The organism is Sphaerochaeta pleomorpha str. Grapes, assembly GCF_000236685.1.
GTDB classification, from domain to species: Bacteria; Spirochaetota; Spirochaetia; order Sphaerochaetales; family Sphaerochaetaceae; genus Sphaerochaeta; species Sphaerochaeta pleomorpha.
Genome location: NC_016633.1, coordinates 3,135,001 through 3,192,671 on the forward strand (window position 1 = coordinate 3,135,001; position 57,671 = coordinate 3,192,671).

55 protein-coding genes (2 of these 55 only partly in view) are annotated in these 57,671 nt (G+C 44.7%); 34 read left to right on the forward strand and 21 right to left on the reverse strand.

Annotated features, from left to right (window positions below; translation table 11 throughout):
- The 5 genes from SPIGRAPES_RS14295 to SPIGRAPES_RS14315 form a co-directional block, all read right to left on the reverse strand.
- Positions 1-289 carry the beginning of a heavy metal translocating P-type ATPase gene (locus tag SPIGRAPES_RS14295; RefSeq protein ID WP_014271465.1) on the reverse strand. 2,309 nt of this gene lie to the left of the window's left edge, so 289 of the gene's 2,598 nt are visible here — the first part of the coding sequence; its start codon is at positions 287-289; the stop codon falls past the left edge of the window.
- Between the two features lie 13 nt (positions 290-302).
- Positions 303-677, reverse strand: coding sequence for an ArsR/SmtB family transcription factor (locus tag SPIGRAPES_RS14300; RefSeq protein WP_014271466.1), 375 nt, complete (start codon positions 675-677; stop codon positions 303-305).
- A gap of 417 nt (positions 678-1,094) precedes the next feature.
- Positions 1,095-2,669, reverse strand: coding sequence for a recombinase family protein (locus SPIGRAPES_RS14305; RefSeq protein WP_014271467.1), 1,575 nt, complete (start codon positions 2,667-2,669; stop codon positions 1,095-1,097).
- Positions 2,666-2,971, reverse strand: coding sequence for a recombinase (locus tag SPIGRAPES_RS14310; protein WP_245535441.1), 306 nt, complete (start codon positions 2,969-2,971; stop codon positions 2,666-2,668). The genes SPIGRAPES_RS14305 and SPIGRAPES_RS14310 overlap by 4 nt, the downstream gene beginning before the upstream one ends.
- 117 nt (positions 2,972-3,088) lie before the next feature.
- Positions 3,089-4,060 carry a recombinase family protein gene (locus SPIGRAPES_RS14315; RefSeq protein WP_255528460.1) on the reverse strand — a complete coding sequence of 324 codons (972 nt, stop codon included), beginning with the start codon at positions 4,058-4,060 and terminating at the stop codon, positions 3,089-3,091.
- Between the two features lie 602 nt (positions 4,061-4,662).
- Between SPIGRAPES_RS14315 and SPIGRAPES_RS14325 the strand changes: the two genes are divergently transcribed.
- The 3 genes from SPIGRAPES_RS14325 to SPIGRAPES_RS14335 all read left to right on the forward strand — a co-directional run bounded on the left by SPIGRAPES_RS14325 (position 4,663) and on the right by SPIGRAPES_RS14335 (position 6,912).
- Positions 4,663-5,094: a single-stranded DNA-binding protein gene (locus SPIGRAPES_RS14325; RefSeq protein WP_245535442.1), complete on the forward strand. Its 432-nt coding sequence runs from the start codon at positions 4,663-4,665 to the stop codon at positions 5,092-5,094.
- 581 nt (positions 5,095-5,675) lie between these two features.
- Positions 5,676-6,260, forward strand: coding sequence for a TetR/AcrR family transcriptional regulator (locus SPIGRAPES_RS14330; protein WP_014271470.1), 585 nt, complete (start codon positions 5,676-5,678; stop codon positions 6,258-6,260).
- Positions 6,247-6,912: a CatA-like O-acetyltransferase gene (locus SPIGRAPES_RS14335; protein ID WP_014271471.1), complete on the forward strand. Its 666-nt coding sequence runs from the start codon at positions 6,247-6,249 to the stop codon at positions 6,910-6,912. The genes SPIGRAPES_RS14330 and SPIGRAPES_RS14335 overlap by 14 nt, the downstream gene beginning before the upstream one ends.
- Positions 6,913-7,927: 1,015 nt before the next feature.
- On the opposite strand, the gene SPIGRAPES_RS14340 is transcribed toward SPIGRAPES_RS14335, so the two are convergent.
- From SPIGRAPES_RS14340 to SPIGRAPES_RS14380, 9 genes are all read right to left on the reverse strand, one after another.
- Positions 7,928-8,650 (reverse strand): lipase family protein, encoded by a 723-nt coding sequence (locus tag SPIGRAPES_RS14340; protein ID WP_041384715.1) that lies wholly within the window; start codon positions 8,648-8,650, stop codon positions 7,928-7,930.
- A 296-nt stretch (positions 8,651-8,946) separates the two neighbouring features.
- Positions 8,947-9,471, reverse strand: a complete 525-nt coding sequence (locus SPIGRAPES_RS14345; RefSeq protein WP_014271473.1) for a GNAT family N-acetyltransferase — start codon at positions 9,469-9,471, stop codon at positions 8,947-8,949.
- 14 nt (positions 9,472-9,485) lie between these two features.
- Entirely contained in the window at positions 9,486-10,793 is a 1,308-nt protein-coding gene (locus SPIGRAPES_RS14350; protein WP_014271474.1) for a HAMP domain-containing sensor histidine kinase, read from the reverse strand.
- Positions 10,768-11,490: a response regulator transcription factor gene (locus tag SPIGRAPES_RS14355; protein WP_014271475.1), complete on the reverse strand. Its 723-nt coding sequence runs from the start codon at positions 11,488-11,490 to the stop codon at positions 10,768-10,770. Before SPIGRAPES_RS14355 ends, SPIGRAPES_RS14350 begins: the two co-directional genes overlap by 26 nt.
- A gap of 43 nt (positions 11,491-11,533) precedes the next feature.
- Positions 11,534-11,983, reverse strand: a complete 450-nt coding sequence (locus SPIGRAPES_RS14360) for a hypothetical protein (protein ID WP_014271476.1) — start codon at positions 11,981-11,983, stop codon at positions 11,534-11,536.
- Complete coding sequence (locus SPIGRAPES_RS14365; RefSeq protein ID WP_014271477.1) at positions 11,973-12,794, reverse strand: phosphatidylserine decarboxylase; 822 nt, start codon at positions 12,792-12,794, stop codon at positions 11,973-11,975. Before SPIGRAPES_RS14365 ends, SPIGRAPES_RS14360 begins: the two co-directional genes overlap by 11 nt.
- Entirely contained in the window at positions 12,784-13,986 is a 1,203-nt protein-coding gene (locus SPIGRAPES_RS14370) for a glycosyltransferase (protein WP_014271478.1), read from the reverse strand. Before SPIGRAPES_RS14370 ends, SPIGRAPES_RS14365 begins: the two co-directional genes overlap by 11 nt.
- Positions 13,987-14,000: 14 nt before the next feature.
- Positions 14,001-14,642 (reverse strand): CDP-alcohol phosphatidyltransferase family protein, encoded by a 642-nt coding sequence (locus SPIGRAPES_RS14375; RefSeq protein WP_014271479.1) that lies wholly within the window; start codon positions 14,640-14,642, stop codon positions 14,001-14,003.
- Between the two features lie 15 nt (positions 14,643-14,657).
- A complete protein-coding gene (locus SPIGRAPES_RS14380; RefSeq protein WP_014271480.1) occupies positions 14,658-15,263 on the reverse strand; it encodes a TVP38/TMEM64 family protein in 606 nt (201 codons plus the stop codon).
- Positions 15,264-15,430: 167 nt separating this feature from the next.
- On the opposite strand from SPIGRAPES_RS14380, the gene SPIGRAPES_RS17095 reads away from it, so the two are divergent.
- The 8 genes from SPIGRAPES_RS17095 to SPIGRAPES_RS14415 all read left to right on the forward strand — a co-directional run bounded on the left by SPIGRAPES_RS17095 (position 15,431) and on the right by SPIGRAPES_RS14415 (position 25,392).
- Positions 15,431-15,610, forward strand: a complete 180-nt coding sequence (locus SPIGRAPES_RS17095; RefSeq protein ID WP_014271481.1) for a hypothetical protein — start codon at positions 15,431-15,433, stop codon at positions 15,608-15,610.
- Between the two features lie 343 nt (positions 15,611-15,953).
- Positions 15,954-17,312, forward strand: coding sequence for an ABC transporter substrate-binding protein (locus tag SPIGRAPES_RS14385; protein ID WP_014271482.1), 1,359 nt, complete (start codon positions 15,954-15,956; stop codon positions 17,310-17,312).
- Entirely contained in the window at positions 17,305-20,166 is a 2,862-nt protein-coding gene (locus tag SPIGRAPES_RS14390; protein ID WP_014271483.1) for a response regulator, read from the forward strand. The genes SPIGRAPES_RS14385 and SPIGRAPES_RS14390 overlap by 8 nt, the downstream gene beginning before the upstream one ends.
- A 27-nt stretch (positions 20,167-20,193) precedes the next feature.
- Positions 20,194-21,312, forward strand: a complete 1,119-nt coding sequence (locus tag SPIGRAPES_RS14395) for an HD-GYP domain-containing protein (protein ID WP_014271484.1) — start codon at positions 20,194-20,196, stop codon at positions 21,310-21,312.
- On the forward strand, positions 21,309-22,418 hold the full coding sequence (locus SPIGRAPES_RS14400; protein ID WP_014271485.1) for a response regulator: 1,110 nt from the start codon (positions 21,309-21,311) through the stop codon (positions 22,416-22,418). The genes SPIGRAPES_RS14395 and SPIGRAPES_RS14400 overlap by 4 nt, the downstream gene beginning before the upstream one ends.
- A 257-nt stretch (positions 22,419-22,675) precedes the next feature.
- Complete coding sequence (locus tag SPIGRAPES_RS14405) at positions 22,676-22,948, forward strand: CD3324 family protein (RefSeq protein ID WP_014271486.1); 273 nt, start codon at positions 22,676-22,678, stop codon at positions 22,946-22,948.
- 262 nt (positions 22,949-23,210) lie between these two features.
- A complete protein-coding gene (locus SPIGRAPES_RS14410) occupies positions 23,211-24,308 on the forward strand; it encodes a response regulator (protein ID WP_014271487.1) in 1,098 nt (365 codons plus the stop codon).
- Positions 24,298-25,392: a response regulator gene (locus SPIGRAPES_RS14415; protein ID WP_014271488.1), complete on the forward strand. Its 1,095-nt coding sequence runs from the start codon at positions 24,298-24,300 to the stop codon at positions 25,390-25,392. The genes SPIGRAPES_RS14410 and SPIGRAPES_RS14415 overlap by 11 nt, the downstream gene beginning before the upstream one ends.
- 107 nt (positions 25,393-25,499) lie before the next feature.
- Here the strand turns inward: SPIGRAPES_RS14415 and rsgA are convergent, their stop codons facing one another.
- Positions 25,500-26,591 (reverse strand): ribosome small subunit-dependent GTPase A, encoded by a 1,092-nt coding sequence (gene rsgA, locus SPIGRAPES_RS14420; RefSeq protein WP_014271489.1) that lies wholly within the window; start codon positions 26,589-26,591, stop codon positions 25,500-25,502.
- A gap of 359 nt (positions 26,592-26,950) precedes the next feature.
- Between rsgA and SPIGRAPES_RS14425 the strand changes: the two genes are divergently transcribed.
- The 6 genes from SPIGRAPES_RS14425 to SPIGRAPES_RS14450 all read left to right on the forward strand — a co-directional run bounded on the left by SPIGRAPES_RS14425 (position 26,951) and on the right by SPIGRAPES_RS14450 (position 32,467).
- Positions 26,951-27,565 carry a TetR/AcrR family transcriptional regulator gene (locus tag SPIGRAPES_RS14425; RefSeq protein WP_014271490.1) on the forward strand — a complete coding sequence of 205 codons (615 nt, stop codon included), beginning with the start codon at positions 26,951-26,953 and terminating at the stop codon, positions 27,563-27,565.
- Positions 27,566-27,689: 124 nt separating this feature from the next.
- Positions 27,690-28,586 carry an HlyD family secretion protein gene (locus tag SPIGRAPES_RS14430; protein ID WP_014271491.1) on the forward strand — a complete coding sequence of 299 codons (897 nt, stop codon included), beginning with the start codon at positions 27,690-27,692 and terminating at the stop codon, positions 28,584-28,586.
- 2 nt (positions 28,587-28,588) lie between these two features.
- Entirely contained in the window at positions 28,589-29,515 is a 927-nt protein-coding gene (locus SPIGRAPES_RS14435) for an ABC transporter ATP-binding protein (protein ID WP_014271492.1), read from the forward strand.
- Entirely contained in the window at positions 29,512-30,249 is a 738-nt protein-coding gene (locus SPIGRAPES_RS14440; protein ID WP_014271493.1) for an ABC transporter ATP-binding protein, read from the forward strand. Before SPIGRAPES_RS14435 ends, SPIGRAPES_RS14440 begins: the two co-directional genes overlap by 4 nt.
- A complete protein-coding gene (locus SPIGRAPES_RS14445) occupies positions 30,249-31,355 on the forward strand; it encodes an ABC transporter permease (protein WP_014271494.1) in 1,107 nt (368 codons plus the stop codon). Before SPIGRAPES_RS14440 ends, SPIGRAPES_RS14445 begins: the two co-directional genes overlap by 1 nt.
- A 2-nt stretch (positions 31,356-31,357) precedes the next feature.
- Positions 31,358-32,467, forward strand: a complete 1,110-nt coding sequence (locus SPIGRAPES_RS14450) for an ABC transporter permease (RefSeq protein WP_014271495.1) — start codon at positions 31,358-31,360, stop codon at positions 32,465-32,467.
- Between the two features lie 244 nt (positions 32,468-32,711).
- Here the strand turns inward: SPIGRAPES_RS14450 and SPIGRAPES_RS14455 are convergent, their stop codons facing one another.
- The gene (locus tag SPIGRAPES_RS14455) at positions 32,712-33,353 is read right to left on the reverse strand and encodes a LysE/ArgO family amino acid transporter (protein WP_014271496.1); all 642 of its coding nucleotides are present in this window, start codon (positions 33,351-33,353) and stop codon (positions 32,712-32,714) included.
- A 78-nt stretch (positions 33,354-33,431) separates the two neighbouring features.
- On the opposite strand from SPIGRAPES_RS14455, the gene SPIGRAPES_RS14460 reads away from it, so the two are divergent.
- On the forward strand, positions 33,432-34,349 hold the full coding sequence (locus SPIGRAPES_RS14460; protein ID WP_014271497.1) for an ArgP/LysG family DNA-binding transcriptional regulator: 918 nt from the start codon (positions 33,432-33,434) through the stop codon (positions 34,347-34,349).
- A 25-nt stretch (positions 34,350-34,374) separates the two neighbouring features.
- On the opposite strand, the gene SPIGRAPES_RS14465 is transcribed toward SPIGRAPES_RS14460, so the two are convergent.
- Together SPIGRAPES_RS14465 and SPIGRAPES_RS14470 are read right to left on the reverse strand one after the other, a co-directional pair.
- Positions 34,375-34,725: a DUF2200 domain-containing protein gene (locus SPIGRAPES_RS14465; protein ID WP_014271498.1), complete on the reverse strand. Its 351-nt coding sequence runs from the start codon at positions 34,723-34,725 to the stop codon at positions 34,375-34,377.
- 294 nt (positions 34,726-35,019) lie between these two features.
- Positions 35,020-35,424, reverse strand: coding sequence for a DUF302 domain-containing protein (locus tag SPIGRAPES_RS14470; protein ID WP_014271499.1), 405 nt, complete (start codon positions 35,422-35,424; stop codon positions 35,020-35,022).
- Between the two features lie 641 nt (positions 35,425-36,065).
- Between SPIGRAPES_RS14470 and trxA the strand changes: the two genes are divergently transcribed.
- The gene (gene trxA / locus SPIGRAPES_RS14475) at positions 36,066-36,386 is read left to right on the forward strand and encodes a thioredoxin (protein ID WP_014271500.1); all 321 of its coding nucleotides are present in this window, start codon (positions 36,066-36,068) and stop codon (positions 36,384-36,386) included.
- A 110-nt stretch (positions 36,387-36,496) separates the two neighbouring features.
- On the opposite strand, the gene SPIGRAPES_RS14480 is transcribed toward trxA, so the two are convergent.
- Entirely contained in the window at positions 36,497-37,459 is a 963-nt protein-coding gene (locus tag SPIGRAPES_RS14480) for a lipoprotein TP_1001-related protein (protein ID WP_155816774.1), read from the reverse strand.
- Positions 37,460-37,552: 93 nt separating this feature from the next.
- On the opposite strand from SPIGRAPES_RS14480, the gene argH reads away from it, so the two are divergent.
- Complete coding sequence (gene argH, locus SPIGRAPES_RS14485; protein WP_014271502.1) at positions 37,553-38,926, forward strand: argininosuccinate lyase; 1,374 nt, start codon at positions 37,553-37,555, stop codon at positions 38,924-38,926.
- A gap of 127 nt (positions 38,927-39,053) precedes the next feature.
- On the opposite strand, the gene SPIGRAPES_RS17395 is transcribed toward argH, so the two are convergent.
- Entirely contained in the window at positions 39,054-39,941 is an 888-nt protein-coding gene (locus tag SPIGRAPES_RS17395) for a PhoU domain-containing protein (RefSeq protein WP_050805788.1), read from the reverse strand.
- Between the two features lie 59 nt (positions 39,942-40,000).
- Positions 40,001-40,810 (reverse strand): Na/Pi cotransporter family protein, encoded by an 810-nt coding sequence (locus SPIGRAPES_RS17400; RefSeq protein WP_245535443.1) that lies wholly within the window; start codon positions 40,808-40,810, stop codon positions 40,001-40,003.
- 398 nt (positions 40,811-41,208) lie between these two features.
- Between SPIGRAPES_RS17400 and SPIGRAPES_RS14495 the strand changes: the two genes are divergently transcribed.
- The 14 genes from SPIGRAPES_RS14495 to SPIGRAPES_RS14560 form a co-directional block, all read left to right on the forward strand.
- A complete protein-coding gene (locus SPIGRAPES_RS14495) occupies positions 41,209-41,931 on the forward strand; it encodes an ABC transporter ATP-binding protein (RefSeq protein WP_041384720.1) in 723 nt (240 codons plus the stop codon).
- Entirely contained in the window at positions 41,931-43,433 is a 1,503-nt protein-coding gene (locus tag SPIGRAPES_RS14500; protein ID WP_014271505.1) for an ABC transporter permease, read from the forward strand. Before SPIGRAPES_RS14495 ends, SPIGRAPES_RS14500 begins: the two co-directional genes overlap by 1 nt.
- Before the next feature lie 5 nt (positions 43,434-43,438).
- Positions 43,439-44,761: an ABC transporter permease gene (locus tag SPIGRAPES_RS14505; protein WP_014271506.1), complete on the forward strand. Its 1,323-nt coding sequence runs from the start codon at positions 43,439-43,441 to the stop codon at positions 44,759-44,761.
- 34 nt (positions 44,762-44,795) lie between these two features.
- Positions 44,796-45,560: an outer membrane lipoprotein-sorting protein gene (locus tag SPIGRAPES_RS14510; RefSeq protein WP_041385415.1), complete on the forward strand. Its 765-nt coding sequence runs from the start codon at positions 44,796-44,798 to the stop codon at positions 45,558-45,560.
- Between the two features lie 10 nt (positions 45,561-45,570).
- A complete protein-coding gene (locus SPIGRAPES_RS14515) occupies positions 45,571-46,803 on the forward strand; it encodes a hypothetical protein (RefSeq protein ID WP_014271508.1) in 1,233 nt (410 codons plus the stop codon).
- A gap of 1 nt (position 46,804) precedes the next feature.
- Positions 46,805-47,497 carry a response regulator transcription factor gene (locus tag SPIGRAPES_RS14520; protein WP_014271509.1) on the forward strand — a complete coding sequence of 231 codons (693 nt, stop codon included), beginning with the start codon at positions 46,805-46,807 and terminating at the stop codon, positions 47,495-47,497.
- Positions 47,494-48,792 (forward strand): HAMP domain-containing sensor histidine kinase, encoded by a 1,299-nt coding sequence (locus SPIGRAPES_RS14525; protein ID WP_014271510.1) that lies wholly within the window; start codon positions 47,494-47,496, stop codon positions 48,790-48,792. Before SPIGRAPES_RS14520 ends, SPIGRAPES_RS14525 begins: the two co-directional genes overlap by 4 nt.
- Before the next feature lie 236 nt (positions 48,793-49,028).
- Positions 49,029-50,321, forward strand: coding sequence for a ribose-phosphate diphosphokinase (gene prs / locus SPIGRAPES_RS14530; protein ID WP_041384724.1), 1,293 nt, complete (start codon positions 49,029-49,031; stop codon positions 50,319-50,321).
- 102 nt (positions 50,322-50,423) lie between these two features.
- On the forward strand, positions 50,424-51,632 hold the full coding sequence (locus SPIGRAPES_RS14535) for a pyridoxal phosphate-dependent aminotransferase (RefSeq protein ID WP_014271512.1): 1,209 nt from the start codon (positions 50,424-50,426) through the stop codon (positions 51,630-51,632).
- A gap of 286 nt (positions 51,633-51,918) precedes the next feature.
- Positions 51,919-52,584 (forward strand): hypothetical protein, encoded by a 666-nt coding sequence (locus tag SPIGRAPES_RS14540; RefSeq protein ID WP_014271513.1) that lies wholly within the window; start codon positions 51,919-51,921, stop codon positions 52,582-52,584.
- Between the two features lie 396 nt (positions 52,585-52,980).
- Positions 52,981-54,912, forward strand: coding sequence for a biosynthetic arginine decarboxylase (gene speA / locus SPIGRAPES_RS14545; RefSeq protein ID WP_014271514.1), 1,932 nt, complete (start codon positions 52,981-52,983; stop codon positions 54,910-54,912).
- Between the two features lie 6 nt (positions 54,913-54,918).
- Complete coding sequence (locus SPIGRAPES_RS14550) at positions 54,919-56,139, forward strand: saccharopine dehydrogenase family protein (RefSeq protein ID WP_014271515.1); 1,221 nt, start codon at positions 54,919-54,921, stop codon at positions 56,137-56,139.
- The gene (nspC, locus tag SPIGRAPES_RS14555; protein ID WP_014271516.1) at positions 56,132-57,268 is read left to right on the forward strand and encodes a carboxynorspermidine decarboxylase; all 1,137 of its coding nucleotides are present in this window, start codon (positions 56,132-56,134) and stop codon (positions 57,266-57,268) included. Before SPIGRAPES_RS14550 ends, nspC begins: the two co-directional genes overlap by 8 nt.
- Positions 57,269-57,279: 11 nt before the next feature.
- Positions 57,280-57,671 carry the start of an agmatinase family protein gene (locus SPIGRAPES_RS14560; protein ID WP_014271517.1) on the forward strand. 499 nt of this gene lie beyond the right edge of the window, so only the first 392 of its 891 coding nucleotides appear in the window; it begins with the start codon at positions 57,280-57,282; the stop codon falls past the right edge of the window.

Genomic DNA, 57,671 nt, shown 5'->3' on the forward strand with positions numbered 1-57,671 from the left:
TTGCAGCACAATTCGCACAATCAAGTCCTTCAAGTATTAATACTTTTTTATTGCTCTTGCTAATGGATTTTTCTTTCACTGCCACATCCGGTTCGTGCTTGTGCACTATGGTTTCAACCTGCTGTAGTGTATTCTTATACTCTTGCTCTGATTCAGTTTCTAAAGTCAATGTCTTGTTCATGAAGTTCATATAGGCTTTGACTCCATTTAATTTATTAACCTCATCTTCAATTTTAGCTGCACAATTTGCACAATCTAATCCTTCTAAAATTATTTCCTTCTTTAACATCACTGCCCCACCTTTACTTACTTTCTTCTGAAATATGAATTAATCCTTGGTCAAATATTTGCTTTACATGTTCATCTTCAAGGGAGTAGAATACAATCTTTCCTTCTCTTCTGCTCTTTACTAGTTCAGCCTGCTTTAAGACTCTTAGCTGATGAGAAATTGCTGATTGGGTCATATTCAATAAGAATGCAATATCGCAAACGCACATCTCGGCTTCATCTAACGCCCAGATTATCTTAATTCTTGTTGAATCCCCAAAGACCTTAAATAGCTCCGCAAGATCATATAGGGTTTCTTCTTGAGGCATTTTTTCTCGAACTTGGTTAACAGTCTCCTCATGTATAACATCACAGTCACATCTTTCAGTTGGTTGAATTTTCCTTGCCACATTATCACCTCCGATATTATTTCAATTGCATACTTGAACAGTTATTCACATGTTAGTTTTACTACTGCGATAAAAAGAAGTCAATAGATACTTGAACAGTTATTCAAGTGAACGAGCAATGTATTTTCTATTTATACTTGATGAGGGTTTTAACGATTAAAACACCGCCAGATAAAGGATAATTCTCCTCGACTGGCGGTTAGTTATATGCATTATATTTCTACATCAATTTCAGCACTGAGCCTGAACTCAATAGTCAGTTTATCAACTAAGACTGTTAACTTCTCAATAAGCCGTCTCACCAATAGATCATCATATTCTGCGAGTTGACATGACTGCGTTTTCAACCAATGCATTTTGCCTCAGTTCACGCAAGCGGTATATCTCATCAGCCACTTCGTTATAGTGTTGTATCGATTACTCGTCAATTTGGATTTCAATTCCAGACTTAAATTCCACAATGAAATAGTCATCATAAACCGTTATCTTTTCCAAGAGAGTCCTTACATAATCTTCTTCATATTCAGTCAACTCGCAAGGCAGATCGTTAAGGAAACGCATCATCTCATCGAGTCGTGTTCTCAGATCCTGTCGGGATGCCTGCTCATTTTGAAGGGCCTGCTTCTCATCACGCAGCCTTCTAATCTCCATACCAAGCTCATCACCGGTATTCTTAGAATTAACGGTTGCCAATAGCTCCTGCTGCATTGACTTCATCTGTTCATCAATCGCTGCAATCTGATTTGAAGTGACTTCCTCCAGACTACTCTCGATATTCTCTCGCAAAAGAGGAAGGATTGCTTTCTTTTCCCGGAACGCTTCGTTTATGGCCTTGATAACTACCTCATGGAGAAATTCTTCATGAACAGTCCTTGCGGTACAATCTGGACCATCTTTTTCTACCCTGCTGACGCAGCGCCAAACGGTGGACTTACACCCACGATTGTTCCATTTAATTCTGCGGAAGATGTCACCGCAGTGAGCGCAGAACACTATTCCAGATAAAGCGTAGCGGCCACTATAGATTCGTTTGCGCTTTGTGGTGCCTTTGGTAAGGTTTGCGCGTCTTGCGATTTCCTCCTGTACCTTTAGGAAGATATCCTTTGGAATAATAGCTTCATGACTGTCCTCTACATAATATTTAGGAACCTGACCCTTATTAGCTTCACGCTTCTTTTCAAGAATATCCACCGTATAGGTCTTCTGAAGCAAAGCGTCTCCGATGTACTTCTCGTTTGTAAGTATCTGCTTTATATTGCTTTCATGCCATTTTGCATTACCGGCACCGTTCAGAATTCCATCGGCTTCAAGCGACCTTTTTATCTGTAAGAAGCTCTTACCGCTAAGGTACTCTCTATAGATGCGCTTAACGACTTCAGCTTGCTCTGGATCAATGATGAGGTGCCCGTCTGCATCTTTGGTATATCCCAAGAACCAGTTGTGATTGACCTGAACTTTTCCTTGTTGGTATCGGAACTGCAAACCCAGACGAACGTTAGCCGATAATGACTCACTTTCTTGCTGTGCAAGAGAAGCCATAATTGTCATTAGAACTTCACCTTTAGCATCGAGCGTATTGATATTTTCTTTTTCGAAGTAAACGCCGATGTTCTTATTCTTAAGGGCTCTGGTATAATTCAGACAATCAACCGTATTCCTTGCAAATCGGCTGATGGACTTGGTAATAACCATATCTATCTTGCCTTCGTTACAGTCATTAATCATGCGCTGGAATTCATCACGCTTTTTCGTATTCATTCCAGAAATGCCGTCATCGGCATATATCCCGGCCAGCACCCAATCCGGGTGACTATTGATAAACGAAGTGTAATGCTCAATCTGTGTTTCATAGCTGGTTTCCTGCTCATCACTATCAGTGGAAACACGGCAATAAGCAGCTACTCGTGTTTTCTGGACTTTATCGGTTGTTTTCTGTGTACCGATTGTTTTCTTTGCAGGAATAACCGTAACATTGCTGGCTAAGGAAATCATACATCCACCTCGCTTTCTATCAAGCTGTAGACGTATTCTGCCTGTGTAAAAGGATCATCATATTTTATTTGAACCTTTGGCATCTTAAAACCTGTAGCAATCTTGCTCACTTTGGCTGGCTTATCATCAAATACTCTTCCAAGCTTAGCCTGTCGTTTTACACGCTCGGCTTCTGCCGCGACAAAGGTCTCATTATCAATAATCGCCGGGTAATAGTCGTCTCCGAGGTAATGCTTATTTTGCATCATCTTCTTTGCACCTGTGTGGTAAAGCTTAAGTCCGGCGGCTTCTGCTGCTGGCACGTAGGCAAGGCCAGAGAGGTATGCTTTATAGATCTTCTTTACTTGCTTTGCTTTTCTTCATCAATCACCGCTTTACCATTTTCGATTCTGTATCCGTATGGGACATGACTCATATTCTCACAACCTTTCCTTAAGGGTTAAACCGCACTTTAGTGCGAAGCCTATTTCACTTCTGGTGTAAACAGTAATGTGGTCAACATGTGCCTCAAAGGCAACTGCATCAAATTCTGCAAGTCCTGCACTATTGTTTACATACTTTAAGAGCCTGCTTACTGCTTTCGAATTCTCAAGCTCACCATTTACCGAGCGGTACAAGGCTTCCTTTTCATTTCTCAACTCCTCAGCTTCAGCTAAAAGTTCACTATTCTGTTTGGCATATAGTGCAGGCTCGATGTACTGCTTTGAAAGAAGGTTTGTAAGAACCTGCCTTCGGTCAAAGTTCTGTTCCAAAGCCGTCTCAAGCTCGTTAATTCGAGTAAGTGCATTAGCTTGGTCAATGCTTTTAAGGCTATTAAGGAACGGTTGTAAAAGAACCTTTTTGCTAAAAATCAGCTTGTTCACCATATTTACAAAGGCGACCTCAAAATCCGTCTCGTTGATAAAAAGCTGGCCGCACTTATTTTTGTCCTTCAGGTGAGTGTTGCAGGTGTAAGCATAGTATTTAGCCTTACAAGCGGTATGTGTTCTTCTTTTCCAAGTAGCACCGCATTCAGCGCATATTATTTTTCCTGAGAATGGGTATCGGCTCAGGTACTTCTCATCATCCGCCACAATATTCTTTTCTTTAGCACGCTGGACAATAATCGCCTGTGCCGCTTCAAAGTCCTCGGTGCTAATTATTGCGTCATGATGACCTTTGACATAGTACTGCGGCTTTTCACCCCGATTGGTATGCCTGTTAAACTGCGAATCAGTGAATGTTTTCTGAAAGAGCACATCACCCGTATATTTCTCATTTTTCAGGATTTCTTTAACTACCGTTGAGCTCCATTTGCCGCCTCGCTTTGTCAGTGCCTTTTTCTCTCTAAGTGCTTTTGCTATTTTATAGCTGCCTTTTCCAGAAAGGCATTTACTGCATTTTTCGGTCAGAAGAAATTCAACGAACGATTGCGAAGTATGCTATTGGTTCAAACATTCTTCACGCCTCTAGCGCTATTGAGCATCTGACCTTCCCATGGAGTAAAGAAGAAGTTGAAAAGTTCAATAAGCTTGTCGAACCCATGTATAGACTGATGGTTGATAATATTGAACAAAATATTGCTCTAACAAAGCTGCAAGATTTTCTCCTTCCGTTATTAATGAATAGGCAAGTAAGAGTTAAGACTTAGCATTTGTGATTAATGCAATCTTGTCTGAATTCTTGTTTTCTTGACTCGAGTTATCAGTATCACTTCATTATTAGCATCAGTTGAAAATAACTCTTAGGAAAAAATTCGACAGACACCTACAAACGTTCCAATATGGAGGTTAATATGCACGGGAACAAGGTCAGAAAGAGCACCCATTACAGTTCCAAGAAGGCTGTGACCAGGACGAAGAAAACCCCCAAACCCCAAAACTAAATGGCATATTAATCAACGGTATTGTTGAAAATACGAGTGTGCGTATCTTTGGTAAAAATTGACGAAATTGAGTAGTCTAAATTAATAAAAAATCCTGAAAAACTGGAAAAATTCCAGAAAATTAAGTGTTTGCACAAAAAACACTTGCATAGGGTAATCTTGTATCATGGGCAGGTTATCATTGAGGGAAATCTCGTAAAGGATCCAGAAAAGGTTATGGTCGGCGATACCGGCAGGACCCTGGCAAGGTTTCCTCTGGCTGTGAACAGGTATTACAAGAACGGCAACAAGGAACCGGTGGAGGAAGTCTTGTTCATTACCACCCAGGTCTGGGGCCCCCTTGCCGAGGGATGCCTGAATTACCTGCAGAAGGGAAGGGGCGTGAGAGTGGTCGGGAGACTCCGCCAGGAACGATGGAACGATAAGGATGGCGGTAGCCACGAGAGGATCGTGGTGGTAGCCGAGCATGTAGAGTTCAAGCCGGAACAGAATGGGAAAGGAAATCCTCAGGTAAAGAAGGAAGACGAGGAACTGCCAGAGGATATTGAGCTGGAACTTTGAATTTCAAAGGGTAAGCAGCCTTACTGTTTTTCGATGATGTCGGTATACGGGCATTGCTATTTGATATTGCTAAAACCCTACAATTTCTTACTTGATAAAGAAAGGATTTGCAGGGTTTTGTTGACTAACGATTTTTCTGCCTACCTCAAAGGCGTAGCTGCAAAGGTAACATTCGGATATCATTGAATTTCTGATGCTAAAATTATTCAGAATAAATTTTCTAGTTAATACTAAACACAGTAAAACATTAACTGATGTTGTAGGATTGTGTGCCATCAAGAATAAAGCAACCTAAACGAGAAATGAGATCTCAATATCTTTATTTTTAAGGAAGCGCTACATGAGAAAAATTGAGGATTACTCAATCATAAAATGGCAATTACATTCAATATTCTTGTACCTGCGCAGGACACGTTCAAAGCTAAAACAGAAGAGAAGTGGGCTTATCGTTGTTATCATGTATGCTGGAAATCCAATTTTTTCTCGATGGCTTGCTTTTTCCAATTGACAAAAGCGACACGTGTGTCGTATAGTCAAATAAACGACATACGTGTCGCTTATTGCACAGTACAAGAGGTCGTATGCAGAAAAAAAGTGATATCAAGAAAGACCTGATCAAGACAGTTGCAAAGCAGTTGTTCTCCACCAAGGGATACGAGGGCGTAACCATGAAGGACGTCTGTGAGGCTTGCCAGATAAGTCGGGGTGGATTATATCGCTACTATGACTCTCCAAAAGAGATCATGTGTGAAATACTTACCGATGACAAAACTGAGATGGCAAGCATGCTCGAACAAGCCATTGAAGGAAATGTTCCTGCCCTACAACTGTTGAACTACTTTTTGGAGATGATCCGGTCAGACATTCAGTGCAAGGAAAATCGGTTTTCCTTTGTCATTCATGAGTTTGCTTTTGTTGAACCAACCCAAAGCGATTACATGGAAAAAAGGTTTGAAAGCGCAGTTCAGATACTTTCCCGGTTGTTGGACTACGGGAAGAGGACCCATGAATTCAAAGACTTCGACACGCGCATTCTTGCAACCCATATAACTCTTTTCAGGGACAGCATCATCACCTCCTCTGCCTCTCTGAAATTTTCAGACACCTTGATTGATGAGCAACTGAACTATATAAAGGAATCGGTGATACGCCATGCATCAAAATAACTTCACACCAATTGATCTAAAGACTTGGCCACGCGCTCAGGTATTCTATTATTACACCCATATGGCCCCTACAACATATACTGTAAACGTATCCTTGGATGTTTCGGTTCTGAGAAAGACACTTAAAGAAAAAGGATTGAAATTTTTCCCAGCGTATCTTTATCTTGTCACCAAGGCAATAAGCAAGCAGCCAGACTTACGGGTTTCAAATCAAGAAGGAGTGCTGGGGCGTTGGGATGTTCTTACTCCTGCTTATCCACAGTTTCATGCGGATGACAAAACGACTTCATTGTTGTGGACAGAATATTGCAATGACTTCAAGACCTTTTACAAGCATTACATCGAGGATACCGAACGCTATGGAGATAGCCACGGGGTTCTATCCGCAAAAGGCGTCCCCCCTGCAAGTGCCTATATCATATCCTGCATTCCATGGTTCACCTTCAACAGCTTCTCACTTCATAATCATGGCATAAAGGATTACTACGTTCCTTCCTTGGAATCAGGAGCATTTTATGAACAAGAGGGAAAACTGCGTATGCCGTTATCCATCACGGTCCATCATGCTACAACAGATGGTTATGATTTGAAGATATTCTTTGAAGAACTCCAGAATACAATGGATGCACCGGAAGCTTGGTTGGGAGCGTGAAGTCACTTAAAGGGATATAAAGAAACGGACCATCTGAATAGTAGTTGATTGTTTTCATTGGAAGGTGAAGTTCTCTATATGGAATTCACTATTGTAGACCTGGAGTGATAAAAAAAGTTGAAATACCAATAATATTGACAGGTTATAAAATATGCTTTTTCATAACAAATTAGTAGTACATATATAGCAATTACTGAAATACATCCAGAGAGGGAGGATTTGTAAAACCACTGAATAAATTTTAAAAGCTTGGGTTGGTTGGAGTTGTATTTTTATCTTCTCGTTCAATAGAAATGACTGATTCAGATTGTTCATATAATGATTTTTCCAATTTTGCAATGGAGAGCTACTGGTTCTCAATATAAATGCATTTTTGGATATATGAATAATAATAAGTAAAAACAAGTAACCATAGAAAACGTAATACCCAAAGGCTGACAAGCAGGGACTCAGGAAAAGTACCCTGCATCCGGAATCTCCCGCCTTCCCTTGCTGGTGTTTCGGGTATGGTCGCGGAGAAAATCTCTGGGCTGCATGAGCAAGGCCGGTATCTTTCAACGTGGTTTTCGCCACTTTTCTTATCAATTTCAGCAAACAGCCTTTACTATTGGACGGTAAAATGCCGTTACCGCTGGGAGGGCATAGGTTCTGGTTTCTCCCTTTCTCCAGCGTTCCGGATGAGCGGCTTTTATCCCAAGGTGGAATAAGAATTGACGAAATTGAGTAGTCAAAATTATCAAAAATGCTGGGTTTCTAGTAAAACTCCAGAATATTAAGTGTTAGCATAACAAATAGTTGCAAAGGGTATTTCTGTAGTAAGTGTTAGTGGTCATTGATGATGTATGGTTACAATCCCAGGAAGAAAGCAAAATTGGGTAAATTGTGGCATATCTAGGCCGTCAAAAGTAGAAGAGACCTAGAAAATCCAGAAGAGAATATTATTCTGATTTCGTTTTCGACGAAGGCATTTTTGGCAAAGTACTTCTGGACACAAAGAAAGGACTGGCAAAGGTTGTCATTCTATAAGGCTCTTCAGTAAGCCTTGGTCTCTGGAGAGAACATAGGTGAGGGACGTGTCCAAAATGTGGTTGTTCCACTTATTGATGATGGTGAATCCCATAATCGTATCCAAGACTTCCTCTGTTATCGTATGATAAAGTTCTGGATCTAGGTCATCAGGCCAGAAGCGAATGTCCTTTCCATATCTTCCTTCCGGCAAAGGAAGGTCTGGGACAAAATCCGATTCATTGACGATGTTGATGGAATTGGTAAGGGAAGCATCTTCTTCAAAAACCCCAGTGGAAGGGCTTTCAAATGTATAGGTGAAGATCTTGTTCCTTTCTGTATACTCTTTTAGACCCATGGATAATAGATTGGCGACAGCTCCTCCCATACTGTGTCCTACAACAAAGAAGACATTCTTTTCCGACTTTATCTTCTCTTTCGTTTTCTTCATGGTTTTGCTTAGATAGTCCGCAAATTCTGCAAATGTGTTGTCTGCAGCTTGGGAAAAAAAATCGAAAGGGGCTTTCAAGTCGGTCAAAAGATCTTTGAAGGAAGCCGTGCCTCTGACAATAATGAGATAGTAGTTTATCCCGGAATGCTTCTGATGGGCGAAGGCTGCAACTGGCTTTGATATCTCGGTTTCATCAGCTTGAATCCAAAGTTTGGAGTATCCCAACTTCTTGATGGTGCTTTCAATTGCCTTGTTTGATACATAGATGTTTCTTGCCAACACGACTGCCGCTTTTGCCAAGTTGTCGTCATAGCCAAGTGAAGAATTCTGCTGTTACTGAACCTTCCATTTAAGTGTGACAGGAATAGTATTTCCTTTATTCAAAACACATTGGTACGTGAGTGTCTTTGTAGAAACAAATAGGGAATATACTACAAGAACCAGAAAAAGAAGAAACATGAATTTCTTCATAGAGACGAGCCTATGGAATTTTTTCATCGGTTTTAATCCAGATATATGAATGACAACGACAGCAAAAGAGAACAAGGGTGTCCCCAAAACTTTACAAAACCTACACCTCAGGTTGATTCCATTTTTTTCTCGAAACGGAACATCCCCTCAAAATCATCACCCTTTCCGTCATCCGTTTCATTTGGATCCTTGTGATGGGAGTTATAGAACTCCACGATATGAAACCCACAGCGATTCACGTAGAAGTGTATGTTTCTCTTTTCAAAGTAGGGAGTGTAGGTCTCCCATATTTTAACCTGTGGGTACATTTCTTCAACAGCACACCAAGTTTCGTAGCCTATTCCTTTACCATGCACATCAGGAGCCACAAACAACAGATCCAGATGCCCTTTGCCCCCTTTTATATTTACTACCAACCCCCCGACGATCTGACCATCGGCTACAATACGATAGGCGATACCGTTCTTTATGGAGTGCAGGATCGTTTTCCTGGAGATGATCTCACCGTCTTCTTCAAAATGATTATCCCTTAATCCAAATTCCTCCATGGCACCATATCGGAAAGCCTTCTGGTTGTCCAAAACAAACTGTTCTGTTTCAGTACTTTCCAGAGGAAGTAGAAGTATTCTCATCGTGACCAAACCTCCTATTGTTTTGGAAACAACAAAGTTATCTCAAATACCATATCTGTCTGTTCCACCGTACATAGTCCATTCATTTGCTGCATTATTGTCTGGATGCTTTCAATTCCAATCCCATTGCTTTCCACCTGTTGTTGTGAAACCATACATCCATTCAACACCGAAAAGCCACAATAGTTATCAGAATCAACAGTTACTATTCTGATTTCTGACGAAGGTTCCGCGTACTTTGAAATGTTTGAAATGATGTTCTCAAAAACTCGTTGAATATATTCGGTCTTTACCTGAACGAAGTAGGAACCCCACTCTAGATTTGAAACGACAAAAAAACAACGTGCCTCCAAATCAGACACGAAGCTGTCGATTGCATCTTGGAATGCCTGCTCCATCCCGATAGGTTCAGTCTGTTTTGTATGGGAATTATCCAAGGAATATTCGAACAGATGATTCGATATCAGCTTCATGTGATGTGCCTTTGCATCTATTTTCCTCAGATAGTCCTGAAGCTCAGAGTCCGTAGAATAACGATGGGACCTCAGTATCTCAAGATACAGCATGATACCTGTAAGAGGAGTTCTCAGATCGTGTGACATTTCCGTCACAAGTTGTTTGTTCGCCTGATAGAGTTGTCGTTCAGTCTCCATTTGATGCAGGAAGGATATTCTCATTCTGTTCATGCTTTTTGCCAAATCCGTAATCTCGTTATTCCCTTCAACGGACACATGGTATTCCAGATTTCCACCCTCAAGAATCTGCACCTCTTCATTTAACCGGCAGATGTAGTGGATCAACTTTCGATTGCCACGTAAGAAGAGAAACACGAACAAGACAAGCGAGACAATGAACGAAAGAGCCGTTCCAAGCAAATGATACTGGTAGGTGAAGTCAGAATACAGGAATGCCACAGCTGGCCCGTCTGTCAACTGCAGACTGACCATATTGTTCGAATCATCTTTTCCTGCACCATAGAGAAGTTCGCTTTGCTGAACATCATAGAAGGAACTGTAGATACATTCGTTTGCACGATACAGCTCCAATAAGATTACCGGTTGCCGATACTCCCATTTTTTAAGCAATCCCAAATTCCTGTCGGAGATACTGTTTTCATTGATAAAATTCTGAAGGCTCTTTCCTTGCATTCGGATATGAGTCTGCTCAAAACCGGCCTTTTCAGAATAGTTATTCAGAAAAGTATCCATAGAATAGTAGAGAACGAAAAACACAATACCGCAGATCAACACAGAGATTACTATCGAAAGTACAAATCGGCTTCTCAACCCATAAAGCTTAGGAGCATGGTTTTTCTGTTTCATAACGGTACCCCTTCCCCCAGACATTTCTGATGTAGCATGGATTCTGGGGATCATCCTCTATTTTTGTGCGAAGCTTCCTGATATGTACCATGATTGTGCTGTTTGCACTGTAGAAATAAGGTTCATTCCATACACTTTCATAAATAGTATGTGTTGAGAAAATTCTTTGGGGATGTTGGATCAAAAGTGCAAGAATCCTATATTCGATTTCTGTCAGATCCAGGGGTACTCCGTTCTTCCAGACTTCATTTCGGTCCAGTGCAATTTTCAGCCGTCCTGAGGTCAGAATCTGGTCTTTATCCAAAGCCATCGTCTGTTTTTTTTCACGATAGACACAGTATCTACGTAGCAATGCTTTGACTCGGGCAATCAACTCTGCATAGGAAAATGGCTTGGACAGATAATCATCACCTCCGGCTGTAAGCCCTATGGTTTTGTCTGACTCCTGGAACTTGGCTGTAAGAAACAGTATTGGCACAGTGGAAGTCTTACGAATTTCCTCACAGACCTTTATGCCTGATATCCCTGGAAGCATAACGTCCAGTATCACAAGATCAATAGTATCGTTCATCTGGTGTAACGCTTCTTCACCTGAAGCAGCTTCTCGCACAATGTAGCCTTCTCCTCCAAGCAGAATACGAATTCCTTCTCGGATTGCCGGCTCATCTTCTACAACCAATATTACCTGTGAACTCATGGGAGCATACCTCTTTTCCCTGTATTTTTTACTATTCTTCCATTCATATCAACACAATTCTTTCCTTGCCACAACAGCATTCTGAAATCGCCTTTTCAGAATAGAACAGCAAATCCGGCGTAGCCAGCTCACGAAACAAAGCAAAGGCAGTTGAGCCTTTAGCATCTGGGCGAACCATCGAGATAGGGAAAAGTATATAGGTAACAAGGTTCACGGATAAACCATCAAAATGGGCAATAATGAACTGCAGACCATTGTCTTTCCTATTCTTCACACAAATGCGAAAGTTGGCAACCCAGAACAAATAACCCCTCAAGTTGGTCAAAATCGTCCAAGGAAGGAATGGAATGGCATCATCCGCAATGGTAGAGAAGCAGAAGTGCTTCCATTTTACTGCAATGTATCGACCATTGTCATAGGCAAGGATATTAAAAAAAGCTGTGCCGGAAAACAGCAGCATATCCCGTACTGACAAGAATGGATTACGTTTCATTTCGCAATACTCCAATTCCTTCACCTAAGGAGACTATCGTTTCTGCTACTCCCCCGAATGTCTTCATGGATGGGGGAAAGAGTTCAAGACGTTCTTTGATTGAAGGGGGCAAGAGAAGTATGATGGTAGAACCGGCAAGTTCAAAATTCCCCATCTCATCCCCACGACAAACCCAGCCTTGTTCCTTTGCAAAGGCAACTCCACCAACCATCATGGCTCCCACCTCAATCTGTATGACGGTCTCAAAATGTACTGTTTCCAAAATACTCCACCACCTTCGGTTCAAGCGGTATACCGGGACCGCTTCGCAGGCAATAGGCTGAACGCTATGAAGTTCTCCGGGGATATAGTGGGTTTCCAACAGATTGGCGTCATCAAAACAGCAGAAATGATGATAGTCCTTTGCCTGTAACCGAAAGACAAGGCAAAGGCCATCACGATAGCATTCTACCCAATCCTGGTGGGGAATCAGATCATCCAGACGATACCTCGAGCCCTTCATGGGTATTATCATTTCGTCAGAGATGGGGAACACTGCAAGCAACCCGTCGCAAGGACTGACCAACACCTCCGGGGTGGCAACATAGTGCGGGGTATCCTTTGACCTTGCAAAGAAAGCTGCAAAAGAATCATATCGCTGACCTTCAAAGGGGGTCATATCCATCTTATGCCTCGCTATGTAGCCAGGAATCAGCATGCGTGACATATTTGTCTTCAGAAACCGAGATCCCACACGAAACATTCCTGTGCGCATAATCAGTTTCATGAGAAAACGTCCCAAGGTTTTCTGATATAAGAAATCAATGCTCATATCGTTGTACTCGTTGAAAGCTGTCTTCGGGGTACAGCCTTACTGTTTTTGTGACTGACTGATATACGCGTTCAACTGCATCAGCTAAATGCCTTTTATCAAATCTTCTGGCAATATCTCTACTGCAATCTGAAGCTTTGTTCCTGAAGATACGATCATTTTGGAAACACAAAACGGCTGTTTCGAACTCCTTTACCGTTTCAAACACGAATCCATTCTCTCCCTCTGCAATGATTCCCTGTAGGCAAGGAGCCTTTCTGCAGACAAGGGGAAGGCCGTTCGCTGCAGCCTCAACATAGACAAGCCCCTGTGTTTCACTTGTTGAAGCACTGACAAAGACATCTGCTATCTGATAGTATCTATGCACCTCATGTTGGGGGACTGCTCCAGCAAAAACCACATTGTCATTGATGTGTAAATGCTCCGCCCAGTCTTCCAAACCACCCCTTGCCGGACCATCCCCAACGATGAAGAGTACAGTATCCGGTCTTTCATCCACAAACCATGAAAAGGCAATCATCAGTTCATCAATGTTTTTCTCTACCCCGAGCCGTCCCAAATAGAGCATTACAAATGCATTCTCTGCAATCCTGTATCTGTATCGCAATTCCTGTATCTCCTCCTCGGTACTACGCTGTTGATGTTGCTCCAATGCGATTCCTGGCGGAATAATTGATATATTCTGCTCGACTCCATAGCCCTTCAGAACAGTAGAGGTTATTGTTGAAGGGGCTATCACTGCACTGACATGTCTCAGGCATTGCTTTGAATACATGCGGACCAGATTCTTGCCAATCAGTTTATTTGAGATTATATAGCCAACATAGTTTTCATACAGAGTGTGATAGGTATGAACTATCGGTGAATCGGTACGCTTGGAAATGTGCCTTGCAAAACGAAATGTAAAGAACTCACATTGGCTATGAATGACATCAGGCTTCCATTCGATCAATTCATCGGACAGTCTGTCAAAAACTGCCAGAGATCCCCGAAGTTCTGGATAAATCCTATCCAAGGAAAAAGCCCTGATATAATAGACCTTGTCTTGGACAAAGCTGGAACAATCCCATGAGAGTGTCAGAACACGCACATCATGACCTTTGCTGCGCAGCTCGTCAAATAGATTGTTTACTAAGGTCACCACTCCATTGGTGGAAACAGAATAAAGGTCTGTCGTAATCAATATCTTCATTTACATCTTCTCCTTCAAGCCACCACAGAGGAAAACATCACATACAGGATTTCCATAACACCACAAAGCAAAATGCACAGCTTTCCCCTAATCTTGGGCTTTTTCAGCGGAAAGGGAAGCAGAAACAGAATTGACATACTGAAAAGTGCCAGGAGAGCAATGCTTGGTTCCAGAGACAGCTTATTGATGGTGGCATAGATGACCGGAAGAAACAGTGCAGAAAGAGTAACTGGCATTCCATAACAGAGTTCCCTGGAAGTCGTGCTGTGCTTCTGTCGTTCCTGCTCATCTACGTTAAAATAGGCAAGCCGGATCAATGCACAAAGAACATACAGGGCAGAAACCGCTAAAGCCAGATGGTTATAGTTCTTGTTCAGGGTATATACTATCGAAGCAGGAAGAATTCCAAAGCAGATCAGATCACTGAGGGAGTCTATCTCAATACCAAAGCATTTCTCAGGATTTGTACGTTTCCTTGTGGATGCGATGGCACCGTCAAACATATCGCAAAGCCCCGCAAACATCAGGCAAATGACGCCCCCTAGGACGTTGGCCTCAAAAGTAGAGACGATACCGACAAATCCAGTAAGCATGCCAATGTAAGTCAATACCACCGTATAGTTGTAGAAGCCCAGTAGCTTTTGTTCAAGATTCATTATAGTTTCTCCTTGTTATTGAATAAGGGAAAAGCCGAGGCTATATGCCAAAATGCACCAAGGTTTTCCCAGACAGATTATCCAGGCAAATCGTCTGGCAGTCATTTTTGATACTCCGGTCAGATAACACAGGAAATCATCTGGGAAGAGTGGCAACAGCATTGCCAAAAAAAGAAATGCCGTATAGGAGTGGCTTTTCGATGCCCATGCAGACCATCTTTTGTACTTGTCCTGTGGAAACAGTTCCTGCAACAATGGCATTCCGAATTTTTTTGCAAGAGAAAAAGCAATGAGAGAGCCCCCACTAATTCCAATGTAATTACACAAGAATCCTAGAAAGGGGCCGAACATTACCGAGCCCACGGCACAGCCGAGAAAACCAGGAAGAATAGGTATAACAACTTGCAATGCCTGAAAGGAGGTTAGGAAAACTGGACCAAGTGCACCATATTGTCCAATAAACTTCTGAAGAGATTCTACAGAATTGAACTTTCCTTCAAAATACGCTTTGGAGATTATACAAACGAAACCTAAAAATGCAGCTACCAGAACGATGGAGAGCCAACGGATGGATTGTTGGCGTTTTGTCCTCTGATTATTTTGCGTTTGATTTCGTTCCATATGATCAGCCCCCGTAACTGGACATTGTTAATCTGTTTTGTTCATGTTACCAAGAGAGAATTAATAATTACGTATAGCAATCCTTAAGAATTCTAAAGATTAGAAGCACAAGATACCTGAACAAGTAGAGAGTTTGCGCACTTTGTAACCTGCTTAGTTGAGTCGAGATGCATGATGAGGGCGTCAGGGGACCATTTGTTCCCCTTGGGCGTGTCTGTCATGAACACGAAGTGCTTGCTATTGCTGTCAATCTTTTTAGCAGGCCCCTTGGCGGTTCCGTTCTCATAGTCTCAGTCCTAGGCAAAATCCGCATTGCATTCCAAAGCTTCAGTCAGGTTGGACTTTAGATGCCAGACGGACCCCTTTTTCTTTTCGTGATGGAGGGTCCTTCCACAACTTCCCAAGATTTCAGCGATTTTGCTGACAGTCGTTTTTTTCTGTAGCAACTTCTGGATAGTGAACTTCTTTTCATGGTTCGGATATGGTCTTTTCCTTAGGTTTGGTTTCTTCTCCCAAACATTTTGCTTTGCTGGTTTTTCCTATTACTACCGAAGGTTACCATACCAGACTATGGATTTGTTTTGATTTACAGCCATACCTGCGCTATAGTCAAAATAGCCAGAATGGAAGCGCAATAACGCTTGTTGCTTCTCGGTTTCCTCCTGCCTTTATGATTGGAGTCATATTTATATGCGTACAAAAAGATATGTATGGGTATTCTTGTCATTGTCAGTATGTATTGCGCTAACCGTTATTACATCCTGCGCAAAGGTGAATGGGTCCGAAGAAAGAGAAGGCCAACAGCAAAAAGCCTTTGTGTTCCAAGGAAAAACCACTTCTCCCATCACCTTTCTTTCTACACAGATGAATCCTGTTGAAGAAGCCGGGAAAATGCGAAAGGTTATATTGAAGGACTTTCCGGGCATAGTTGATTTCAGACCGAATGATAGCAGTTTCCTTTCGGTGCAAATCGATTCAGTCCTGGAAAAGGATCCCTCGGCATCTGTCCTTATAGGCGCGCTGCATGGAGACCTCCTTACCTTGTCCGAAAAAGACGCGCTACAGCCAGTTGATTCAATATATGGGAAATTAGCAGAAAGAAGCTTTCCCGAAAGCCTGTTGGAATTGACCCGTATGAATGGGAGAGATATGTTTTATGTTCCTTGGATGCAAGCGTCTTTCGTGATGGTAGCAAATAAAAAAGCACTCGCTTACCTTCCGTTGGGAGCTGACCTCGATGAGCTTTCTTATGAACAGCTTGCACTCTGGTCGAAAAATATTTTTGAACAGACGGGGATGAAGGCACTGGGCTTTCCATCTGGTGCCAAAGGCTTGATGCATCGGTTTTTCCAAGGGTATCTCTATCCATCCTTTACCGCAAGCACGCTTGTTAAATTCCGCGGGGAAGATGCAAAAAGAATGTGGGAATATTTCAAGGATCTTTGGAGCGTCGTGGCACCCAGCTCGCTGGTGTATTCGACGATGGCCGATCCTCTCCTCGCGGGAGACGTTTGGATTGCCTGGGATCATACGGCACGTTTGGTAAAGGTATTCGAGAATTTGCCTGATGATTTTGTTGCTTTTCCTGCCCCTGTCGGACCTAAGGGACGGGGATACATGCCTGTAATCTCGGGGATTGCAATCCCTAAAAAAACAGTTGATATCCAGGATCCTTCTTTGCTCATGGACTACCTGACCCAAGAGGTGATCCAAAACCGGGTCCTGGCTGAAACCGGTTTTTTTCCTGTCTTGAATTCCTTGTCCGACAGTGGAATCCCAAAAAGTTGCAGGGACTTGAATATGGCCATAGAGAAACAAGTCAATTCGCAAAATTCAATCCTCACTCTTCTCCCGATTGGATTAGGTGAGAGCGGTGGCGATTTCGATAATTACTATATGCTTACCTTTTCCGAAATTGTCCTGGATGGGAAGGATATCCAGACAGTATTAGACGCATACGCTCTTGAACTGCAAAAAATCATTACCCTGGAAAACGCATCCTGCTGGCTTCCTGATCATGTGGAAGGGAGGCCGTGCAAAATTGAATGAACGACTGCAATTCAAAATACTGTCAACTATCTCAATTCTGATAATTTCCCTATCGGTCATCGTCTTTTCCGTTGGGATATATATGTATTTCAATTTGGGAAAGCTTGGAACCGATTTGCCAGTCGAATCGGTCGATCAGGTAAGGAATATTGCAAATATCATGCCTCTTATTTCCGAGCTTTCACTGAATCTTGATGCAATTGTTGCTAAAAACAAGAAAATCGACTGGGGAAATCTTGGTTTCACGAACAGCAAAATAAAAGTCACTCTTGGCCTCATTAAGTTGGATTTCAACGGAAAAACACCATACAATCTCTCAATTATATTGGATGAAATCAGTCTCTTAAGCGAGGACATTGACCGGATGATCTCAGAAAATACATCCTTGGGTACAACTGACGCGATTCTTGTCAAGAACAAGATTGAGTACATTTATTCAGAGCTACGGGATTATATTTTACGGATAAACAACGCTACGCTTACGGTACTTGAAAAGCAAAAGAATGAAATCGAAAAACTCAAGGATGCGATGCTCCTTTTCTCTCTCATTGCACTGGGCGGAGCGACACTTACGTTTATTCTGTTGATGAATCAGAAAAAGACTCTGTATCAGCTTGAAAAAACGAGAGGAATCGCGATAGCGAACTCCAACGCCAAAAGTGAGTTCCTATCAAACATGAGCCATGAGATACGCACCCCCATGAATGCGATAATCGGTCTGACCTATCTTGCACTTAAGACCAATCTTACACCTAGCCAAAGGGATTATCTGAAACGAATACAGATTTCCAGCCAGCATCTTCTGGGCATAATCAATGATATACTGGATTTTTCGAAAATTGAAGCCGGAAAAATGTCATTGGAAAGCATACCCTTCGAGCTGGAGAAAGTGTTGGACAATGTCGCTAACCTCACTGCCGAAAAAGCAAGCGCCAAGGGCCTTGAACTGATATTTGTCGTGGATTCTGATGTTCCAAATCATCTTATCGGTGATCCACTAAGATTGGGACAAGTTCTTATCAACTATGCAAACAATGCGGTTAAGTTCACAGAGAAAGGGGAAATCAGCATTCATATACACGTCAAGAACGATACTGAGAGTGATGTATTGCTACATTTCGAGGTCAGGGACACGGGTGTCGGAATTTCCGAAGATTACAAACGCCAACTTTTTCACAGTTTTCAACAGGCTGACAATTCCGTAACCCGGAGGTACGGAGGAACGGGTCTTGGGTTGGCAATTTCTAAAAAACTGTCGCAAATGATGGGTGGCGAAGTTGGTGTCGAGAGTGTTTTTGGCCAGGGCTCGACATTCTGGTTTACTGCCTTGATCGGCAAAAGTAACGAGAAACAAAGAAGTTATGTGCCCGTTTCTGATCTTCGGGGGCTGCGGGTTCTGGTCGTAGACGACAATGAACATGCTCGGGCGGTCATAACGGATATGCTGGAGAATATGACGTTTCGCGTGACTCCGGTATCCTCCGGAGCCGCAGCCCTTGAGGAAATTGCGAAAGAGAAGCGTAAAGAAGAGTATTTTGACCTTGTGTTCCTTGACTGGCAAATGCCTGTGATGAACGGAATAGAAACTGCAAGGCGTATAAAGGAAATTGCCCTCGATCCAGCGCCGCATCTGGTTATCATCACCGCGTATGGGCGGGAGGAAGTCATACGTGAGGCAGAGGAAGAGGGAATCGAGAACGTGCTTATCAAACCGGTAGGGGCTTCACTCCTTTTTGACACAGCAATGCATTTACTCCGAAAACAGGGGAATGAAACAAGATCCGAGATAGGGCAAATGCCACCTCTTGGCGAGGCTGGTTCGGGAATTGGCGGTGCAAGAGTCCTGCTTGTAGAAGACAATGAGGAAAATCAACTCGTAGCCATGGAGATACTCAGGGAAGCAGGGTGCGTGGTAAGCGTTGCTTCCAATGGCAAGGAAGCTATCGCGAAAGTACAGCAGGCTGCCGTTGACATCATTCTGATGGACGTGCAGATGCCAGTAATGGATGGTTTGGCGGCAACCCGGGAGATTCGACGGCTTCCTTATTATGCAAACCTTCCAATAATAGCCATGACGGCCAATGCCATGAAAGAGGATAGGGATCACTGCCTTGAAGCGGGCATGAATGATTACATTACAAAGCCTATTGATCCCAAGACGCTCTTTGCCGTAATTGGCAAATATTATACAGCCAGTATGAATGTTATTTCCCCTTCATGTATCTCAAGTGAGTGTTCCTCATCGCTTATGGTGCCGAAGATTCATGGTCTTGACCTAGAGGCAAGCCTTAAGCGGGTTATGGGAAACAAGTATCTCTATCTGGACCTGCTTAAAAGATTTGTGGCAGGACAACAGGAAACTCCCCTCAAGATTCGTGCCGCACTTATGAACAAGGATCGGCATCTTGCCGAGCGATTGGCTCATACGTTGAAAGGGGTTGCCGGAAATATCGATGCATCGGAGCTTCATACTGCTGCCGGGGAATTGGAACATGCGATCAATGCCGGGGTGTCAGACGCAGAGATCGATGAAATGCAAAAGAAAATTGAATCCATTGTTGCTGAAACGATACAAGACATCAAGATTGGGATTGAGACAACAATGCAGGGCGATACGGTTAGCCCGAAACAAACTACTGGAGGCCGGTCGCTTGCAGAAATTTTGGAGACGCTTACCTATTATGCAAATGAGAGTGACAGTGAGGCTCTGGACTATCTGGGATCTGTCCTTACGGATTTATACGCGGGGTGCGAGAGGGAACAGGTGGAGCTTCTTGTCATATCGCTCCGTAACTTCGATTTTGCATCTGCCCTTGGGATTTTGAAAATTCTTTCTGGGCATCAATCCAAATGAAATTGCCAAAGGGCGAAAGGAGAGCACATGAAACTCAATAATGAAAACAAAGTCACGATTCTCCTCGTTGACGACTCGCCCGATAGTATTGCCTTATTGAGCTCGTTGCTAAAAAATTTATATCGTGTAAAAGTAGCTATAACGGGAGAGAAAGCCCTTGAAGTGGCCACTGCTAAGGATGTGCCCGACTTGATTCTGCTCGATATCATGATGCCTGGCCTTGACGGTTATGAAACGTGTCGCTTGTTCAAGTCCAATCCTAGAACAGCGGAAATACCGATTATATTCTTGACCGCGAAGACGGGGGATGCCGACGAAGAAAAAGGTTTGGCACTTGGGGCTGAAGATTATATTGTAAAGCCTCCCAATCCGGCAATTTTGAGAGCTCGGATAAAAACTCATCTCAAACTGAAAGAAGTGCGCGATTTTCTCAAGGATAAAAATGAATATCTTGAGGCGGAAATAACACGACGGACACAGGAAATCAAAGTAATTCAGGACATGACCATGATTGCGATGGGATCTCTGGCGGAAACGCGGGATAACGAAACAGGCAATCACCTCAGGTGTACGCAAACATACATCAGGATTTTGGCCGAACGATTACGCTGTCAGCCACGTTTCAAGGAACTTCTGACTGAAGATCTGATTGATAGGCTATGCAAGTCAGCGCCGTTGCACGATATCGGAAAGATAGGAATTCCTGATTTTGTCCTGAAAAAACCAGGGAATCTGACCAATGACGAATTCAATTTGATGAAGACACATACCACAATTGGCCGGGACGCAATTCTTTCCGCGGAGAAGTATCTGGATTCTTCTGCTTCTTCTTCCTTTCTTGCATTGGCCCGTGACATCGCCTGGTCTCATCATGAGAAGTGGGACGGTTCCGGGTACCCCCAAGGCCTTTGCGGGGAAATGATTCCTTTGGCAGGAAGGCTTATGGCCATTGTTGACGTGTATGATGCCCTTATGAGCGAGAGGGTGTATAAACGGGCTTTTACGCATGAGGAAACGGTCGTCCTTATAAAGCAAGGATCAGGGACAGCTTTTGACCCTGATATCGTGCATGCTTTTCTGGAAATTTCCGACGAATTCATGAAAATCGCAGAGTTCTTCAAAGATGATGAAAGGAGTCAACTATGAACGGAAATCGGGAGACTATACTGATTGTGGATGATATTCCCGATGATATCCTTGTACTTGACGAAATACTCAAGAAAGAATATCAGGTCAAGGCTGTTACAAACGGTGCGGCGGCACTGAAGATAGCACAGGGGGAAAACCCTCCTGACTTGATTCTACTCGATATCATGATGCCTGTTATGGACGGTTATGAGACTCTTCGCCAACTTAACCAACATCAGAAAAGCGCAGGGATCCCAGTTATTTTCCTGACAGCAAAAACTGGGCCTTTCAACGAAAAACTGGGTCTTGACTTGGGTGCGGAAGATTATATATCCAAACCTCCAAGCCCGCCTATCGTACTTGCTCGGATACATACTCATCTTCGGCTCAAAAAGCTCAGGGATATAATCAGAAACAAGAACGAATATCTTGAGATGGAGATTGTCCGGCGAACGCAAGAAATTGGAATGATACAGGATGTAATGATGATGGCCCTGGGATCACTTGCGGAAACCCGGGATAATGAGACCGGTAACCATATTAGGCGTACTCAGAATTATATCCGTGTACTTGCGCAAAATCTGACCGATCGCCCACGTTTTTCCGGGCTCCTGACGGATGAGACGATTGAGCTTTTCTATAAATCCGCTCCGCTTCATGACATCGGTAAAGTTGGAATACCGGACAGGATACTGAATAAACCATCAAAGCTCACCGATGAAGAATTTGCAGTGATGAAAACTCATACAACCATCGGACATAATGCCATACTCGCGGCCGAGCAGGCGCTTGGCTCGCAGAACACCTTTCTTTCGGTTGCGTGCGATATAGCTTGGTCACATCACGAAAAGTGGAACGGTTCAGGATATCCTCGCGGTTTGTCAGGCGATGAGATTCCCTTGGCAGGAAGACTTATGGCCATTCCAGATGTATATGATGCGCTTATTAGTGAACGGGTATATAAAAGAGCTTTCAGCCACGAAGAAGCCGTAACGATAATTACCCAAGGAGTGGGTTCTCATTTCGATCCTGATATTGCCCGCACTTTTTTGCGAATTGCCGACCGATTCCACGAGATAGCGATGGCTTTCAAGGACAGTGAGGGAGAGTTCCCCGAACGGTAAAAATGAATCATACTGGTCGTCGAGTATGTATCCTATCATCATCTCATAGTATATATCGTGTTGACTGGAATCATTGGCTTGCTTAACATTCAGCAATGAGGCGCATGCCTTATTGAGAACTGTTTTTTAACAAGGAGCTTGGATGTTCAGCACATTGGATTCGGTTCGTTATGCATAGCAAGGGCTATTGCATACTACAATAATGCATAGGCAATAGCTCTTGTTCAATCCTGACACAAACGTAGGGGAGGAGCATAATGGGCTACAAAAAAGCAAACGATGTATTACCACAACACTTATTGAGTGCGGTTCAACAGTACATAGACGGCGAGTATATGTACATTCCACGTAAAGAGGACAGCAGGTTGCCGTGGGGTGCAAACACAGATACAAGGAATATTGTAAAGGCCAGGAACAGGGAAATTCTGGACAAACGTCTGGCAGGTTGTTCTGTTGGCGACTTGGCTGAAGAATATTTCTTGTCAGAAAAAGCTATATACAAAATTATCAACGCCTGTAAAAATGGCTGAAATCAAAGCGCCCCGACTTCGCTTGGGGCGCTTTTTCCTTTTTTATGGTGTATGAGAAATACAGTATGGAATTTGAGCAAGGGCTGCAATAGGTAAAGCAGAAAATCGAAAGGGACTGGCAGAAGATGAGCCACTTGGCAAGAAACAGATACACTGACCGGTATACCCAAATCATGAATGTTTTGAATCGCTTTGTTTTGTAGGTTCCTGCATGTGAAACGCGAACCATGGTACAGGGAACATGGTTGCAGAGGAGGGAGAAATGAGGCTTGATGGATTTGGTTTGTTTGTACAGGATATGGCAGTGATGGTCCGCTTCTACCGGGATGTTCTGGGATTTGGTATCAAGGAAGATGAGAATACTCGTAATGTCTATCTGATCAAGGATGGGACGTTGTTTCTGCTCTATGGAAGAGATGACTTTGAGAAGATGTGTGAATGTCAAGGAAGTTTTTCACCGGGTATCCCGAAGCAAGATATTGACCTTATATTCGACGCTTTTCAACAATCAAAGGCCAACAATAAAAGCGGAGGGACTGGTCTCGGTTTAACAATCAGCAAGAAACTGCTGGAAATCATGGGAGGCCAGATAAGCGTCGAGAGCATCGTCGGCAAAGGGAGTACCTTCAAATTCAGCATCCCTGTCACCCGCGTCGAATCGTATGGGAACAAGGAAAAGAATACGATACACGAGATAGTTGGCCTGGAACTTGGCACTCAAAAACTAAGAATCTTGGTGGTTGATGACAATCCAATCAATCGAGAGTTGCTTAAAATCATGTTGGAACCCATTGGATTTTCCCTACTGGAGGCCGCAGATGGAAAGGAAGCGATAGCATTGTGTAAGCGGATGCATCCCCACCTCATCCTGATGGATCTTCGTATGCCAGTAATGGATGGCTATGAGGCAACTTCTTTCATCAATGCAATGAACGGCGATGCACATGTTCCTATCATCGCGGTGACTGCCAGCGCTTTTGAAGATGATGAGGAAGCGGTTCTAAAAAGCGGGTTCGATGGATATGTCAGTAAACCGTTCAAGAGGGGATCGCTTTTGAAGGAAGTAGCTGAACTCCTGAATCTTCGGATTGTGTATGCAGAACAACCACAAAATCGTTGCCCGGAAGGTAAGCATTTTTCCGTATTGAAAGAGGATATGAGAAAGATTCCAAGTGATCTTACCCGTGCTATGCACGAAGCCTTGGAACTAGGGGATATGGTTGGTTTCAAATCTTTGCTCCCAAACCTGGGACCATACGGAGCGAATCTGAAGGATCATCTTATGGAGTTGGCAAAATCCTATGATTATGAATCATTGCTGGAACTATTACAGAGAGAGGAGGAGAATCATGAATACTAGTGTGAAGGATTCCAAGGTAATGATAGTTGACGACACTCCTGCCAACTTGGAACTATTGGAACAGATACTATCTGGCAATGGATATCAAGTCATGTCGTATACACAAGGTGCAAGGGCTTTTGCTGCAGCGGTAAAATTCTCCCCTGATTTGATTCTCTCGGACATCATGATGCCTGAGATGGATGGTTTCGAGTTGTGCAAGCAGTTGAAATCGGACCAGAACACTGCTGATATCCCATTGATCTTTCTCAGTGCCATGGATAACCCCGAGGATAAGATCAAGGGGTTTTCCGTAGGAGGTGTGGATTATATAACCAAGCCATTCTATGCCCAGGAGGTATTGGCACGGGTCGGCACCCATCTTTCCATGAGTCACATGCGCAAGGAATTGCAGGCATACAATGAACGCCTGGAGGACCTTGTCCAATTACAGGTCAAGGAAATCCATGACTCCCAGCTGGCTACTATCACCGTCATCTCTTCATTATCGGAGTGTCGCGATGGGACTACCGGTAAGCATATTCAACGTACCAGCATTTTATGTAGGGAATTGGCTGTGGAACTGCAGAGAAACTCACCATATTCCGACCTCATTGACGATAAGTTCATCCTTGATTTGTCTCATGCTGCTCCGTTGCATGATATTGGTAAAATCGGTATCCCCGATAGTATCCTGATGAAACCTGGCAAACTGACTGCCGAGGAATTTGACATCATCAAGATGCATACGCTTATCGGTGCAACAGCTTTGGAGAAGGTCCATGCTCAATATCCTGGGAATTCCTTTATCAACATGGGAGTTCAATTAGCTCGGTCACACCATGAGAAATGGAATGGGACAGGGTATCCTGATGGTTTGGCTGGGAAGTCCATTCCCTTATGCGGGCGCATTATGGCGCTTGTAGATGTATATGATGCCATCAGTTCAAAGCGTCCATACAAGGAAGCAAGCACGCATAAGGAAACAGTCCAGAGTATCATACGTGATTCCGGAACACACTTCGACCCGGTCATCGTCCAGGCATTTTTGCAGATTGAAGAAGCATTTGCAAAAATTCGTGATGAGAATGGTGATGCTTCTTGATTTTCTCCCAGACGTTCAGCTACAGACTGTAATAGTATAAGAGGTAGTGCAGTATGCCAGGCATACTCGGCCTTTTTTCCCATACAGGGAAGAGAGTGCTGATTAACTCATCTCCTCTCTTCCCTGCGATACAAATATTGCAGCCTCCCCATTTCTTTATCTTTCTTCTTTCTTCTGCTTGCAACGGCTTCCCAGTTTTCTGCTTCATCCCGCAATTGCAGATAATTGAGGAAGCGGTCTTGCTCCAGTTCTCCTGTAAGCAGGGCCTTCTTCACCGCACACCCAATCTCTGCTGTGTGGGTGCAGTCTGAGAATCGACAAAAATGAGCGAGTGCTGCAATATCGGGAAAAGACTCGCAGACTTGCTGGGAACCATTGTTCATCCCGATAGCACGTAGTCCGGGGGTATCGATAACGATTGTCCCATTGGGAAGAATATACAATTGCCTGTTGGTGGTCGTATGCCTTCCTCTTCCATCTTGACTTCTCACTTCCCCTGTTTTCGCTACCATCGCATTGCTCAGGCAGTTGAGAAGCGTGGACTTGCCTGCGCCGCTCATACCAAGAAGCATACATGTTTCATGCGGTTTTAAGTTGGTAAGCAAGGAGTCGATTCCTTTGCCTGAAAGCGAATCTACCAAAAAGACTTGAAGGTCAGGGAACCGGGAGACAATCTGCATCCGATAGCTCTCGACATCCTCAAGAAGATCGATCTTTGTTAGAATCAAGAGTGGTGGTATCTCATCTGCATGTAAAAGGGATACGAACCGTTCGATCCTGCGAAGATTGAAGTCATTTCGTGCATCCATGACGATTGCACAGGCATCGACATTGGCTACAACGGCCTGAGCTTCACCTGCTATCCCATACGGATCCTGCACTACAGGTTTATGGAAGACTTGCTTACGGGGAAGAACAGCTTCTATAAGCCCCCGCCCAGGTGCATAGCGCTGCACTGCACACCAATCTCCCACAACCGGGTTGGGTTGTATGAGGAGATCCTGCATATTCTGGAAGGTCCCTGAACGTTCCAGTAGTAATTGATGTTCCCCGTCGGTTCCCCAAAACAGTCCTCTTCCTTCCCGGTATATTCGAACCGGAATATAGAGAAGCCCTTGATAGGGAGCGAACTCGAGGGTTCGTGATTCTGTCCATCCATACGTATCTAATGAGGTATAAGAAAATTGTGTAGTATTCATAAGTATCCGTCCGGTTAGGATATAAAAACAGCCTACCGCTGTTTGGCAGGAAAACCCCGGAACGGGTGTTGAGAACAGATTTCAGAAAAGTCTTTCCTGGAACATATGCACAACACCGGTCAACGGGGTTGCATAACCGAATCCAGATTCATTGTAAACATCCAAACTCCATCTACTAAAGATGCTTGCATCATACGCCGTGACTTTGTAGAGGTCAAGCTCTGTAGTGAGATGGCTAATCGTGCCTCGCTGATGAAAAGATAAAGATAGAACCAAGACTTTTACAAAACGCGTGACACCAGTGGGTTGACACCAGTAATCAACCTAATTAATATCCTTATTTAATAAGGTTATTAAATATGACAGACACACCAATGGAGCAAGCAATCATGGAAGCTGCAGAGCATCTCTTCCTTGAACGAGGTTTTGCACTCACCTCGACAACAGACATAGCCAAGGAAGTCGGGTGTAATCAATCGCTTATCAATTACTACTTTCGCAGCAAAGAGAAGCTTTTTAAGTCGATTTTTGAGAGAAAGGCGTTGCTTTTTTTCTCCTCGCTGAAAAAACCCTTCGAAACTGGCATCCCGTTTCTGGAAAAGATCAGAATTCTTTCAGAGAATCATTTTGAAATATTAGCCAAAAACTCCAGACTTTCTTTTTTCATACTCAGCGAAGTCACCACCAGTTCCCAACGGCTGGAAGATTTTGCGGATATCGTGAATGAGAACCTGGGAAGGATTTTTCCTTTGCTTGAAAAAGAATTAGCACAGGAAATCAAGAAAGGACGAATCAAAGAGACAACCCTGTTCGATATCCTGATGACGATGGTATCTCTCAATATTGGTGTATTCCTGTTACAACCAGTAATCACAAAGATACTACCGCACAGTGATGTTTCTGCTCAGATTTTGGATAGGGGAAAAGAAAATGCCAACATTCTCCTTATGAGCTTGATTCCCTCAGGGCAATAGTAAGATTTCTACACTGTGCCAAACCGTTTGACCTTGCAGAAATAACGAAAGCACAGCATGCAGTTCAATTGCCTTTGGCTCTGGGTGAGCTAAACCTTATTGAAGGAAACGGAGAATCCCTGGAATGAAAAAAATCACTATCATACTTTTTATACTGGCAACTGTAGTCTCTTGTACCCCCAATGGAGAAATCAAAATCGCAGAGGGTAGTTTCGAATCAACAGAGGTTATAGTCAGTGCCGAGGGCAATGGACGTATTCTTTCTTTCAATGCGGAAGAAGGAGCCAACGTCATAAAAGGCCAGATTCTCGGGAAAATAGACGACCGGCAACTGGTTCTCAAGCGTGGGCAACTGCTCTCTATGCGTGAAAAAGTCGAAACCCAACGACCGGATATTGGCATACAGGTTGCAGCCATGGAAGAACAACTAGCCGTTGCCAAAGCCGAAAATACAAGAATTGCCAATTTGGTTGCAGCAAAGGCAGTAAGCGAAAAACAGCTTGACGATAGCAAAGCCCAGGTGACTATCCTTGAATTGCAGCTTGATGCACTGAAATCGACACTGAAACAGAACGTTGAAGGCCTTGCAAAGGAAAGCGAATCCCTTTCCTTTCAGATTGCCCAACTTGATGATCAAATCAGCAAATGCGTAATAACCAGCCCTATAGACGGGACCCTCATGACATCCTACGCACAAGAGGGAGAGTTGGCCAGCGTAGGGAAATCCTTGTTTGCGGTTGCAGACCTAGATTGTGTATACCTGAGAGCCTATATAACCGCTGCAGAGCTGACTACGTGTAAACTCAACGATACGGTCAAGGTTAGGGTCAATTATGGTGAAGGGGGAAAACGATATTATGAAGGGAAGCTATCATGGATTTCTGAAAAAGCAGAATTTACCCCCAAGACAGTGCAGACTAAAGATGAACGTGCAACCTTGGTCTATGCAGTGAAAGTATCGCTTGTCAATGATGGATACCTGAAGCTAGGTATGTATGGTGCGATAGTCGAGGGGAAATGAATATGGCACAACAAGCTGTCACAGCGCAGGGGATCGAAAAGCATTATGGCAAGACCCATGCGCTCAGAGGTATAGATATCGAAGTCGAGAGGGGAGAGATCTTCGGCCTGATCGGAGCGGATGGAAGTGGGAAGACCTCTCTGTTTCGAATTCTGACAACATTGCTACTTCCTGATGGGGGAAATGCCACCGTCGATGGTTTCGATGTCGTTACTGATTTTTGGCGCATCAGGAAGCTTATCGGCTATATGCCTGGTCGATTCTCATTGTATCAGGATTTGACTGTACAGGAGAATCTCAATTTCTTTGCTACCGTATTCAACACCTCGATCCAGGAGAATTATGAGCTGATCAAGGATATCTGGATACAACTCGAACCATTTTGTACCCGGAGGGCGGGAGCTTTGTCCGGTGGCATGAAACAGAAATTAGCTCTCTGCTGTGCCTTGATCCATCGTCCCTCGGTCCTTTTCCTTGATGAACCGACTACTGGGGTTGACCCTGTTTCCCGTAAAGAATTCTGGAATATGCTAGGCCGGCTCAAGCAGGAGGGGATTTCTATTTTGGTTTCAACGCCGTATATGGATGAAGCTGCAATGTGCAACCGCCTTGCCTTGATTTCAGACGGTAGTATTCTGGAGACAGGGACGCCCTATCAGATATCCAGTGGTTTTCCCCATGATCTCTTCTCTATCAAAGCAGAGAAACTCAACAGCTTGATCCCTATCTTGCAATCACATCCATCAGAGCGTACCTGTTTCTCTTTTGGAAGTTCCATTCATTTCAGCACTACCTCTGGTGCAGTGCACTGCGAGGAGATTGCCACTTGGCTTGGAAATCATGGGCAAACAGATGTTTTTGTGGAACGGATCAATCCTTCGATTGAGGATCGGTTCCTTGCGCTTTCAGCTACAGGAGACAATCAATGAGCGCAATCATCGCGACAGACCTGACAAAAAAGTTTGGATCCTTTGTAGCTGTCAATCAAATCTCATTCGATGTAGGTGAGGGTGAAATATTTGGTTTTCTGGGTGCAAACGGGGCGGGTAAGACAACTGCTATGAGAATGCTCATTGGTTTGCTCGTCCCTACCAGTGGGACCGGAATGGTAGCAGGATATGATATCAAAAAGGAAAGTGAAAAGGTAAAAGCCAATATTGGGTATATGAGCCAGCGGTTTGCTTTATATGGGGATCTGACTGTTGCAGAAAATATCCGGTTGTTCGGGGGTATCTATGGAATGGACAAAAAGCTGATCAGAGAAAAGAGCAATCGCCTTTTGCAGGACTTGGATTTGACAGCTGAAAAAGATAGTTTGGTCTCACGGCTGCCCCTGGGCTGGAAGCAAAAACTTGCGTTCTCGATCTCGATTTTCCATAACCCCAAAATTGTGTTTCTTGATGAACCGACTGGGGGGGTCGACCCTGCCACCCGGCGCCGCTTCTGGGAAATGATTTATGCTGCTGCTGAAAAAGGCATTACTGTCTTTGTCACTACCCACTATATGGACGAGGCTGAATACTGCAATCGGGTTTCCATCATGGTGGATGGGGGCATAGAGGCACTCGATACTCCTCAACGATTGAAATCCCAATGCAAGGTCTCATCTATGGATGCAGTTTTCCAGATGATTGCACGGAAGGCAAAAAGGATGGCAGACTAATGGCTACTCTCTTCGCCTTTGTAAAAAAAGAGTTTTACCATATTTTTCGGGATCGATGGAGTTTGATTATCCTGCTTCTCATGCCTGTCATGATGCTTATTCTCATCGGGTTTGCGATGACTACAGAAGTCAAAGGGACCACGTTCAGGGTTTTGGACCCTTCTTTTGATGAATCAACCAGGGAGATTGTCGAAACACTTACACAAAGCGGCTATTTTACTTTTGGGGGATACCTGGCTGACGAGGCTGAAATCGATCAGGTGTTTCGACAAGGCAAGGCGGGACTTGTCTTGGTTTTCTCCTCCCGGTTTGAATCAGAGAGAATCCATACGAAAAATGGCACCATTGCGATACTCACTGATGGTAGCGATCCCAATACTGCAAAAACCCTGACAAATTATGCCAGCGCAATAATCAGGGGCTGGGCTCAGAAGCAAAACACTGTTACAAAAGCTTCCTGGACTATCGGGGTGGAAACGAGATTTCTCTACAATCCGGCAATGAAAGGGTCCTATAATTTTGTACCCGGTGTTCTTGGCATGATTCTCCTCTTGATCTGTGCCATGATGACATCAATCTCGATTGCACGTGAAAAAGAATCCGGTACGATGGAAGTATTGCTCGCTTCCCCGATGAAACCAGGAACTATCATCTTGGCGAAGACTGTTCCGTATTTTACAATTTCTTGTGTAAACCTGGTAACCAGTCTTCTCCTGTCCGTCTTTGTTCTCGCTGTTCCTATACAGGGTAGTATCGTTGTGCTTATTGCCGTTTCCCTATTATACATTTTGCTCTCTTTGCTGATCGGGGTCATGATTTCTACGATTGCCAATTCACAGCTCGTTGCCCTGTTGATATCCGGTATGGGTTTGATGATGCCGGTTATTCTCCTTTCTGGCATGATGTTTCCCATCGAATCGATGCCGCTTCCACTCCAATTCCTTTCCGCTCTTATTCCAACCCGTTGGTACATATCTGCCATGAGGAAAATCATGATCAAGGGGCTTGGTTTTGGTTCGGTTTTAACTGAGGTTGGAGTCTTGTCCTTGATGGCTGTGATCGTATGCATCATCAGCCTCAAGAAATTTAAACCCAGATTGGAGTAAGTATGCTGAAATATCTCATACAGAAAGAATTCATCCAGATCAGACGCAATCTCTTCCTTCCCAGAATGATACTGATATATCCTATCATGCTCATTCTGGTTCTGCCTTTTGCCGCCAATTATGAAATAAAGAATATCAATATTGCCGTTGTCGACCATGATGACAGCATGCTATCGACAAGATTGCGTGCCAAGATCTCCTCGTCCCATTATTTCAGGATCTCAGGTTATTGCTACAATGATCTGGATGCTCTGCGAATGGTCGAATTAGGGACTGCCGATATAGTCTTGGAAATTTCCCCTGGCTTTGGAAATGAACTTGTCAGGGGAAATCAGGGTGCAGTATTGATTTCCTCTGACACGGTCAATGGCACAAAAGGGAATCTTGGCAGTGCTTATCTTTCCTTGGTCATGCAAGATTTCAGTACGGAGCTCCGAAATGAAGCAGTACCCGCACTAAAAAACTCTCCGCAGTCGGTTACCCTTGAGCCTCATTATCTTTACAATCCCTACCTTTCGTACCCGGATTTTATGATACCTGCCCTGATGGTCATGGGGTTGCTTTTGATCACCGGTTTTCTTCCTGCACTCAATATTGTTGGGGAAAAAGAAGCAGGAACAATCGAAAGCATGCATGTTACTCCGGTTCGTAAGAGGACGTTCATTCTTTCCAAATTGATCCCGTATTGGATCATTGGGTTTTTCGTTTTTACGTTTATGTTGTTACTTGCCCTTGTATTCTGGAAGTTGTTTCCCACCGGAAGCATTTTGCTTTTGTATCTTTCTGCCTGTTTGTTTGTGCTCACTGTTTCAGGATTTGGACTGGTCATCTCCAACTATGCCAGATCTTACCAGCAGGCTATGTTCATGATGTTCTTTTTTATCATGATTTTTAATTTCTTGAGTGGACTGTTTACTCCAGTATCCAGCATGCCTCAATGGGCCCAGGTATTCAGTCATCTAAGTCCCTTGCGGTACATGATTGAAATCCTTCGTGGGGTATATCTGCGGGTGTGCGGGATTCAGGACCTCCATAAGCAGTTGATTTCCTTAGCAATACTCATGGTTGGATTCAATAGTTGGGCAATTATCAGCTATCGGAAGAAAAGCTGATAATTGCCCAGCCAAGGTAACTATCTGCAAGAAAGCGACCTGTGCAAGCAATGATTGCAAATATGCACCTAAAGAAGGTAAGGGTCCCGGCAAAAATAATCCTCTGCTAAATGGGCAATACCAGACTCGATAAAATGGGATTTCAGCAACTGACTTGGCAGCTAGTACGTTACCCTGATGTATTGATTTGGTTTTGGATTCTTTTTTCTTAGGAGGCTTCTACTGATCAGTAAAAATGATTTATTTAGCCTAAGTATGCCCTGATTATGTCGATGATTCCTGAAAAAGCCAATAGTTTGAACGCTATGTTCCACATGACCAGAAATATCAAGAAGTTAAGAATGCGCCAAGTGATGGCTTTTTTAAAGAGAGGGGCGAGTACTCCCGATCCATAGGACAAGATGAAAAACCAGATAAAAGACATGGAGATTGCCCCTGCTCCGAAAAGATACCTGCCCTGGCCGACAAAGGTAGCACTGATTCCTCCCAGCAGGACCACAGTATCAAGATAGACGTTTGGATTACACAAGGTAATTGCCAGGATTGTCAGGATGACTTGTCTGCGGCTTGTAGGATTGCTTTCGGTTTCTCCCAATTCTTGTTCGGCTTGCAACGCTGAAAACAAACATTTCAGACCATAGATGAAAAGAAAGAGGGCGCCCCCTCCTCCTGCTAGTCGTAACAGTGTGGGAGATTGTTCGATCAGACTGCCCAAACCGGCAACCCCGGCACTAATCAAGAAGGCGTCGCAGAGAGAGCAGATCAGGGCTACGACAAAGCGATGTTGTTTGCGGATCCCTTGTGTAAGTACAAAGGTATTTTGTGCTCCGATTGCTACTATCAAGCTAGCGCCTGTTGTCATTCCGGTAATAAAAGGTATTTCCATGCCAGACAGAATAGCCAAAACACAGATATTATTCAAATTAATTATTTAAATATAATATTAATAATGCTAATATTTTATATGCTTGAATATAGAAACCTCGAAGCCCTTGCAGCTGTAATCGAAGAGCAAGGGTTTGAAAAAGCCGGAGAAGCCTTGCATATCACGCAATCTGCGGTAACACAGCGCATCAGACAGCTAGAAGAGCTTTCCGGACAAGTATTGGTGTTGCGTACCCATCCCCCGACATTGAGCGATGCCGGACGAATCATTCTCGAACATTTCAAGAAAGTACGCATATTGGAACAGGAATTCTTGCAACGTTCCAATCTGGCAAGTGCGGGGCAAAAACCTGTATTGGCACTGGCGGTGAATGCCGATAGCCTTGCTACTTGGTTTTCATCTGTGGCCAGCTTGTATTTTTCCCGGTCCAGTGGCTATCTGGACATTAGATGTACCGATCAGGATGTCACCCATATTCTCATGACGAGCGGTCAAGTCATGGGGTGTGTCAGTTCCCTGAAAGACCCTTTTCGTGGGTGCAAGACCGATTTTCTGGGGAAGATGGAATATCGATTTGTCTCGACTAGGCAATTTGCACAAACCAATTTTCCCCAGGGCATTGACGGGACAACCTTCTCGAATGCACCCAAGTTGAACTACAACAAAGATGACCAACTTTTGTTACGTTGGGCATCCCAGTTTTTCGAGAACGCCCATCCGTTCCAAAACAGCCATTTTGTCCCATCTTCCGAGCAATTTCCAGTGTTGATACAACAGGGGTCCGTTTGCGCTATGTTGCCAGACCATCAATACAACCAGTATAAAGATTTGTATGATTTGGTAGATCTCTCGATGGGGAAGCCAGTGTCACTGCCTCTTTACTGGCATCGTTGGAATATACCCTCTGAAGAGCTGGATGTCCTTACCGGAATAATCAAAGAGGTTGCTTCTGATAAGTTTTTCAGTCTGCAAATACATACCTCTTCTGTGCATTGAATCCTACTTGAAAAAGAGGGAGTCCCTAAGGGCGAAGGATTTTGTCCATGGCTTTCCCCTTGGCCAATTCATCAATGAGTTTGTCCAGGTACCGGATTTCTTTCATGAGTGGATCTTCGATTTCCTCCACCCGAATACCGCAGATTACCCCTTTGATATTTGCCCTGGAAGGATTTGGGTGGGGGCTTTCCTTGATGAAAGTCTCAAAGTCTGTTCCCTTTGCCACCTGAGATGCCAATTCTTGTTGGCTGTAACCAAAGAGCCAGCAAATGATTGCATCCACTTCGGCTTTCGTTCGTCCCTTCTTTTCTGCCTTCGCAATATACAGCGGGTAGACACTTGCAAAGCTCATTGAGAATATTCGATGTGATTCCATGGGATACACTCCTGAAAAAGGCTGAAATCTGTGGCAATTTTACGAATAACCTACACTTGTTGTCCAGACTGATGGTTTGATACCACAGGTTGGTATTTACTGGTTTCTTGCATCCTGCTATTTAGGAATAAGGGGGACCTCCCAGAGACAGCGCCCTTGGCATATACAGGCTGATTTGGTTGCAAACCAAATATCCGCTCCCCGAGGAAAGTCCGTTGCCGGTGCTCTGTAACACTAGCATTCAATGAGAAATATCTCTATATTTTCAGCCAATCCCATAGTATGTTATATTTTCTAAGCTTTCTTTTTTTGTGCAAGGGCTGTAATCACACGTTGCAACTTTTCTTGGATTTCTTTAGCGATGAAGTGTAGTGCCTCGTTCTCTACCTCATGCATGGAGCTGACAGGATTAACTACAGCCACCTCTACCATTTCAGGGTTTAGTTCCTGAACGATTACACTGCACGGTAACAACGTACCGATTTTATCTTCCGCTTCAAGTGCCTTGAGGGCAAAAGGTGGATTGCATGCCCCGAGAATGCGGTAGTTCCGAAAGTCAACGTTAAGCTTTTTTTTCATGGTAGCTTTGACATCGATATCGGTGAGCACTCCGAAACCTTCTTTCTTGAGTTCTTCAATCACTGTTCCAATACTCTGTTCAAAGGGTTGCGCAAGGGTTGCCGAGATGTAATAGCTCATACCTAATCTCCTATGAAAGATTCTTCTCGATCGATTACCACACTTCATGCATACACCGCATCTTCGTTTTTTTATCCAAGACACAGTCGTGTGGAAAATTAGATTGCATTACATAGGTAAAAATACTGATGTCAGGATGATTTATGTTTCAATTCCGTATTCATTCTCTACGCTCTTTTCCCTCCCGTCAATATCGGTATCGTTACTTGGTATTGGTTGGAACAGGATAGGTACCTTTCCTGTCTACAGAATGCTAGTGAAGAATTGCTTATACCATTTTCACTAAAGCAGAAGATGGAATGAGAAAAGAACTCCAACGGATTACTTTTGCCTACGTACTGGTACAATTGGATCTGAAAGAGCTAAAGGAAAGCTTTCCTGGTTTCTAAAATCTGAGAGTTTACACTTGTGTTTGGTTTTTGGCAGATCAGTTGCAAAATCCATGTGGATTCATACAGTCATAGGTTCTCTCTCAAATTGAGTCGAAGTCAGAGCCTAGCGAAAAAGAAATTTCTTCTTACTAAAGAAAATGTGGAAATGCAAGATGATCGTGGGCCATAGCTTTGCATTCCCAAGGGGTGGGGTGTCTTTCTTTTTCCCTGTAATATCGGTACTATGCACTCAGACAAGGAGCAATTTGAATGAGTGAGATTTCGATAACTGAAGAGAATTTTGAAGATGAAGTCCTAAAATCCGATTTGCCGGTTCTCGTAGATTTTTGGGCAGAATGGTGTGGGCCCTGCAAAATGATTGCACCTGCTGTGGCACAGCTTGCCGAGAAATATAAGGGAAAGCTAAAAGTAGCCAAAGTGAATGTCGATGAGGCAGGATCGGTTGCCAGCATGTTCAATGTTTCAAGCATTCCTACCCTTATGATTTTCAAGAAGGGTGAAGTAGTGGCACAGAGAATGGGTGCAGCTTCGCTTTCTGTGTTGGACGGGTTCGTAAGCCAGAACCTCTAAGAACAAAAAGACAAGATACTCTCTGTAAATAGGAAAAGGAGGAAATAGCCTCCTTTTCCTGTAGGTTTTTACCTAGGGCTACATGCATCATGAATCTGTGCATTGCCGGCTCACTCAGCTTTTTCATAGTGTGCATCCGAATTCCTGGCTCCAAACGTTGCCATTCTTGTTTCTGTGACATACCAATCTTCTAAGGTATTGGTATCCCTTTCCTTTTCCCTGCATACGCTTCTTGTCGAAGTGCTATAGGTAGAGTCGATAGAGCCACTTGCTAACACAGTATCCCATTGTCCGCATTGGCAGAGGCTTTGAGCACTTTTTTCAAGGTCTGAGGAACCAAACCCGTTGAAGGTCGTTGTCGTCAGGTTGCCATATAAAACCGCGTCTAGCAGGGGACTGTCGAATTGTGGGGTTTCTGAAACGACAATGCAGCCATTGTTCCCGCTGAGTCCTGCCAGGTTCTCTGAACAGAAAGCCTCTTTTACAATTCCTTTCTGAAAAGAAATGACAATAAAGGTTCCCTGTGAAACTGTTTTGTCTGGGAGGATGCATCGGTCGGTATAGTTCAACCCGATACCGTTTGCAAGTGTTATCCCTGCAAGGTTGCCTCCCTTGGTAACCAATAATTCGACTCGGTCTGGGTTGTTTTCAGTCCCCTTGGTAGAAAATTCATTGATCAGCACATGTGCCCTATGAGTGTTTTTCGCCCAGACTTCCGTGGTGAAACGGCAACTGTTGCCCCTTCTGTCTTCAACTCGTCCTTCTATGGTACAAAAAGTTGCCAAAGCCATTGGATTGCTGAGGGAAACGGTGACATCCTTCCCGTTGCAAAGATATTGTGTTACTGCTCTCCCGTTGGCATTGAGCATGCAGGTTTTTGCTTCGATCGGTTCATCAAACTGGAAAAAGAGCGTTGACGGGTTTATTGCAGTTGCACTGAGCAAGACCGGAGGCGTACTATCTTGCATCGAAAATAGATCAGTAATCGTTGGGCTGGCATGGTTGCAACCGCAACCGGTGGCAATGAAGAGAAAGAGAGCGAGCAAAATGCTGTACATTTTTGAGTGGTGCATACCTTTTCTTGATGCAGAATATGGGTAATTGCTTCAATTGACAGGATGCAAAGAAAAAAACTAGACTTCACCCAACGTTGGAGGGGTATTTGTATGGCCAAACTATGGCAGAAAGACTATTCACTCGATTCCTTGATGGAAGAATTTACCGTAAGTAACGACTATATTCTCGACCAGGAACTGGTAATTTCCGATTGCCTTGCTTCCATTGCCCATGCAAGGGGCCTTGCTGATATCGGCATCCTCAGTGAAGAAGAGCTCGATTCGCTGGAGCAAGGACTGAGTGAAATCATCACACTTAGGCAGAAAGGGGAGTTTTCCATTACCCCCCAGGACGAGGATTGCCATACGGCTATCGAAGGGTATTTGACCAACAAGATCGGTGAAGCCGGGAAGAAAATCCATACCGGGCGTAGTCGAAACGACCAGGTCCAGACAGCATTGCGAATCTGGATGAGGGAGTTTTCGATCAGGCTCTGTCGTGAAACCGGTCTGTTTGCCCAGGCCTTGCTCGACTTTGCCAAGAAATATGAATTCGTACCAATGCCCGGACGGACCCATATGCAGATTGCCATGCCTTCTTCGGTCGGTCTTTGGGCTGCTGCGTTTGCCGAGGAATTCTATGACGAAGGGCAACGGCTCATGCAGCTTTCCTGGACCCTTGACCAGAGTCCTTTGGGTTCTGCAGCCTCTTATGGTGTCCCGCTTCCCTTGGACAGAACCTATACCGCAAACCAAATGGGTTTTACCAGGGTCCAGAACAATGTCCTCTATGCAAATAACAGCAGGGGTAAGTTCGAGGCTATGGTGCTCGACTGTTGCGATTATATTGCCTTGACTGCAAGCAAGCTTGCCCAGGATCTTATTCTGTTTACCCTGCCTGAGTTTGGGTATTTTTCCCTTCCCCCGCAATTATGTACTGGGTCGTCGATCATGCCCCAGAAAAAGAATCCCGATGGCCTGGAGTTGGCCAGAAGCCGGTCTTCGGTTGTCTCTTCCTGTGCATCACGGGTGAAATCGATTATCAGGAGTCTTCCTTCAGGATATAACCGGGATTTCCAGGATACCAAGGAACCCCTGATGCAAGGTACCAAGGCTACCTGGCAATTGGTCCAGATTATGAAACGGATGCTTGAAGGCCTTGAGGTGCATGAAGATAGGCTTACCTCTGCCTGTGTTCCCGAATTGTATGCCACAGACGTCGTGTTGCAGAAGGTTTTGAAGGGGGGGAACTTCAGGGATACCTATAAGGATATCGGTCTTCATCTCAAGGATGTACAGGCAATGGACCCCGTACAGACGATCCAGAATAGAACCAGCCTTGGTACGACCGGCAACCTGGGGTTGGAAGAAGATGACTTGTTTGTAAGGCTTATGATTGAAGGATGTGATGAGGTTTTAGAATCATACACCGCTGCCTATGAAAACCTCTGTGACCTTGAGGGAGTCCAAGCCGTTCTGTATTAGGGGTACCGGTGCCTTGCTATGAAACCTTTGCGGTTTCATGCCAAAAGTTCAGAATACAAGCACAGAAAAAAACCTTGCAGTCCTTAGATTGCAAGGTTTTTTAATGATTTGCCTACGGCTTTATGGCCTAGACAAGGTGACTTGTGGTATTTCCTGAACGTTTCTGCAAGACAGGAGTGTGTTTCACTGCTTGGTGATACGTCTCTGCGATATTGGTACAGTAGTCACCGATATGCTCAAGGTGCCTGATCTTCTCAAGGATCAGCAACTCAATGCGTACATCGGCATTCCCGCTGGTAAGGCGTTCCTGAACCATGTCGCTGAGGTGGTTCCTCCAGGTATTGATCTGTTCCTCGAACTCGTTGGCCTTCTGCATTTCGGCCTTTGTAAGGGTCCTGTCCATGCGGTCGCGGATATAATCGAGGAATTCCTGGACGAGCAGTTCATATTGGTTCAGGTCACTGGCGATGGAAAGTTCGAATGTCCAACCTTGCTGGTATCGTCGTTGGCTGAGCATAGCCAGGTTGTAACAGCTGTCGGTTACCGATTCCAGTTCATCCATAACACGGATCAAACAGTTGAGCGTCGAGGCATTCGTAGGAGTCTGGGAATCTTGCAAAAGGTGGACGCAGAAATTGGAAAGCTGTTCCTGCATCTGGTCTGCATATTCCTCATCTTTTTTCATTGCCAGTACCTCGGCTTCCATGTTCACTTCCTTGTTGTTGAACATATTGCGGTAACGGCTGAGCATATTGCAGGCAAGGTTTGCCATCTTGCGAATCTCATCCCTGATAGTTAGCAGATACAACTCAGGGCTATCGATGAACGTACCACCGATGTAGGTAAAGTGGTAGGTCCCTTCATCGTATTCGGCTTTTGCCGGAACGAGTTTTTCAATAAGTTTTGCAAACTGTCGGACAAAGGGGAAAAACACAATTGTGTTGATAACATTGAAAAAGGTATGGAACATGGCCAGAAAGAGCGGTAATTCTTTGGAGAGTGCAGTCCCTGTCATGGAGAAAATATCTCCTGGGGTTATAAGGTTGACAATATGAAGCAGTGGTTTGAAAAAGACTACTGCCAAAAGACTACTGCCAAAAGACTACCGGTGACATTGAACATGATATGGGCCCAGGCTGCCCGCTTAGCCGTCGTACTTGTTCCGATCGAGGCAAGATATGCGGTAATGGTGGTACCAATGTTCGATCCTAAGATCAAGGCCGCGGAGGCAGATACCCCAAGCCATCCATTGAAGGCCATGGTAAGGGTCATGGCCATAGCGGCTGAAGAAGACTGAACGACAACCGTAACGACTGTCCCTATCAAGAGACACGTCAAGACCATGAGAATGGAGTCGCCATTGAATTTTTCAAGGAAGGAAAGAACCCCGACATTGCCGGTAATGTCGGGCATTGCGTGTTGCATTGAATTCAATCCAAGGAAAAGAAGTCCGAACCCCAATAAAATATCTGCGATTTCCCTGGTTTTGTTTTTCTTGGAGAACATCATCGGTGCAGCAAAGGCAATTGCCACCAAGGCAAGCGCTGAAATATCGAGTTTAAAACCGAGAATTGCGACGAGCCAGCCTGTGAAGGTGGTTCCTATATTGGCCCCGAGGATAACCCCGATTGCCTGGATGAGATCCATCAGCCCTGCATTCACAAAGCTGACTACCATGACTGTGGTAGCCGAGGAGCTTTGTATGAGCATTGTGATGAGGATACCGGTCATTACGGAAATCAACCGGTTTTTTGTCATAAGCCTTAGGATGGCTTTCATCTTGTCCCCAGCGGATTTCTGGAGTCCTTCACTTAGTAGTTTTATGCCATAGAGGAATAAGCCTAAGCTACCTATAATCTGGAAAATACTCATTATTGCTTTCATATCAGGAAAAAGGTAACAAGTTTACGGCATGTTGGTAAAGGGCTTGCGAAATCAAAAAACTGTTGAAAAATAGTGTTTTTACGGGCATCCGGTTTTGCTGAAAGCGGCATTTGCTTCCCGAGAAATTGCTAAAAATGTTATAATTGTATCAAATATATGCAAATATTTCGTGTGATGGCTTTTACTCTGAGCGACACCTTCGTGAGTATGAAAAAAAATAAAAAAAATTATTTCAAGGAAGAAAGTGTCTTATTGGTTCAGATTGTCTGCTTTTCTACCTATTCTAACAAATTGTTATTTCTGTTAATGGCCCTTATATTCATATGATTGAAAAACTTCTGTATATTGAAGTGGAGAAAGGACCGAGTCTGCAGCTGGTTTTTTTGAAGGAGCATAAAATGGATAAAAATCTAGAAGCCATAGTATCTTTGGAAGATGTTTATAAAGTATATCCGTTGGGAAAAACTGAAGTACATGCCGTAAAAGGGGTTTCCTTCGAAATACTGAAGGGTGATTTTATCTCAATAGCCGGTCCGTCGGGATCAGGGAAATCTACGATTCTCAACATGATCGGTTGTATCGACACCCCGACTGAAGGAACGGTAAGGATTAACGGAAAGGCTACCAGTGGACTGAAGGACAAAGAGATTACCCTTCTTCGTCACCAGACCCTTGGATTCATCTTCCAGAGTTTCAATCTGATACCGGTTTTGAATATCTATGAAAATATTGAGTTTCCTCTCCTGCTGGATAATTCTTCAAAAGTAACTAAGGCAGAACGAAAGGAATGGATTGACTATCTCATCGAAACGGTAGGACTTGAGAACTGGAGAAAGCATAGACCCAATGAACTCTCCGGTGGGCAGCGACAGCGGGTCGCAATTGCACGTGCCTTGGTTACCAAGCCGCTGATTGTCCTGGCAGATGAGCCAACGGCAAATCTGGATTCTACAACAGGGGAGTCGATCATCGCTTTGATGAAGAAGATGAACAAGGATGTAGGGACTACGTTCATCTTTTCGACCCACGATCAGACCATTGTCGATATTGCAGACCACGTGATTGTATTGAAGGATGGCACAATCGTCCGCAACGAGCGGAAAAAGAATGGGAGCAACTGATGCTTGGAGTATTGATAAAAATTGCCTTCAGGAACCTGAAGGAACATAAGGCAAAGACCTTGATCATCGGTGTTCTCATTACGTTGGGAATAGCGATTTTGGTTGTGGGAAACAGCTTTACCGATACTATCAAGAAGGGTATCGAGAAAAACTATATCCAGAACTATACAGGCAATCTGTTCATCGCCTCTTCGGCGATTAAAGATCCCTCCCTGATCATTTCAAACGAATTGTTTGAATCGACTCCGAAAATCCTTCCTGACTTTCCGGCAATCCAGAAACATGTCGAGAGCCTAAGCGAGGTTACCGGGACTACAGGCCAGATTAATGGTGTTGCATTGGGTAAATGGAATGATGTCGGTGAATCTTTCATGATTCTTTTCGGCCTTGACAGTACCTCCTACCAGAACTTGTTTCCAACCGGAGTAAAACTTACGGATGGGGAATTCCTCAAAGAAGGGGAAAGCGGAATCGTATTGTCAAAAATGGTAGCCGATATGTTTAAGCAAAGTTCTGGCAATGATATCCAGGTGGGCGATTCGATAGTCCTTACTTCAATGAATACTGTTTCTGGTGCAAAAATCAGGGAAGTGACAGTCAAGGGAATACATGACTATGGCGATGCTTCCTTTGACCTGTCCTATGTCTGTTTCATTGACCAGGATACATTGCGCATTCTCAACGGCATGGTGCTTAATACTGCCAATTCTCTCAACCTCACCGGGGAAGAAGCCTCTTCTCTCGGTGCCTTGGACGAGGAAAGCCTGTTTGGTTCCTCCCCGCTTGGAGGGGACGATGCATTTTTCGTGTCCGATAGTGCCGAGACAGAAAGTAGTTTCCTCGAATCCTCTGTCGATGATTGGACAAACATACTGGGTGATACCTCGCAGCGTGCCTTCCTCAATGAAACCGACCCCAATGCCTGGAATTATCTTTTGGTCAAAGTTACCGACCAGAACAAGGCAGAAAAGGTCGTGAAAGAGTTGAACACCTATTTTACGGACAATAACATCGAAGCAAAGGCGTGGAATTGGCTTGATGGTGCTGGTATGAGTGCCCAACTTGCAGACACCTTGAGCATTGTGTTCAATGTCCTGCTTTTTGTCATTGCCATCGTTGCCGTGATTGTTATCATGAATACCTTGGTCATCTCGGTTTCTGAACGGTATGGGGAAATCGGAACCATGCGTGCCATAGGGGCAAAGAAAAGCTTTGTGCGGCAGATGATATCTTTGGAAACTCTGATGATTACCCTTGTGTTCGGTGTTATCGGAGTCATCCTCGGAATTATCATCCTGTTGGTGTTGCGAGGGGTTGGCATCCAGGCACCGAATCAATTCATGCAAATCCTTCTCGGAGGCGATGTGTTCCGCCCTGTCGTTTCCTTCCAGGCAATAGTGCTTTCACTTATTACCGTTTCGGTTGTCGGATTGATAGCAAGTCTCTACCCAGTATCAGTGGCCTTGAAGGTCAGTCCGCTCGAAGCTATGAATAAAGGTTGATACATATGAATCTATGGAAAATAGCGTATAGAAACGTTTCGAGGCAGAAGAGAAGGAGCAATCTCCTCGCTCTTGCCATTGCCTTCGGCGTGATGATGATTATTTTGGTCAACAGTCTTACCCAAGGGCTTATCAAGACGACTGAAAAGAATTTTGAGTCGGCTCTCGGAGGGCATATCTACCTTACCGGCGAAGTATTGCTCGATAGCGGTAAAGTTGCAAACCAGATTGCGAACCCTGAGGTACTTGATGCAGTAATTCCACAGTTCAGCGATTCTATCGCTGAGTCGCAGAAGCGCTCTACCATCACCGGCAACTTTATATTCCGTTCCAAATCGACTACAGGGATTCTCTATGGCGTGCATTGGGACCAGGAACAATCGTTGGTCGATTCTCTGGAAATACTCGAGGGGTCACTTGACCGCATAAGGGAAAAGGGAACGATTGTGCTGCCCCAGGAAACAGCGAAGGATCTAGGGGTTGAACTTAACGAAGAGATTCTTATCAGCCTGACAACTGTCACCGGCCAAGCAAATGTTGGCGAGTTTACCATCGTTGCAATAACCAAAGACACCCTTGGGCTTGGGTTTTCCACTGCCTATGCCGATATCGGATATATAAACGAGCTGGTTGGTCTGGCCCCCGATGAATACCAATCGTATAACCTTGTGCTCAAGGATATCAACCAGATCAATTCCATCTCGAAAGAAATCGAGGATGCGATAGTCCTCCAGGGCTCCACGCTGAAGCCAAAACCTGATGAGAGCGAATCGCTCATGTCGCAGGGGGGTATGGCCGGGGCAATGTTCGGTTCCGATGAAAACGAAGAGGTTTGGAGCGGAACACGGTTCAATGTAGGAAATTTGAATGACTTCATGGATATGGTCGCTCAGATTGTGGCGATACTCAATGGAATAGCTTTGGGGGTGTTTTTCATAATGCTTTTGATCACGATGGTCGGGCTGATGAATACCTTCAGGATGATTATGATTGAAAGGACGAGGGAAATTGGGACGATGCGTGCCATTGGCATGCAGAAAAAGGATATCTCCAAGTTGTTCCTTCTGGAAGGCCTGATTCTTGCCCTGAGGGGAGTGGTTTTCGGTATCGCAGCTGAACTGGTGGTAGCGACAATCATAAAGATGATCAGGTTTGCTGATGGTTCGCCTTTTGCCCTAATCCTGGACCAAGGCCATGTCGCGGTTCCTGTGGTGTTTTCGAATATGGTGATGATTACCTTCATTATTGTGGTGATCACGTTGCTTGCCGTATGGTCACCGGCTAGAAAGGCTGCCCGATTACAACCTGCCGATGCCCTTCGCGCATAGCATGGTAAGAGATATATAAGGAAAAAGAATGCATATGAAAATCAAGAAACGATATTTGACACTGTTGGTGATAGGTGTTTTGCTGGTTTCCTCTACCCTTGGGGCCGCAACCTTGGCAGAGGGACAGGCTATGCTTGCAGATATAGACAACCTTTCGAATCTGGGAGGGAAGGATTTTTCTGCTCTCATGACGATGATCAGTGAGGATCCTGAAACAGGTATCGAGAAAACCAAGGTATTGCAATTCCGCAGCGACGACGATGACAAATTCCTGCTTCTCATAAAGGAGCCGGTTGTCAAGAAAGGGCAGGGGTATCTGATGATTGATGACAACCTCTGGTTTTACGACCCTGAGAGCCGCAAGTTCTCCCATACTTCCATGAAAGACCAGTTCAACCAGTCCGATGCCAATAATTCGGACTTCAATAGCTCTTCCCTTGCCAATGATTACAAGGTTGTATCCATCGAAGACGGGAAGCTTGGCAACTTTTCCGTATATATCCTGGTAATCGAAGCCCTCAACAACGAAGTGACCTACCCCAAGCGCAAGCTATGGGTAACGCGGGAAAATACCCTGGTTTTGAAAAGCGAGGACTATAGTGCCAGCGGTAGGCTTATGAGGACGAGTTACTATCCTTTCTACACCAAGTCAGAAGGTAACTACATTCCTACGAAGATGATATTTGTCGATGAACTGATTGCAGGGAAAAAGACTACGATCTCGATCAGTGATATCTCCTTTAAAGATATCGCTGATTCAGTGTTCACCAAGTCGTATGTCGAACGTGTAAACAACTAGGAGAAATAAAATGCATAGTAAACCTTCGCAGTACTTTCTCGTATGCCTGATGCTTTCCTTGCTGGTTTCCTTCCCTGCTTTTGCCTCGAGTGAGGATGATTTGTTCTTTGGTGGGGATGCTGTCCTTTCAAGCGAAGACGCCCTGTTTGGCGGCGATTCTTCTTCGGACCTCTTTGGTGGGGATAGGGTGGTAGAAGAAGCAACAGAGACAGATCTTTCCCTCAGTGATTTGCTTCTTACCAATGCAGATGGATTGAAGATTGGAGGTTCTTATTCCTTTTCGGTTACTCCTGCCTGGTTCAAGAACCTGGAGACTGATGCTACGGTCAAAACACTCTCATCGAAGATGAACTCCACCTTTTATTTTGATGCACGCCCAGATACTGATATCAGGGTGTACGGGAAGGCCGATGTTTCGTATTCCCAAGCTAATGGCAGTGATTCCTTGACCGTAAATCTTAGGGAACTGTTCAGCGACTTCAATATCGATGACCAGATATTTTTCCGTGTTGGCAAGCAGACCATTGCCTGGGGCGTAGGATATTTCTTCAGCCCCGCTGATTTGCTCAATGTCACTGAGATTGACCCCTCCGACCCTAGTGCAGAGCTTGAAGGGCCTGTGGCCGTCAAGGCGAATATGCCTTTGGGAGTTGACAATCTCTATGGCTATGTAATCCTTCCCCCTGATGGGTTTGCTGTAACAGATCTTGCCTTGGCAGGTAACTATGAGAAAGTCTTTGGCCAGAGTGAAGTCGGTTTCGGTGCTTTCTACCAAGACGGGCAAGACCCTGCTGTTATGGTTACCGTTTCCTCGGGAATCAAAGATATTTCGATTTTTGGCGAGGCCGTTACCAAATATGGTGACTCCAGATTATATTTTCAAGGTACCTTGGGAGCCCAGTTCTCCTGGTCCTCCAGTGAAAGCGACTTTGGCTTCTCGTTTGCCGCCCAGTACTACTACAATGGGGAACCGACAGCTGTCAGTAGCAATGAGTCCCATTATGCAGCAAGTTCTGTCTCGGTTTCCCTTACCGATTCCCTTTCGGCTGGGTTGTTCTGGATCGGGAATATGGGAGACCTCTCGGGGTGGTTGAAACCTAGCCTGACTTGGAAGCCCGTCGATTATATTTCAATGGCCTTTGGGCTGAATTACCTGTATGGTGGTTTGGGGGACCAGTTCTCACCAATAGGCCGGTCGATTTCGGCATCACTGGGCTTTACCCTGGGAGGCACAGACTTCTGATATGAGAGCAAACGTATTGATTATCGAGGATGAAATAGAAATCGCTGAGTTGGTGCAACTCTATCTGAAAAAGGAAGGCATTGATTCCTTCTTGGTCAATTCGGCTGAGAAGGGGCTAATTTTCCTTGAGGAAAATGCTGTGGATTTGATCATTCTCGATATCAATCTGCCAGGCAAGGATGGGTTTGAGTTCCTCCAGCAGTTCAGGAAGGGTTCTACCATTCCCGTGGTCGTGGTTTCTGCCAGGGAATCTGATGAAGATGTCATCATGGCCCTAGGGGTAGGAGCCGATGATTTTGTCACAAAACCGTTCAGTCCTAAGGTTCTCTCTGCAAAGGTCCGTGCCTTCTTGCGCAGGAGCATGGTCTTTTCAGAAGATGAACGAAAAATGTACCGTTTTGGGCCGTTCAGCTTGGATTACCATGGGTACAATCTCAAAAAAGGGGAGGACCTCATTCCTCTCTCGGCCAGGGAATTCGAAATCCTTCGGTTGCTGGTCGAGCATAACGGGGTAGCTTTCTCCCTGAAGGAGATCTATGACCAGATCTGGGATCAGGAGTTTGGGGACACCACGGCAGTTTCCGTATATGTTCAGCGCATACGGAAAAAGATTGAGAATGATTTCAAAAACCCCCGATATATAAAGACGATCCACGGCAAGGGGTACTTGTTTTCTCGGGAGTTGGTACAGTGAAACTGAAGAATAGGTTTGTCATCATCATCTTAGGGGCCTTCGTCGTACCAGTCTTGGTTTCTTCGCTGGTCGTGTTGTTCTACTCCCCGAGTTTTTTGCAATATAGGTTTGGAATAACAGGGAACAAGGCACTGGTCCAAGAGATTGAATCGGTGCAATCGCTCGATGAAATCGTTGCAATCGCCCAACAATTCCCTGAAGAGATATTTTGTTATGTTTTCAATGCAGATGGCGACATCGTGTATCACAAAGGCTCAGTATTGAATAATGTTTCGTTGGGGAAAACCATACGTAAGCACCTTGTTTTCTCCAAGAATATTGAGTTGCCTGATGGATATCTGTATTCCCTGATGGCCGGTACCGACAACAATATATTTTTCATGCCCTTTACAGGATTTGTCATCATGGGTTCCTTTATCCTCTTTCTCACAATTCTGTCTTCCTTGACAATCCGGACGATCAATAACTCGATCAATCAACTGGAAAAAGGGACCAGGCGTATTGCCCAGGGCGATCTGGAAACCCCTATTGTAATCAAAGGGGATGATACGTTTGTTTCCCTTGCCAATTCTTTTGATCTCATGCGCTTGAAAGTCAAGGAAGAACAGGATAGGCAGATGAGGTTTTTCATGGGGGTTTCCCATGATTTGAAAACCCCTTTGGCCTCTATTACAGGATATAGCGAGGCCTTGCTCGATGGCTTGGCAACCGACACGAAAACCCAGGAAAAATATGTACATATCATCCATGCCAAGGGAAAGTTGCTTGAACAGAGGATTTCCCATCTCATAGGGTATATCAAATTGTCGAATATGGCATTCCGGGATGAACTGGTTGAGAGGCCGCTTGTCCCGTATCTGAGAGATTTTGTCATTTTGCAGCAAGATGAAGCCAATCTGCAAAACTATGCTTTTACTGCTGACCTTGCCATTGATGAAGCTATCCGTGTCGCCTATGACCCTGATTTGCTTTCCCGTGCCATGGAAAACCTATTGCAGAACAGTATCCGTTACGGATTGCCCTCAAAACCTGTTACTATGTTCTGCAGGTATTGTGATGTAGGTATTTGCCTTGGATTTTCCAACTACTATCTGCAACCCTTGAGCCCCAGCCTCAGTGAACATATGTTCGAACCCTTTTATCGCGGTGATCAGGCCAGGAAAGGGGAAGGCACTGGGCTGGGCCTTGCCTCGGTAAAATCCATCGTGGATAGCCATGGATGGAAGGTCAAAGGATATTCTCTACTCAATGAGGGGAAAACCATCTTCGAGATATTGATTCCGCTGGAAAAATAAAGGTTGGCCATTTCTTTTTGTTTAATCTTTTTATACATGATTGTTCGGTTCATGCCATTTTGCCAGCTTTCTATAGATATTGCTCCAGATCATTAAAACGTGTATTTCTTAGGAACCCGAAAGTTTTTTTTAAAAAGTTTTAGTTATGCATAATTTATCAAAAACCTGTCATCTGAGTAGGGTTTTGGATAGGAAAATGGATTGAACTTTCATTGGCGTTGTTGTATGGTTTGCGCATGAGCATCATCAAACCACATAAGCTCGGGGTTATCGCAGGTCCCGGATCAGAGTATTTTACCAGCAAAGTTGTAAAACATTTGCGCCGTCTTTACCTCGAACGATATGAAAAGCTCTCTGCCTCAATGGCTAAAAGGCATGGAATGTCTGAGGAAGAGATTCTGAAGGCAGTGACATTTCTGGATGATTTGAACAACAAGAAAATTCCCAGAAGCAAATGTCCCGCTTCCTTCCAGTGCCCCGATTTTTCCATCAGGGTCAAATATACAAGGTTTGCCAATGGTGAGGAAAAGGCTGAGATCCTTGATGCTGTCAGAGGCCTACGCGTATTTATCGTGTATGATCTCTCCAATATGGAGCCGGTCAAGGTCGCAGGTTCCGACGAACCGATTCATCTTTCGGTCAATGACCACTTGATGTTCCTTTTGACTACGATCAATGCCATCCAGCTTGCAGGTGCTGAAAGCGTAACCTTGGTGCTTCCGACCTATCCGTATGCACGCCAGCACAAGAAATCCGGTCGTGAAGCCCTCACTGCTGCTATGTTTGGCCGTATTTGTGAGATGCTCGGGGTCGAACGTATCATTACCCTCGATATCCATAGCCGGGAGATTGAAAACAGTTTCTCGAACCTACATCTTGAGAACCTTCATGGTTCCTACCAGACACTCATTGCCCTGCACAAGCTGATTGATTTCAGTGACCCTGACTTGGTCGTGGTTGCCCCCGATACCGGGGCTATCAGCAGGAATAAATTCTATGCCCAGTCATTGCATAGGCCTCTGGCAATGTTATACAAAGAACGTGACTATTCGATTGTCAGCAAGGATGCAAAGCATTCCAATATAAAGAGCATCAACCTTCTTGGTGATGTGCATGGAAAAACTGTTCTGATTGCAGATGACATGATTGCTACCGGTGGTACCATGATCCTCGCCATGCGTGAGCTGATGAACCTCGGTGCCAAAAAGATTATCTGTATGGTAAGCCTCCCTATGTTCAATGGCAACGCAGTCGAGGCTTTCGATGCTGCCTATAAGGAAGGGGTTTTCTTCCGTATTATCGGTACCAATGCAGTGTACCATGGGCATGACCTACTGGATAAAGAATGGTATGTCCAGGCTGATATAACTGAATTGTTTGCAAGGGTAATTAGCAGACTTCACCATGGCCGTTCGATTAGCCCGTTGCTGGATAACCGTAAGTTCATCCAGATCCTTATCGACAACAGCCAGGCAAATCCACAAGCTAGGGTCCCGGGTGCCAGCGCTATGGACCCGGACCGCGACTAACCTTATCAGGTTGTTTCGGTACCGGGTTACACCGCTTCTCTTGGATCTTGCCGTAGGCAAGGTCTGAAAGATTGTCCCCATACCACCGCTGGAGTTACCATTATGAGAATGTCCAACCGTATTTCAGGATTTCAATGTTCCCCTATCAGACGTCTTTCCCCCTTTGCCCGCGAAGCGGTACAGAGGGGAATCAGAGTATACCCATTGAATATCGGTCAGCCCGATATCAAGACACCTTCCCAGGTTATCGATGCTGTCCACAACTATGATGAACCAATCATTGCCTATGGAAACAGCGAAGGTCGCCAGGAACTTCGTGATGCGTTGCCTGCCTATTACAAAAAATATGGCCTGGATGTGAAAAGCGAGGATATCCTTATCACTACCGGAGGCAGCGAAGCCTTGCAGTTTGCTTTCATGACGTTATGCGATCCGTATGATGAGATAATCATCCCCGAGCCTTATTACACGAACGTTTCTTCCTTTGCAAATATTGCCATGGTAAGTCTGGTACCGGTTACCAGTAAGTTAGAGGATGGTTTTGCCCTTCCCGATATCTCGGAATTCGAGAAGAAAATTACCAGGAAGACCGGGGCTATACTTCTCTGCAGCCCGAACAACCCTACTGGGTATATCTATTCTGCTGAGGAGTTGACCCAGCTTTTGAAACTGGTCAAGAAGCATGACATCTTTTTGATCGTTGACGAAGTCTATCGGGAGTTCTGTTACGATGGGAAAAGTTTCTCCAGTGTCTTGGCATTTCCTGAGTACGCAGATAGGGTAATCTGTGTTGACAGCTTCTCCAAGCGGTATAGTATGTGCGGAGCCCGTGTTGGCGCCTTGATCAGCAAAAATAAAAATGTGCTGGAAAGCGCGCTTAAACTTGCCCAGGCAAGGCTTTGTCCTCCCGATATCGAGCAGGTAGCTGCTCGGGCAGCCCTTGATACCGATGATTCCTACTTGGTGGAAGTCAAGGCCGAATATGAAAAACGCAGGGACTTCATCGTTGAGGGCCTACAGCAAATCGACGGGGTGAAATGTAGTTGCCCCAAGGGTGCTTTTTATCTGGTAGCCGAGCTCCCGGTAGATGACGCAGAGCGTTTTGCCGTGTTCATGCTCAAGGATTTCAACCTAGATGGAGAAACGGTGATGGTTGCTCCCTGCGAGGATTTCTATGTAACCAAAGGCATCGGTCGAAGACAGGTCCGCATTGCCTATGTTCTGAATACCCACGATCTTGCTAGGGCTGTCAGGTGCATTGATGCAGGCCTGCAAGCTTATCGCAGGGATGTCTTGAAAGAAACTATCTGAAAATTGTGATTTCTTACCCATCTATGACTTTGTTACCTGTGTGTTTATCATACATGCGAGCAAAGTCATAGCTGTTTTATAATCCTATGCCTTCTACAGGTTTCCACTGGGCAGGCAACTTTCTGTAACAAAACAGCCTGTATCCCTTCCTTGTCCCACAGCATTGCTCTATAGTACCTGTGCATTCAGCTACAGCTGGGCTAATAGTTGTGAATTAAATTTGACAAGTCATTAAAATGCAGTTAAATTATTACAATGAAATAAAAAAAGGGATGGGTAGAAAAGTATGGGTACCAAAAAAATCAAGAATCTGTTCATTGTTGCTACAATTCTCGTAATTCTAGTCAGTTTTATCGGATGTGATCTATCCGATGCTACGTTGCAGGGCGCTGCAGCGACGAGTCGTAAACTGGGAGCTGTATCAAGTCAGGAAGAGTTGGCTTCTGTAGACACTACGAGGACGGCGTTTACCGCGACGGTCAATCTGTATCAGGATTATGCGAATGTCGTTACTCAGGACATGGGAAATAGCAATCACCATAAGACAATCGAGGAAACGCTCTATAGCTACCAGTATGGCCCGTACGGAGGGACTATCGTATCGGATTGGGATTTGCTCAATGGCAAGAATGTGGTCATGACAAACATCACCAACTACAATCTCGATCCTGTTACCGGTGAGATAGGTGGGTCAAACCATAGTGTAATCAATATCGTCGATGATTATGGGAATGTCATTCTGAGCCTTGATGCCAATGGAAATCTTAAAGGAAGTCTGTTTGGCGCTGAGATCAATATGAACTGGAATGCAAAAAACTCGAAAGTGTCAGGTGTAAAGGCTAATGGAAAAGTATCAGGCGTTTTCGTCTGGATGGGATTCAATCCCGAAACCAATGAGGTTGTCCAGATTCTTCCCAATGGAACCTTCACCCTTACTGGTTCGTACAAATAAGCTGACAACAGCAAACTGAAATTAAAATGACAGGCTCCCTCATTGCAGGGAGCCTGTTTTATAGCTTTTTTGGATATTATGGTATCGTTCTTCACTAGTTAAAAACATTCTATTGAAAGCAATTGCCAATGCAAGTGACCAGATTTGAAAAAAGTGGAAAGCACTAGCATGGCGCGCATTACATTTTTTTGAAAGGTTGGTTGCAAGTCAAAACAACCAGTCACCTTGCAGACTGATTGGCTTTTCCCTGCAGAATCTTCATCTTTTTTCCCTCTTGCCTTGCATATCTTTTAAGCGGGAAGAACGGCGAAGGAAGCAGTTGGTTTTCCCTATATGCCTGCAAGGTGTCCGCTCTTCATTTTTTTTAGTATACTTGCAAGACAACAAGGAGTGAGCATGGAACATACACGTACCGAAACTTGGAGTATCGAGGATGCCGCGGCACTCTACCGTATCGAGGAGTGGGGAAATGGTTATTTCCATATAAATGCTGACGGAGAAGTCGAGGTGCGGTTAAAGGACAGGTCCCCTTTGTCTTCCATCAGCCTTTTGAAAATAGCCAAAGGCTTGCAGGAACGGGGGATGAAACTCCCTGTTTTACTCAGGTTCAGCAATATTCTCGATGACAGGATCCAACATATCAATGAAAGCTTTGCACAGGCCATCAAGGATGTTGGTTATCAGGGATGCTACCGGGGAGTCTATCCCATTAAAGTCAACCAACAGCAACAAGTTGTAGAAGAAATAACAAAATACGGAAAGCAGTACCATCATGGGCTGGAGACGGGGAGCAAGGCTGAACTCATTGCCGCTCAGGCCTATATTGATGATCCTGAGGCATGTATCATCTGCAACGGCTACAAGGACGAGGAGTATATCGATTTGGCCCTTCGCGGGATTTCCTTGGGGATCAATACCGTCTTGGTCATTGAAATGCCAGGTGAAACCGAGATAATCCTTGAACGTGCCCGCGTACTGAAGATCAAACCAAATATCGGTATCCGCATGAAGCCCTCAACGGTAGCCAGCGGACACTGGACAGACTCCGGTGGAGACCGCAGCGTGTTTGGACTGAATACCACCCAGGTCATTACTGTCGTAGATACCTTGAAACGGGAAGGGATGCTTGATTGTCTCAAGATGTTGCATTATCACCTTGGCTCCCAGATTCCCAATATCCATGATATCCGTATAGGTGCTACCGAGGCTACCCGATTCTACGCCGGGTTGATCCACGAGGGTGCACCCATGGGACTTTTGGATATAGGCGGGGGGCTTGCCATCGACTACGACGGGAGCAGGAGCAATTCAAGCAACAGTCGAAACTATACGACCAAAGAGTATTGCGATGACATAGTGGAAGAAATAATGTCCATCTGCAAAGAAACCAAAATTCCTCACCCTACTATTATTAGTGAATCGGGTCGAGCTTTGGTCTCCTATTACTCTGTCTTGCTTTTCAACATTCTCGACACCAATATTTTCTGGGATGAAAACCAAAAGGAAGAGGAAATTCCCGAGGAACTGCTTCCAGCTTTGGACAACCTGCTCTATGTCAGGGAAATGCTCAATGAAAAGAATACGCAAGAATGTCTCAACGACTTGAACTACTATCGTGAGGAAATTCGTAACAAATTCCTGTATGGTACGGTCAATATGCGGGAAAGGGCAGTTGCTGAACATCTCTATTGGTCGATTATTGCAGCTATCTACAAAATGGAAGCAAAAGGAGCATATCTTTCGCCTCAGATTAAAGAACTGGAGCATCAGCTGTCTGATATTTTCTATGGTAATTTCAGCCTGTTCCAGTCTTTGCCGGATGTATGGGCCATTGACCAGCTTTTCCCGATCATGCCGATTCACCTATTGGATAAAAAACCTGATAGAAAGGCAATCCTTTCTGATATTACCTGTGATAGCGAAGGAAAAATAGACCAGTTCATCGGAAGAAGCGACCACAACACAACCTTGCCTCTCCATACGCCTCCAGAAGATGATGATTATATTTTGGGGGTATTCCTGGTGGGTGCCTATCAGGAAACGTTGGGAGACCTTCACAACCTCCTTGGTGATACCAATGTGGTGAGCATAACCTATGATGAAGAGGGGAAGTTCTTGCTTCATAATGAACTTGAGGGTGATACTGTGGCAGATGTACTGAGTTATGTTGAATATGACCCCAAACAGCTTGAAGCAAAGATTCGTACGAAAGCGGAACGTGCCGTACAGGATGGCCTGATCACAACCCAGCAGCGAAGGAAGATTATTTCCGCATATACTGCAGGCTTGAGAGGCTATACCTATTATGAAACCGACCAGGAGGACTGAGCTGCAATGAAAAAACGATTGATGATAATAGGTGCTGGTGGTGTCGGAAATGTAGTTGCGAGAAAATCTGCGCGGATGGATGATCTCTATGAAACAATCTTGCTTGCAAGCAGGACAAAGGAAAAATGCGATGCCATTGCAAAGGAGTGCTCCCCAGTCGCTGTCGAGACAGCGAGCGTCGATGCTGACGATGTGAAAGCCTTATGCAAACTGATGACAAGTTTCAAACCCGATCTGGTCATCAATGTAGCGTTGCCCTATCAGGATCTTTCCATTATGCAGGCCTGTCTAGAGACCGGAGTACATTATGTCGATACCGCCAACTATGAGCCAAAGGACAAGGCGGAGTTTGAATACTCCTGGCAATGGGCGTACCAGGAAAAATTCAAAAAAGCCGGCCTAACTGCAATCCTTGGAAGTGGATTTGACCCAGGGGTCACCAATGTCTTCACTTCCTATGTTGCAAAGCATTATCTGGATGAGATTCACTATCTTGACATAGTCGATTGCAATGCAGGGGACCATGGGAAGAGTTTTGCCACGAACTTCAATCCGGAGATCAACATCCGTGAGATTACCCAGCATGGAAAGTATTGGGAGAACGGTGTCTGGAAAATTACGGAGCCTTTGGAGATACACCAGAGTGTAGAGTATCCAAGGGTTGGACCCAAGGAATCTTACCTGCTGTTCCATGAAGAACTGGAATCGTTGGTCAAGCACTACCCAACTATCAAGAGAGCAAGGTTTTGGATGACTTTTTCCCAACAGTACATCACGTATCTGCAGGTTTTGGAAAACGTAGGGATGACCAGTATAAAACCTATCAAATTCAACGGAATCGAAATCCAACCTTTGCAATTTCTCAAGGCTGTATTGCCTGAGCCTTCCTCTTTGGGTGAACATTATGAAGGCCAGACCTCCATCGGGTGCCAGATCCGTGGTCTGAAGCAGGGAGAGGAGCATACAGTCTTCATTTACAACAATTGCAGTCATCAGATGGCATATCGGGATGCCAAGGCGCAAGGGGTGTCCTTTACTACGGGAGTACCGGCTTCAATCGGTGGTCGATTGCTTGCCCAGGGTGTTTGGAAGAAACCTGGGGTTTGGAATATGGAACAATTTGACCCCGATCCTTTCATGGAGTTGCTTCCCCAGCTGGGCCTTCCCTGGGAGTTGGTACTTGATGGAAAGTTGGCGTTTCCCAAACCTGGAGTTTCCAATGCTTGATGTAGGTAAGGTAGTGCACACTCCCTCCTTTGTGCTGGAGTATGACGATTTTTTACGTAATCTTAGGGTAATTGCAAACCTGCAGGAGGAGTTGCCATGCACCTTCCTGCTTGCCCTAAAGGGTTTTGGGATGCACGCAGTCTTTCCTGAGCTTGCCCTTTGTGCCAAAGGGGCCACCGCGAGTTCCCTCAATGAAGCCTTGCTCGCCTCTGAATATTTTAAGGAAGTGCACGCCTATGCCCCGGTTTACCACCCAAGCGAGTTTTCCTCCTTGGTGAAACTAGCCTCCCACGTAACGTTCAACTCTATGGATGAGTATCATCGCTATGAAAAACAGTTGGGGGGCGCGTTAGCTGGTTTGCGCATAAATCCCGAGTACTCACCGGTAAAAACCGAACTCTACAACCCCTGCAGCCCTGGTTCCCGCTTGGGAATTCCCTCTTCGCTTCTGCAAACGCTTCCTGCCGGGATTTCTGGGCTCCATGCCCATAACCTGTGTGAAAGTGGTGCAGATGCAATGGCTGAGACCTTGCAGCAGATAGAAAAACTCTATGGGCACTTGTTTCCAAGCCTCTCTTGGTTGAATCTGGGGGGTGGACATCTGGTTACGAAAAAAGGGTATGACCTTCCGCTTTTTCGGAAAACGGTTTTGGATTTTCACCACAGATATCCCCATATCAAACTGTTTTTTGAACCAGGGGCAGCCTATGTCTGGGAAGCTGGGGTGTTGGTTTCTGAGGTTCTGGATATGGTAACCAATAATGGTGTAACCACGGCAATGCTTGATACTTCCTTTGCAGCCCATATGCCTGATTGTCTGGAGATGCCGTATACCCCTCGTCTCAGGGGGGCTTCGATCTATGAGGGTGGGGAAATTCCCGAGGGAAAACAGCGCGTGCGTTTGGGTGGGTCAAGTTGCCTGGCAGGGGATTGGGTAGGAGAGTATTTGCTTAGCGATACTGTTAAGGTTGGGGACCGGCTTGTGTTTGAAGACATGATGCACTATACGATGGTAAAGACTACCATGTTCAACGGATTAAGCCTCCCTGATATTGCCATATATCGAAATGGAATGTATGAAGTGGTCAAACACTTCTCGTATGCTGACTATCGTAACCGTTTATCGTAAAGAAGGTGTCTATGCAACCCTATTTTTTAGATTCTGAGTATCCCAATACCCGAGTTGAAGATGCACTGTTTCATGTAATCCAGGTTCCCCTTGAAGCAACTGTCTCCTATATGGGAGGGACTGCAAATGGACCAAAGGCAATTGTAGAGGCTTCCGGTCAACTGGAGACACTGGTTGAGGGAATGGGCGAACCAGGTACGTTTGGGATTCACACCTATGATGCAGTTTCCTGTTCGTATGAAAAGAGCCCTGAAGAGGTGTTTGCCCGAGCTTCTGTCCTGATGGAAAAAGCCTTTGGCCAGAACTCTTTTCCCTTGCTACTAGGAGGTGAGCACAGTGTTACCAACGCAGCTGTAATGGCCTTGACTGCAACGTATGAGAAGGGGAGTGTCGGGATCTTGCA

What these genes read in the sequence shown, in the direction of transcription:
- SPIGRAPES_RS14305 (WP_014271467.1), bottom strand. Translation starts at nt 2,669, where the DNA reads ATGATTTCCTTAGCCAGCAATGTTACGGTTATTCCTGCAAAGAAAACA.
- SPIGRAPES_RS14330 (WP_014271470.1), top strand. Translation starts at nt 5,676, where the DNA reads ATGCAGAAAAAAAGTGATATCAAGAAAGACCTGATCAAGACAGTTGCA.
- SPIGRAPES_RS14335 (WP_014271471.1), top strand. Translation starts at nt 6,247, where the DNA reads ATGCATCAAAATAACTTCACACCAATTGATCTAAAGACTTGGCCACGC.
- SPIGRAPES_RS14345 (WP_014271473.1), bottom strand. Translation starts at nt 9,471, where the DNA reads ATGAGAATACTTCTACTTCCTCTGGAAAGTACTGAAACAGAACAGTTT.
- SPIGRAPES_RS14350 (WP_014271474.1), bottom strand. Translation starts at nt 10,793, where the DNA reads ATGAAACAGAAAAACCATGCTCCTAAGCTTTATGGGTTGAGAAGCCGA.
- SPIGRAPES_RS14355 (WP_014271475.1), bottom strand. Translation starts at nt 11,490, where the DNA reads ATGAGTTCACAGGTAATATTGGTTGTAGAAGATGAGCCGGCAATCCGA.
- SPIGRAPES_RS14360 (WP_014271476.1), bottom strand. Translation starts at nt 11,983, where the DNA reads ATGAAACGTAATCCATTCTTGTCAGTACGGGATATGCTGCTGTTTTCC.
- SPIGRAPES_RS14365 (WP_014271477.1), bottom strand. Translation starts at nt 12,794, where the DNA reads ATGAGCATTGATTTCTTATATCAGAAAACCTTGGGACGTTTTCTCATG.
- SPIGRAPES_RS14370 (WP_014271478.1), bottom strand. Translation starts at nt 13,986, where the DNA reads ATGAAGATATTGATTACGACAGACCTTTATTCTGTTTCCACCAATGGA.
- SPIGRAPES_RS14375 (WP_014271479.1), bottom strand. Translation starts at nt 14,642, where the DNA reads ATGAATCTTGAACAAAAGCTACTGGGCTTCTACAACTATACGGTGGTA.
- SPIGRAPES_RS14380 (WP_014271480.1), bottom strand. Translation starts at nt 15,263, where the DNA reads ATGGAACGAAATCAAACGCAAAATAATCAGAGGACAAAACGCCAACAA.
- SPIGRAPES_RS17095 (WP_014271481.1), top strand. Translation starts at nt 15,431, where the DNA reads ATGCATGATGAGGGCGTCAGGGGACCATTTGTTCCCCTTGGGCGTGTC.
- SPIGRAPES_RS14385 (WP_014271482.1), top strand. Translation starts at nt 15,954, where the DNA reads ATGCGTACAAAAAGATATGTATGGGTATTCTTGTCATTGTCAGTATGT.
- SPIGRAPES_RS14395 (WP_014271484.1), top strand. Translation starts at nt 20,194, where the DNA reads ATGAAACTCAATAATGAAAACAAAGTCACGATTCTCCTCGTTGACGAC.
- SPIGRAPES_RS14400 (WP_014271485.1), top strand. Translation starts at nt 21,309, where the DNA reads ATGAACGGAAATCGGGAGACTATACTGATTGTGGATGATATTCCCGAT.
- SPIGRAPES_RS14405 (WP_014271486.1), top strand. Translation starts at nt 22,676, where the DNA reads ATGGGCTACAAAAAAGCAAACGATGTATTACCACAACACTTATTGAGT.
- SPIGRAPES_RS14410 (WP_014271487.1), top strand. Translation starts at nt 23,211, where the DNA reads ATGAGGCTTGATGGATTTGGTTTGTTTGTACAGGATATGGCAGTGATG.
- SPIGRAPES_RS14415 (WP_014271488.1), top strand. Translation starts at nt 24,298, where the DNA reads ATGAATACTAGTGTGAAGGATTCCAAGGTAATGATAGTTGACGACACT.
- rsgA (WP_014271489.1), bottom strand. Translation starts at nt 26,591, where the DNA reads ATGAATACTACACAATTTTCTTATACCTCATTAGATACGTATGGATGG.
- SPIGRAPES_RS14425 (WP_014271490.1), top strand. Translation starts at nt 26,951, where the DNA reads ATGACAGACACACCAATGGAGCAAGCAATCATGGAAGCTGCAGAGCAT.
- SPIGRAPES_RS14430 (WP_014271491.1), top strand. Translation starts at nt 27,690, where the DNA reads ATGAAAAAAATCACTATCATACTTTTTATACTGGCAACTGTAGTCTCT.
- SPIGRAPES_RS14435 (WP_014271492.1), top strand. Translation starts at nt 28,589, where the DNA reads ATGGCACAACAAGCTGTCACAGCGCAGGGGATCGAAAAGCATTATGGC.
- SPIGRAPES_RS14440 (WP_014271493.1), top strand. Translation starts at nt 29,512, where the DNA reads ATGAGCGCAATCATCGCGACAGACCTGACAAAAAAGTTTGGATCCTTT.
- SPIGRAPES_RS14445 (WP_014271494.1), top strand. Translation starts at nt 30,249, where the DNA reads ATGGCTACTCTCTTCGCCTTTGTAAAAAAAGAGTTTTACCATATTTTT.
- SPIGRAPES_RS14450 (WP_014271495.1), top strand. Translation starts at nt 31,358, where the DNA reads ATGCTGAAATATCTCATACAGAAAGAATTCATCCAGATCAGACGCAAT.
- SPIGRAPES_RS14455 (WP_014271496.1), bottom strand. Translation starts at nt 33,353, where the DNA reads ATGGAAATACCTTTTATTACCGGAATGACAACAGGCGCTAGCTTGATA.
- SPIGRAPES_RS14460 (WP_014271497.1), top strand. Translation starts at nt 33,432, where the DNA reads ATGCTTGAATATAGAAACCTCGAAGCCCTTGCAGCTGTAATCGAAGAG.
- SPIGRAPES_RS14465 (WP_014271498.1), bottom strand. Translation starts at nt 34,725, where the DNA reads ATGGAATCACATCGAATATTCTCAATGAGCTTTGCAAGTGTCTACCCG.
- SPIGRAPES_RS14470 (WP_014271499.1), bottom strand. Translation starts at nt 35,424, where the DNA reads ATGAGCTATTACATCTCGGCAACCCTTGCGCAACCCTTTGAACAGAGT.
- trxA (WP_014271500.1), top strand. Translation starts at nt 36,066, where the DNA reads ATGAGTGAGATTTCGATAACTGAAGAGAATTTTGAAGATGAAGTCCTA.
- SPIGRAPES_RS14480 (WP_155816774.1), bottom strand. Translation starts at nt 37,459, where the DNA reads ATGCACCACTCAAAAATGTACAGCATTTTGCTCGCTCTCTTTCTCTTC.
- argH (WP_014271502.1), top strand. Translation starts at nt 37,553, where the DNA reads ATGGCCAAACTATGGCAGAAAGACTATTCACTCGATTCCTTGATGGAA.
- SPIGRAPES_RS17395 (WP_050805788.1), bottom strand. Translation starts at nt 39,941, where the DNA reads ATGACAGGGACTGCACTCTCCAAAGAATTACCGCTCTTTCTGGCCATG.
- SPIGRAPES_RS17400 (WP_245535443.1), bottom strand. Translation starts at nt 40,810, where the DNA reads ATGAAAGCAATAATGAGTATTTTCCAGATTATAGGTAGCTTAGGCTTA.
- SPIGRAPES_RS14495 (WP_041384720.1), top strand. Translation starts at nt 41,209, where the DNA reads ATGGATAAAAATCTAGAAGCCATAGTATCTTTGGAAGATGTTTATAAA.
- SPIGRAPES_RS14500 (WP_014271505.1), top strand. Translation starts at nt 41,931, where the DNA reads ATGCTTGGAGTATTGATAAAAATTGCCTTCAGGAACCTGAAGGAACAT.
- SPIGRAPES_RS14505 (WP_014271506.1), top strand. Translation starts at nt 43,439, where the DNA reads ATGAATCTATGGAAAATAGCGTATAGAAACGTTTCGAGGCAGAAGAGA.
- SPIGRAPES_RS14510 (WP_041385415.1), top strand. Translation starts at nt 44,796, where the DNA reads ATGAAAATCAAGAAACGATATTTGACACTGTTGGTGATAGGTGTTTTG.
- SPIGRAPES_RS14515 (WP_014271508.1), top strand. Translation starts at nt 45,571, where the DNA reads ATGCATAGTAAACCTTCGCAGTACTTTCTCGTATGCCTGATGCTTTCC.
- SPIGRAPES_RS14520 (WP_014271509.1), top strand. Translation starts at nt 46,805, where the DNA reads ATGAGAGCAAACGTATTGATTATCGAGGATGAAATAGAAATCGCTGAG.
- prs (WP_041384724.1), top strand. Translation starts at nt 49,029, where the DNA reads ATGAGCATCATCAAACCACATAAGCTCGGGGTTATCGCAGGTCCCGGA.
- SPIGRAPES_RS14535 (WP_014271512.1), top strand. Translation starts at nt 50,424, where the DNA reads ATGAGAATGTCCAACCGTATTTCAGGATTTCAATGTTCCCCTATCAGA.
- SPIGRAPES_RS14540 (WP_014271513.1), top strand. Translation starts at nt 51,919, where the DNA reads ATGGGTACCAAAAAAATCAAGAATCTGTTCATTGTTGCTACAATTCTC.
- speA (WP_014271514.1), top strand. Translation starts at nt 52,981, where the DNA reads ATGGAACATACACGTACCGAAACTTGGAGTATCGAGGATGCCGCGGCA.
- SPIGRAPES_RS14550 (WP_014271515.1), top strand. Translation starts at nt 54,919, where the DNA reads ATGAAAAAACGATTGATGATAATAGGTGCTGGTGGTGTCGGAAATGTA.
- nspC (WP_014271516.1), top strand. Translation starts at nt 56,132, where the DNA reads ATGCTTGATGTAGGTAAGGTAGTGCACACTCCCTCCTTTGTGCTGGAG.